The following is a 57671-nucleotide window of genomic DNA, read 5'->3' as shown; positions in this document are numbered from 1 at the left end:
TGATGTTAGTAGAGGAATTTACTGGCTAACAGGTTAGATTATAGTTTAAAATCGGTGCGGGGTGGAAGCTTTATTCAATGGTGTGCAATGTGGTCAGAGAACTAGGGGAACGCATTTGTGAGTGGAGAGGGGAAAACTGGGATGAAGAGGGGTGTTAAGTGCGTTGACTGGAGAAGAGTATGTGGGGAATATTTTAGGGCAGGGCTTATCCGTCTTATCTGATGAGACAACCTTCTTTGAGGTGTCGTGATCTGAAGCTTATATTTAAAGGGGGGGTGGGGGTATTGGCAAATAATATTGATGAGTGCTCTTTTGTCTAATTAGAAATCAACCACAAGATTGCTTTTTGTTTTTTCGCTTTGAGCTCTCTAAAGTTTTTTACAAGAGCCTGTTCTGTTTCGCTGTAGGTTTCTTGATTATGGTATGAGGTATTTTCTTTGGTCGCAATATCTTCTTTTGTTACAATATCGGCATAAAAAAAACTCATGGGAACTTCTAATTTTTGAGCGATTTCTAGTAAACATCCTGCGCTTACGCGATTGAAGCCTTTTTCGTATTTTTGGATTTGTTGGAAACTGACACCACAATGGTTTCCTAATTCCTTTTGAGAAAGCCCCATTGAAATGCGTCTATGGCGGATTCTTTTACCTATCAATATGTCGATAAAATGTGGATTTTTGGTTTGCACTTAAAGCCCCCCTCCGGTTGCGAGCGCCCTCGCATTGGTATTCCGGGAGGTTGAAAATACTGAACTCGAATCAGCTTTTTGCTTTTAGTACTCATGGCACCTGGACATAGCAAAAACTCCCGGAATTCCGGGATATCCGCAAAGCGGGATAAATTTATGTACGAGTTTTCGGGTCTTCAACTCCCTATTTGACCGTTGCGTGGACGATCAAAAACACAAGCCCATCAATAGAGTAGTTTCAGGAGATTGGCAAGAAAAATTACAATATTTCTTACTCTGTTATGCCGTAAAATAGGGTTGTTTGAGGGGAGGTAATCTGATGTTAGTAGGGGAATTTACTGGCTAACAGGTTGGATTATAGTTTAAAATCGGTGCGGGGTGGAAGCTTTATTCCGCAGAGAAATGTTTGCTTTTTGAAGTCGAATTGTAGATCAGAGCTTACCTAGCGTGTTTGATGAAACACTATTCGTTGAAGTGTGGGATAGCCGTATGAAATAATCAGCAGGGGAATCTGATAGACGAGCAATCAGATTATTGACAGACCAGTGTTGATAGAGCAGCACGGGATGGTGGTATGGGGGTTTCGTTTGGCTTTATTCTGTAATGATGTAAAAGCGTAAAAGCGTAAAAACGTTTATCTGTAAAATAATGCGGAGGATTTGTGCTTTGTGCGTGTTTTTTATCTTTTAGGCTATGTCCCATTTTTTTAAATGGCTGGTTGCTCTCGAAATTTCCTTACGGATTTTCATGTCATTTTTTGTGCCTGAGGCTTGGGTTTCTCTTTAATGATAAAGAGGATAATGAAGAAAAACACAATAAAATCAGTATATTAAGTGCATTTATTTTATATGAATCCACCTATGAATCCACACTTTTATGCACGATTCAATTGATCATTTTTTATAAACAATAGCCATCTATAAACAGAGCATAAAAAGCAAATCATGATGCCAATGTTATAACATATGAGAGCATTCAAATAAAATGCAAAGCAGTTATCATTCATAACATCTCATAAATTTTACAAGACGTTTTTATCACATAATCGCATTGTTAAAACGCAATTGAATATGAGGGCTTGTTCAAATGCAGATACTTGAAACGTTCTTTAAGAGGTTAATCCAAATTTGGATTGAGTGATTAGGGTCTCCTCAAAAATGAGGGCACCTTTTTTCATAAGCAGAGAGAAGTTGAGAGATAACATAATTAAACGCAGATGTTTAAAAGAGAGCTCTATAGCTGTTTTTTGTTTTATGAGAGATTGCTTTAAAAACCAACGCTTGCTTTTGATTGACTTGATATAACTTTACAAAGCGTTTTGAGAAGGTGCTTTCTTTCAAATTGACCACCTCAAAAATGAGGGCATTGTTATGAAGAGGTTTTAAATCATTACAGAACTAACATGTTTTTTCATTCAAATGTGATGATCTAAAAGAACGCTTTCATATATATTATTTGGGATAAGTTTTTATAAAGCGAATACAAAGCTTGCAATATAATACATTTTGTATATATGTACTTATAACTCCATTGAGAGTTGAGACATGAAAGCCGCGTCACGTAAAAATGGCACGGCTTTCTTTTTTGCACTCTTGTCTTTTGAAATGGCATGAAACCAACGCCCCCCGCATTTATTGTTTATTCTTCAGTATCAATAATCTCTATAAGAATATCGCTCTTATTAACCTCCTTATTTTTGGGAACCTCTCTTATCTCACTTTTTCGATTCAGTTTTGCACGCCCACAAGCACGACCAAAGACCTTGATCGTATGAGAAACCTGAGCTTTTCCATAAACAGAGCCATAAATTTGCGCACAGCCACTCACTTTTGCATAGTCATAAACCTTGCCATAAATCTTTGCACGGCTCTTAACAACAGCATAGCCATAAACATGCGCAGTGCTAAAAAGACAAGCAGAGCCTAACACTCTAGCGTTGCCATAAAGCCTTGCATATTCAAAAAGATAACTATTATGAAAAAGATGCGCATTGCCATAAACATGGGCTTCAATTGAAACGCGACTATTGCCATAGACACGAGCCTTGCCATAAACATAGCCAGCCACATGCGCACTATCATAAACAAATGCATTGTCATAAATTTTTGCATATTGAGAAATAAACACCTTATCATGCACCTGAGCATTGCCATAGACAAGACCACAAATTTGCGCATTGCCTCGTATTTTTGCATTGTCATAAACACGGGCATGTTTATAAACCAATGCATTATCATAAACCCAGCAAAGACCGTTATGAGAAAGATTTTCTTCCTTTTCAATAAAGCCACCGAGTTGACCAGCCTTGACATCAGAAAAGCTTTTTAAAGCCTGAATGCGATAAAGCGTTGTAATTTTTTGTGTAATTTTATCTTTCAGTTGTTTTGTTTCATTAGTTAGTTTGTATTTTTTGGACATCATAAGACCCCTCACAATCTCTCTTGTGAAAAAAGTTGCATGGAAAATGTTGGAAAAAGGGAATGACCGCCGCGCTTTAAAGATTTAAAAAGGCTTTATTACGCAGCCAGATGATTTTTATTTCATTATTGGAAAGCAATTCGATATAAGACCTTGTTTCAATATCATCACGTGTCTTTTCTAAAATCATAACAATGCCGTGACTATTAGCATTTTCATAAATATGAACATAATTGACGACACGGGCGTGATCATAAATTTGTGCATTACCATAGACATGAGCATGGTCATAAATGATCGATTTACCAAGAACGATAGCATTTCCATAGACATAACCAGCGATAATAGCGTTATGATAGACCCTAGCATTCTCATAAACACGACCTGAGTTTAAAACCAGAGCATTACCATAAACCCAGCAATTGCCATCATGAGAGAGGTTATTTTCATTTTCGATAAAACCACCGAGTTGACCAGCCTTGACATCAGAAAAGCTTTTTAAAGCCTGAATGCGATACAATATGCGATTACCAAAGAGACGCGTTTCATTTGTAAGTGCAAATTTCTTTTGCATAGGAACAATCCTTATAGAATGAAATTTGAAATGAAAGAATTTGGAAAGCAGGCGCCCCCGCAACGCCTGTTATTTACGTTGCTTCATTTTCGATAATTTTTTCACGATTATTGATTATAACATCATCACTTACTTCATTACGAACATACGCATTTCCAAATATTTTTGCATTGCCATAAATTTTGATATTTTTTTCAATAACCGCTTTTCCATAAACCCTAGCATTTTCAAAAATATGAGCACCCTCACTTACATAAGCAGAGCCCGATACTTTTGCATTGCCATAAACAGAGCCATTCACATAAGCACTATGCAAAACTTTTGCATTTTCATATATTTTTGCCTCTATAGTAATAAAGGCTTTTCCATAAACCACGGCATTGTCATAAACTTGACCACAAACCTTGGCATTCCCATAAACCTTGGCATTATCACTAACCACGCACTTGCCATAAACCCAGCCCTTGTCTCGAAACCACATATTCCCTGAGATACTAGCATGATCATAAACCTTGGCATTGTCATAAACATGGGTATCATGACCATAAACTTTAGCATGATCACTAATAACAGCATTCCCATAAGCTTTAGCATGTTTAGCAACAACAGCTTCATTACGAAGTTTTGCATTTTCAGACACAACGCCATTGTCAGCAACCCACGCATCATCATAAACCCAGCAATTCCCATCATGTGATAAGTTGCTTTCATTTTCGATAAACCCACCCAGTTGACCAGCCTTTACATCATCAAAATCCCTTAATGCGCGAATGCGATAAAGATTTATAGGCACAAATTTACCATCCTTATTTTGGTAAATTTCTTTGATTTCATTTGTTAATTCATATTTTTTAGTTACAACTGTACTAATCATGAGAAAACCCAATCTAAATATTTAATAAATTTTGAATGAAAGTTAGATAGGGGCGCCCCCGCCGCGCCCGCGGTGTTATTTATGCAGCTTTTTTATGGACGACACATTACAAATGAAATTTCTCCATAAGGAGAGAGCCGTTCTGTATAAACATTCTCTCTTGTATTGCCATAGGCATTTTTAGTAACAATAGCCATGCCATAGGCACTTGCATTTTCATAAATATGGACATTACTAATAATTTTTGCACTATCAAAAACTCGTGCGTTATCATAGACATGGGCATTGGCAAAAACCTTGGCAAAATCATAAACATGGGCATTGCCATAAACCAAACCACCAACCGCAGCATTGCCATAAACCCTAGCATTCTCATAAACACGACCGGGTTTTAAAACATACGCATCATCAGCAACCCAGCAATTGCCATCATGAGAAAGGTTACTCTCATCTTCGATAAAGCCACCCAATTGACCAGCCTTTACATCATCAAAATCTCTTAATGCGCGGATGCGATAAAGGGTATGGTTATCAAAAACACGGGTTTCATTAGTAATTTCATATTTTTTGGATACAGTTATAGTATTCATAGGTAAGTTCCTAATCTAATAATTGATAAATTTTGAATGAAAGTTTGAATAAGAGGCGCCCCCGCCGCGCCCGTGGTGTTATTTACGCAGCATCTTTAAGAGACTGATCATTAGTACAAATATCATCACGAATTTTGATATGGCTATTAACCACGGCATTGCCATAAATTTTTACATGATGATCGATATTTGATTTACCATAAACCTTGGCATTATCATAAATTCTTGCCAAGCAACCAACGCGCGCCGAGCCAGAGACTTTTGCATTGCCATAGACACTTGCATAATCCTTAATCCAAGCATTGCAAAAGACATGGGCATTATCATAAATATGTGCCCACACATAAATACGTGATTTACCATAAACATGGGCATTACCAAAAACATAGCCACAAATATGTGCCCTCTCATAAACCCGTGCGTTATCATAAACCTTGGCACCATCAGCAATAGTAGCGTTATCACTTACAACGGCATTGCCATAGACATGACCACAGACCCTAGCGTTATCGTTAATTTTTGCATTTTCATAAATATGAGCTTTATAATCAAAAACCCATGCCTTGCCATTTACAATAGCATTTCCATAAACCTTGGCTTGTCTAAAAACTTTAGCTTCTTGATAAATTTTAGCATTCTCATAAAGCTTGGCATCCAAAAAAACCGCGGCATTATCATAAATCCAACAATTGCCATCATGAGAGAGGTTATCTTCATTTTCGATAAAACCACCCAATTGACCAGCCTTTACATCATCAAAATCTCTTAATGCGCGAATGCGGTGTAAAGTAATTCCATCAAAAGTGAAATTTTCAGTGGTTAATTCATATTTTTTGGATGTTGCTTGTTTATTAACAGTAGCATTCATAGCTAGTGTCTCCTAGTTGTTAAAGTTTGTTATTGACACCTTAAAGGCGCCGGGCGCTAACAAACACGGCAACTAGCCCGTCGTCACACTTTCCCCAAGAGGGTATTATATGATGTGACTACACCCGACAAAATCGTTATATGCATTCTATAGCATAAAAGAAAGTCAGTTTTTATATTAGGGATTAGGTTTATCGTAACCTATTCGCTAGTTGTTTAGTGTTTGTTAAGCACTTGAGTATTTATATAACAAAATACGTATTTATTGTCAACTATCTTTTATTATTTTTTGTGTTTTTTATAATTATTTTTTATACCATTATGTATAAATACGCATCATATGCTTATGAATATTTTCTATTTTATTGCCTATATTTGACTCTATATTACGCAATTGCGTTATTTTTCTCTTTTAAACATCATAATAACTAAAAACGCTCTTATGATGCCCATTTTTAACTTTATAACGCATCATTATTTTTATGAGATAACTTGTGAATATTTTTGTGAATTTTTTATAAGAGGTTTGTAATTTAAACAGCTTTATAGAGACCGTATCTTTATAATCAGCGCTTTTGATTCAAATCTCTTTTCGATTCATTCCTTATAGCCACCGCATCATTCTCATAAAACAAAATGATAAATATGATCATGCGGTTTTGATTTGTTATGAAAACATTTTGAATTCTTATACCCTTATCAAAATACCTTTTTATGGGCTTTTGTCTATTTTGTTTGTTTTGTCAGTTAATTTACCCCCCCCCCTTTCATTTAAAAAAATTGAGATAAAATAAAAACATTATATTTCAATAGGTTAGTATTTTTCAAAATTTTGAAACATCACGTATAAAAGCAATATGAGTAATATAGACAATTAATGACACGCATTTTGTCTGTTTTGTCAAATTTTGTCAGTAAATTTTAATAGACAATTGTTATGATTAGAGTGCGTGTTTAAACCATGTTTTATGAAAGGGCATATGGCTCTTTAAATGCCTTTCAAAAGACAAGAGATGGTTATGAGGCGTGTTATAAAGAGTAATTTATTAATTTGAACGGGGTTTTGAGTTTTGAAACTTTGTGTTGTAAAGAAAAAAACACTAAAAAGACAAAAAACATTATATTTCAATATATTACGTTTTATCAATTGTTCAAAAAACAATCTCTCTTGATAAATACAACCTATTAATACGCATATCTCTTTTAAAGAGAGCTTTTGAAAGATATGAAAGGCATCATTTGAGATTGCGAGTTAATCTTTTAAAGGCAATGTAAAAAATCTTATCATCTCTTTTTAGAAGAGCGCATGGTAAATCACTCCTTTTAAGATTATAGGTAAGCAACCTAATAAGAGAGTATAGATTACAGCTATAAATCTATACCCCTTATAAGATTGGCATGTTCATAAGTCTATTCAGTTTCTCTTAATTCTAGATTTGGTAAGTTTTTAACAATCTTCATTGTTTCTAAACTTACCGTAATAACCCTTTGGAACAATTCCAATGGATAAGCAGGGTTGCCAATGGTCTCAAGTGCATAGCGATTGGCATCATTAACAATGCCACTCTTTTTATCAGTTTTTACACATTGCCGTCCCATAACCCATTCAAGAGCAGATTTACCATTTACGATATACTCATAAGCTTCCTTAGGTATATCTGTTATTGTGATATTGCTATTGTAAATAACAGTAGACTTATCCTTTTCCTTACTATTTTTGATTTTTGCGAATTTCATTTCTGTAACGTAATAAAACTTTTCGGGATTCTTGATATCTGTAAGTTTTGGATTGCCTTTTTTAAAGGTCACGGGATAAGGCTCTACGGTTTCATAATTGACGTGCAAATTACCTAATTCACGACCCGCATTAACAAATGCCCAGAAATCTTCAGTGCTCTTTACGCAAGGGATGCGAGGGAGTTCTTTAGAGAGATTATCAGCATAGCGAGCACGGTAATCTTCTGAATGCAAGAGACCGTAAACATAATAGAAGATATCATCTTTCGTGATGTTCTCATTCGGATAAGCAGCTTTAAAATGTGCTAGTCCCTCATCAGTAATGGCATCACGGCGTTGTAAACCAGCAGCTTTGCTTTCTTCTGTAGAATTTGCAAATAAATGGGATTGTTTTTCGTTGTTATCTTTTGAAACCTCAATATCTTCATAAATATAGCGTGGAAAGCATTGGCTAGTATCTAATGCGTGAAAATCAGGTACAGTTTCAGTCATGATAATAGAAAAATCTTTCATTGCTCCTGTACCTGTAATTTGAATTACCCTATTTTCAACTGTTTGTCCTATAGGGAATATACAGGGAACTTTGGCAATCATTTCATTGAAAGCACGATTATAATAGAGCCACTGTTGTGTAAAAGGACGGTAAAGACTTTGAGTAAGGCAAGTTTTTTCAAATTCAAAAATTTTCCCTTTAGCTAACTGTTGTTTGATAGCACGGCTCCAACTTATCTTCTTCTCATTTGAATTGACAAAATCATCTACAGCCTTTGCACGTATTTTATGATCAGTATGTAGATGAGCATTATTAAAACGTTCTACTTCGCTATTATAGAAAGTAATCATATTCTTCATATTTTTTGCTAAAGCTTCACGGCTTGAGTTATATGCCCATGCATCACGATTGGTTTTTAGACCACAAGAATAGGTCTCAAAGAGCTTTGTACTATGACCTTTCTTAACACCTATAGCTAAAAATGCATTAAAACTGTCATCCCTTTGACCAAACCAATCACCATGTTTGTCTGGTGTAATGATTTGCCAACCATGTTTGCTCCGTGTAATGCCATCAATACTACCAAAGGACTCAATTATCGTAAGCTTTTCTTGCCTCGTGAGATAATCTCCAATATCACAGAAATATATTTTACCACGCTGTTGTGCATTTGGATTTTTTACGAGAATAGAGATAGCAATAGGAGCTCGTGATCCAGAACCAAAAACTTTGCCTCCTTCTTTTCGAGAAAGTTCTCCAGAGGTTCGTTGATTACCACGTAAATGGAAAATATAAAGACTGCTAAATTCTTTAACAAGGCATTTTCGCACGCCATCCATAGAATTTGCATCTACAAAACTTGCATTTGTAACAAAACCAATAATACCACGGTCTTTTATACGGTCACTTGCCCAGCGAATAGCACGAATATAACTATCATAAAGTGCTTGCATAAGACTTGCTTTTGAATGAGCAGTATAAGTTTCACCGATATGTTTATCTAATATAGGGTAAGGAGTGTTCTTTGCATTGTCATTAGCGCTTTTTTGACCTGTTGAATAAGGAGGATTACCAAAAATCACTTCAATATTTAGATTTTTCTGATGTTCTAAATATTCACTGTTTTCTTTAAACAATTTTTGCAGCAGATTTTTCTCTTCAAGCATCTGAAACGTATCGGTTAAACCAATATGCTTAAAGGGGATATACTCTCCTTTCATAAGACTATGATAGGTTGATTCAATATTAATCGCTGCTATGTAATAGGCTAAAAGAACAATCTCATTGGCATGGATATCATGACGGAACTTATATTCCATATCCTCTGATTTTATCAGATTGGATTGCAAAAGCCTTGTGATAAAGGTACCGGTACCTGTAAAGGGGTCAAGAATAGAGACACCTCGTGATCCCAAGCTCTTGCCAAATTCCTTGCGTAAAACATCATCAACAGAGTGAATAATAAAATCCACAACCTCAACAGGGGTATAAACAATGCCAAGCCTATCCGTGGTCTTTTTGAACGCTTTGGCAAAAAAACTTTCATAAAGAGTAATGATGAGATTTTGTCTTGCTTGCGGGGTGGTAATACCAGAAGCACGTAATTTCACACTTTCATAGAATTCTTTAAGCTCTTTTGTCTCCTCTTCAATATTTGTCTTGTCTAATTCCTTTAAGATCTTATCCATTGCTTGTGAGATGGCATTGTTTTGAACAAATTGATTGCCATCAAATAAAACTTCAAACACAGGACGCGTGACAAGATGCTGCGCTAACATCTCAATCGCTTCCTCTTGTTTGATATCACTGTTTAAGTTGTTTTTTAATTCTTCGTGAAACGCATCAAACGCACGGCGTGCTTCGCTTGTCTCATCAGCAAGCATATTTTGCAGGCGATTGATATGATTTTGCGCAATCTCAGCAACATTACCAGCCCAGTTACCCCAATAATCGGTAATGGCAAATTTCTTGGCAAGGAGTGTTTTAAGGGCATTGGGAAATTCAAAACAAAAGGAGTAGTTTTTTTCTTCTGTATTGCTCTTAGAAGGTTTATAGGCTGGGTTTTCAATTTCCAGTCCCATGTGTTCTGATTTTTCAGGGAATAAGCGTTGATCCTCAACCGCAGTCATACTGTCTAAGGCAAGAATTTCTAGGGTATGACTTACATCTTGCCCTAAAATCATCTGGTTAAGGGTTATCTCAAAATTCTCATCATGGGCAAGCAGAGCATTAATCACTTGCCAAACAACCTTGTATCTCTTGTTGTGTCTTAAAGCCTGTTCAGCAGAAATCCCCGCAGGAACACCAACCGGCAAAATGATATAACCCCTTTTCTTATTGGGAGCACGGCGCATAACACGCCCCACTGCTTGTATCACATCCACTTGGCTATTGCGCGGGTGTAAAAACATCACCGCATCAAGAGCAGGCACATCCACACCTTCTGAGAGACAACGAACATTGGTTAACACACGGCAAGTATTGTCCCCCGCATCTTCTTTTAACCAATCTAGGAGTTCATTGCGTCGTTTTGCACTAAAAGACCCGTTAATATGGTCAAATGTACAATCAAGAGGAGGTGTCTCTTTACGGCTCTCATAAAGAGCACGCAATTTGTTCTGAAGTTTTTTAGAATTGAATACTCTACAGATGTGTTGAGAGGTTTCAATATCTTTACAAAAAGCCAAAGCACGGCGCATGGGATGAGGGTCATCACCAAGATCAACTTTCAGGTCGATTTTACTCAGAGCTTGGTAACAACCTATCAGCTTGGTTTCATCATCAAGAGGGAGTTCATAATTGTCATCGGTCATAAGATGTTGCGTTGATTGAGTCACTGCTTCTTCATCAACACCCAAGACAATAATCTTATAAGGTGCTAACAATTCATTCTTAACGGCTTTTGAGAAGGTATAAGTATAAAGGGTTTTTCCATAGAAATCTTCATCATCCATAGAAGCCAGCACGGCATTAACCTCATTGGCTTGTCTTTTCTGGTTATCAGCAAAGATCTTTGGAGTTGCTGTCATGTAGAGGCGTTTTTTGCCCTTAACAATGCTGTTATCATGAACTTTGATAAACTCAGATTCATTGTCTATTCCTAATGACGTCCCCGTAGTTCTATGGGCTTCATCACAGATGATCAGATCAAATTCAGGTAAATCATAGTTCTTTTGTGCATCGGATATCACTTGTATCGAATGATAAGTCGAAAACACCACAGTCATCACATTAGGAGAAGTCTTATTGGCTTTGCTAGCAAGTTCTTTTGCATCTGTTGTAGCAGGCAGGACAAGATCAGATGCGTCAAAATCAGCAGCATCCTCTTGGTTTTTACGCCGCTTGCCAACTTGTGTATCAGAACACACCGCAAAAGAACGCAATGGGATTTGTGCATCTGTTGTCCATTCTCTGATGGTTTGTGACATAAGAGCAAGAGAAGGGACTAAAAACAAAACACGCTTGCCTTGACCAGCAAGAGTTTCTGCTATCTTAAGACTTGTAAAGGTTTTACCTGTTCCACAAGCCATAATCAGCTTGCCACGGTCTGCTTCTTGTAAACCCTTACAAACAGCGTCCAGTGCTTCTATCTGATGATCTAAAAGCTTTTTCTTCTTTTGCTCTTTAAGAACAACATCCCCTTTTTCTTCAAAGGCACTCCAATCGATTTGACTTTTTTCGAGATCAAACAGATTAATCTGTTGAATACGGATTTCTTGTCCTTCACAGGTATGAGAAGCATTATCACTCCAATCATTTTCGGTACTATCGATAAGAATGCGACGGGAGAAGATCTTTTTCCCAGAGGCAGCAATAAAGCTATCAATATCTTCTTTTTTAATGCAATGAGAGGCGTCATAGCATTTGCATTGGATGGCAGCATAGCTTTCTTGATCACGGATTTTAGCGACTAAATCAATGCCAATATCCCGACCATCTTCACCACGCTCTTTCGCCCAATCGCAATAGGTTTGAACCTTTTCGTATTCTTGGCATTGCAGCGGGTCATGGGTCAAGTAAACCATGACAAGGTTTTCGAAAAGAGTACCTAATTCACGGGGCGATTGTGCTTTATTACGATAAGATTGTAAGAGAGAGCGTAAAGAAGATTGTTTCTTATCAGAATTGAGAGATTGAGACATTATTCAATAAACTCCATTGCCTTATGAGACTCAAAAAATCACAATGGCGTTTCATAAATACATTTAGAACAAATATCGAGTACCCAATAAACCAAAATGGCGCGAAAACCTATCAAATGCGTCAAAAAAATTTACAAGATGCAATTATAAACAGCCTATAAACAGCAAAGTAGTAAAATTTACTATTCGTTTTATGGAAATAAAAACAAATGCGAATCGTGTTTTAAGAGATCAAAATGATTGTTTCGAAGTGTTTTATGATCTCAAAATATCATAACAATTGTCTATTAAAATTTACCGACAAAAATTGACAAAACAGACAAAACTCAAATCACTGATGGTCTATCTTACTCACATGGCTTTTATGCATTGGATTGCAAAAATTTGTATAATGCTAACCTATTGAAATAGAATGTTTTTATTTTTTCTCTCAATTTTTTTAAATAGGAGGGGGGGTAAATCAACAGACAAAACTGTCAAAAGAGACAAAACTCTTTTTACAAAAGAATTCTGATCATTTCCTTTGCAGAAGGTTACCTAACAGAATGCCATTGAAAAGAGTTTTGCAAAATTGTTTTGAGAAGCTTTAAAAGAGCTTTCTTCATTGCTTAATACTCTGATTTTTTACCAAAGGATGCCATTCATAGCGTATGGTAGAACGACCGCCTTTTTGCTCCTTGTCATCACAGATTTTACGAAGATAGTTGCAACGGCATAAAACATCTAAAGCTGTTTTAACGGCTTCTTTGTCTTTTAAATGCGTCCAGCAGCGTCTGTAGATATCACGAGCAGTAAAAACCTCAGGTAAGCAATTACAACGCTCTATAAGCAAATTTGCACGCTCTGTTGTTAAGCTATCATCCGCCGCATAAAGACGTTTCGCATGACTTAACAAATAGGTTTCCCAACGCAAGGCTGTTTGAAGGGCTTCTTTATTGATTTCAAAACGACCACCTTCGACAAGTTCAAAAATCAAAGCAAGACTTACTATGGTTTTGTCCATTTTTGCACAATGGGATTGCAAAGCTTCAGAGAGATCATCCCTTCTGATCGCTTTCTGATGATTTTCCCACCACTCACTAAACATCTCTTGTGCATCGGGAGAAAAACGCATGGTCGTTGGATGTTGAGAAGATCCTACCGGTTTATCATAAAGCGAACGAAACACTTTTTCATAAGCTTCCCATGCCTTTTGATTGGGATATTCATCCCTCCATTCTCTCTCTTTATTGTTATCGGGCCATACCATCAGTTGAAACCGTTGCAATAAACCATCATCGTTTATCCCACGGTTTATCGCTTGTACAATAGGAATAATCCGAGAAGGTTGAATGCCTCCTATAATGGAAAGTGTTGCATTGGGAATATAAATTGTTCCACGTTCTATACGGTCATAGGTATAAGGAGAATTTCCATTAAAAGCCGTTAGATAAAAAGAACGGTCAGTCTGATATTCCTTTCTTTCCATATTAGCTAAAAAACCAGAAAGTTCATCGCGGACCATTAATAACCCGCGCGGGTTTTCTCTCAGTAATTCTCCAAGCTTTTCAACCGTTGCATCATTGACGAGAAGACGTCGTTTAACAAGAGTTTCATCCTCACTTTCTTGATCTTCAAGAGGTTCATTAAGAAGAGCGATAGCTTGTTGCTTGTTTTTATTTTTAAAAGCTTTTCGGGCTTGTTTTTTCTTTTCTTGTCTCTCTAATTCAATGAGAAGATTTTTTGTCTCTTTCTGTTTTTTCTGTTTACGCCATTGTTGATACCATTCATTTTGAAAGGAATAAAGAGGAGCGAGAGCGGCTTGCATATCAGGTGTTTTGAGAGTTGCAGATCGCCCGATAATGGCGCCCCATAGATTAGGGACAATTTTCCAATTGTGCGTATTTTGTTTTGGAGCAATGCGAATTCCATTGCCAATCAGGGCAGCTAACCCACACAGAGCCGAGACAGCAATAAAATCGAGAGAAGATTGTTGGCATTCAGCCACGTCATAAATATAGTCTCGTAAAGTTGAAGGCATTTGTTCGGGGTGAAAAGGTTCAACCGGTAAAAGCGCTTTGTTTATCGGTTTTAATTCGCCCCATCCCATTTGTTGCAAAGCCTGTTCATAAGGAATGGCTTGTAAACAGGGATGCTCCTTTAAAGAGACAGGGGTGTTATCGTTATCAGTATTATTTACAGAACTATTTTCATTGTTTTCTAGAATATTTTTTGTCATTTTTTTAGCTTTCATAATTGAATAATAAAATGTTGAAGTCAGAGCCATGGGGAGCTTGCATCATCAAGACTTCAAAGCCTTGGCATTGCGCACGGGCAGCAAGCATCCATTGTCTTGTAAAAAGGTTCTATGGATTGCAAAGGAGCCACCACCCTCAACAAGAGCAACCAACGCGGGGATGTTTTTCCCAGAGGGATGGGGGCAGTTGCTATGAAAGCGTAAACTAGGGAGGCAAGTTACAAGTGATACCACGCTTGCGTAAATAAAGCTCTGCTATGGTCTCTTTAAAAGAATATAGAGCTAAACTAGGCACTTGATCATCATGGGCAGGGCAGCGGGCTAGTCCATAAGCACCATGCCAGACACCCCGCAAGGCATTTGTAATGCCCCGAGCATTTATAAAATGATACATTTTTCTTGTCCTTAGACGTTGCGTCACAGGACGGGTTTTGCTATTTTCAATTTACGATAATTTGAGAAAGCCTTGTCCGTCCTTACGTGACAAGGTTTTTTTATGCCACATCACTGAGATGTTGACGTTGTGTTTTGGCTTTTTCAATCACATTCATCAGATCCGATTTTAACCAACGCGATAAAGAACCAAACTTTAAGGGCTTTGGTAAAGATCCATTGGTGACATGGCGACGGAATGTTGAAACGCTTATATGCAATAATTTTGCACTTTCGCGGTCTGTAAGAAGAACATCATTTTCAGTCATAACTAAATCCTTTCAATCTAAAAAGAGTAACAAATCATAAGTATTTATTAACCATATTTTATTGAGATTTGAAAGTAAGTTTAATCATAAAAAAACAGTACTTTATGATGTATTTTCTCATTTGATAATTTATGAGTCTTATTGAAACGGAATGAGAGAACGAAGAGAGAAAGTTATCCACAGATAATGGAATAAAAATGGGGTACAAGCCCCCATCTTTTAAGATTTGCTCGTGACATAAGCCGCCCATTTATCCATATAAACACGGCGCTGTTCTAAATAATCAGTACGACGATAAGCACGTTCTACTTTACCCCCGACGGTATGACTTAGAATGGTTTCTGCGACCTCAAAAGGGGCATCGGTTGTTTCAGCTAACCAATCGCGTAAACTAGAGCGAAAACCATGGGGACAAGCATCAAGTCCAGTTTGTTTCATATATTTTGACATGCAAGTATCAGCAAGGGGACCACGACCTTTTGCAGAAAAGAAGAAATCATTACGAGACAGCAAACGCGCTTGTTTCAAAATTTCCAATGCTTCTGTTGATAAAGGTACGCGAAACTCTGTTGTAGTATCAAGCCTTCCTTTCATATTTTCAGCAGGGATGGTCCATATATCATCTTCAACTTGATCTTTATGGATATGACGCAAAGGATAGGTACGAACACCTGTAAGAATAAGTAAACGCAAAGCTAGATGTGTCATGGTTGTTGTTTCGCAAAGTGTTTTGTAAAAAGCCGGTATATCTTTCCAATCCATTGCAGGTCTATTTTGCGTTTTATGGCGTTGTTTTCCTAGGAGCGCGCGTGCTTTTTCTGTAGCCTGTAAATCAACATCCAAACCCAAGGCAGCAGCATGTTTGAAACAAATATTGAGGCGATTAAGAGCCTGTATAGCTGTTCCAGCTTTTGTATGCCAGATGGGAGCAAGCGTATTGCGTATATCGGTTTGTGTAATTTCTGAAACCGGCATACAACCTAATTTAGGGAGGATATGAAGTTTTAAAGGTGAAAACCACTCACCATTTTTACCATCTCCTTTTAATTCTGCTTTGCGACTTTCAAAAGCATCCAAAGCAATATCTTTTAGATAATGAAGATTACGCATTGCCTCACGTTTTTGCTTTTCACGTTCTTTAATGGGGTCACGACCTTCTTGTAAAACAGAACGCCACTCAGTTGCCAATTCACGTGCTTTTTTTAAAGAGACATTTCTTAAAGCACCCAATCCCATTTCACGACGCCGCCCGTGGATGGTATAACGTAAAAGCCATTGAGCACCCCCATCTTTACGCTTATGAAGTAACAAGCCAGCACCATCATTATATTTGCCAGCCCCCAATGTTGCGACAGCCCTTGCATTAAGACGATTCATTAAAGGCATTTTTGCTCCTTTCTAAACTGTTTTTTACCCACACACCAACCCCACTTATGACGTGCAAATAAGTGACTTTAATTGATTGAACATAATATGATTTGAATTGAGAGAATCTTACAATATTCGGGGGTCTCATTCAATATGCAAAACAGTAAATTATCATTATAAATCAATACGTTGTCTTACATGAGAAGGAATATAATGATGGTAGATGAACATTGTCTTCCCTTACGTCGAAGAGGGCGGAAAAAAGGGGCTTTGAATAAAACAACAAGGCGGTTTAATGAGGCTCTTCTTACTGCTGCTGAGCAAGGCGGATAGCACTATGGTGAGGATGGGCTGGTTTCTTATCTGCAATATCATGCTCTCAATAATCCTGTGCTTTTTTTTCGCTTCTTGCGAAGGTTTTACCTCTGCAAGTGACCGGAGAGGCTGGGGGTGAGGTTAAAGGTGATGCGCTACTTCGCGTGTTGAAATTGTGCCCGTGATTACAAAAAATGCGGTTACAAAAAATGCGGTTGCAAAAGATGTGGTGCTTGACGAAGATTTGTGAGGCGGCTGGCTGGGTGAGAGTTACCGTGTTAGTGAAAGAGGTGTTTGGAGAGCGTCGTGATGGTGTCGTGGGTGCGTGAGGACGTGGTGGTGAAGGTTCGTGTTGATTGAGAGTGTAGTGGCGGTGTTGGCAATGATGTCTGTCTGTCCGTTACTGAAGAGGTTGGAGGTAATGCGCTACTTCGCGTGTTGAAATTGTGCCCGTGGTTACAAAAAATGCGGTTGCAAAAGATGCTGTTGCAAAAGATGCGGCGCTTGACGAAGGTTCATGAGGTGGCTGGCTGGGTGTGAGATAGTGTGCCATGGTGGTGAGGTATTTGGAGAGCGCCGTGATGGTGGCGTGTGGTACGTGAGGACGCGGTGGTGAAGGTTCGTGTTGATTGAGAGCGTAGTGGCGGTGTTGGCAATGATGTCTGTCTGTCCGTTACTGAAGAGGTTGGAGGTAATGCGCTCTTTCTCATGTTAGGATTGTGCCCGTGGTTGCAAAAGATGCGGCGCTTGACGAAGATTTGTGAGGCGGCTGGCTGGGTGTGAGATAGTGTGCCATGGTGGTGAGAGGTATTTGGGGAGCGCCATGATGGTGACGTGGGTGCTTGAGGACGGTGGTGGTGTTGGCAATGATGTTTGTCTGTCCGTTACTGAAGAGGTTGGAGGTAATGCGCTACTTCGCGTGTTGAAATTGTGCCCGTGGTTACAAAAAATGCGGTTGCAAAAGATGCCGTTACAAAAGATGCGGCGCTTGACGAAGGTTCATAAGGCGGCTGGCTGGGTGAGGGTTTGTCTGGTGGTGAAGGGGAGTGGTTGGAGAGCGTCGTGATGGTGACGTGTGGTGCTTGAGGACGGTGGTGGTGGTGAAAGAGGTGGTTGGAGGTAATGCGCTCTTTCTCATGTTAGGATTATGCCGGTGGTTGCAAAAGATATGATTGCAAAAGATGTGGTGCTTGAAGAAGGGCTGATGAGGTGGTTCCTTGTGTAGAGCCCATCATGGTAGAGAATTGGGATGATTAGGGGGAGCACCGTGATGATGACGTGTGGTGCTTGAGGACGTGGTGGTGAAAGAGCTGTTTCGAAAGCGCCTATAAAAAACAAAAAATGATGATGGAAACACAAAAAACTTGACAAGGTAAATCTCACGAGGTATCATAATGATACAATCCGAATTGTGCGTTTTTAACAAAGAGGATGAAATAAGGGGGGAGAATAAAAGGGGTAAGTAGAATAAAAGGAATAAAAGATAAGAGGGCGGTGGGTAACCAAGAAGACCTCTTGTTATGTGAGAAAAAATTCCTTTAAAATGCTTCTTTGCCTTTAAAATGTTCCTTTGAGAGTGCCGTATTTAAAGAGAATATGCTACTCCCCTGAGGGACAGGCCTTGAGGGATAGAATTTACGGGGATAGAATTCACAAAGGCATTTGGTGAAATCTTTTAAAAGTGCTCTTGTAAAAATTAAAAATGCTCTTGTAGAAAAATATGTGTGAAGTGTAAATTGGTGACATGTAAAAAAACCTCGTAAAGAGGGATGTTTTTTGTCTTTTACCTAGAGTCTGTTTTCCGGCGTCTGCAAATTCTCAGATCTCGTGTTTTCAAATCTTGTGTTCGTCTAATAATAACTTGCTAGAAGCCATAATAATAACTTGCCAGAATGGTAAATTATGTACTCTCTAAGAGAAAAATGGTAGCGGCAGGGAATGGTTCGTTTCAAAACCTCATTTGATAATCTAGCGAATTTTATTGCTTGAGCAGCGAGTGTATGCGTAAACTCGATAGGAGCATCAATGCATTTTTGTGAGGTTCAAAAATTTGCTGCTCGAGGGTTTGCTGCTTAAGGGTTTGCTGCTTAAGGGTTTGCTGCTTAAGGGCTTGAAGACTTGAGGATTTGTAAGGGAGGTCTTTTTGCAAAAGGGGAGACCTTTAAAAAAGTCCCTAAAAAAATCCCCTTAAATTTTTGTTTGATGATCCATTTTGTTCATCCTTTGGCTTGGTGACTTTGCTGTATATTTAAGCAAAGAAGGGGGGATGAGGGTAAGTTTTTTGCGTTTTTTATGAGAGAAATCTCTTTTTGTTTTCTCGCAGATGTCTTTTCTTTTTAAAGAGTGTTCTTCTCTTGCTTTTTTTACCTTTTATGCCTCCTTGGTTGAGGATGAAAAGAAAAATTGAGCTCTTTCTTTAAAGAACAAAGAGAATGATCGTAAGAAGAGCGAGAAGCTTGTAATAAATAAGGCATAAAGACTTGCACTCAATTACCACGCCAAAGGATGAGCAAAGTGGAGCATCAGAGTGCCTACGCTCGTCCAATGACTTTTATCTTTTAATCATTTGCTCTTTTCACAAAAGGATTGTGATTGTTTTTGAAATTCTGGGGCTGATTTTTACACTCTTTTTTATGTCGTAGGATGCACTTTTCTTTATTTGAAGGAACATCATGATGGCAGATGAACATTCTCTTCCTTTACGCCGAAGAGGGCGGAAAAAAGGGGCTTTGAATAAAACAACAAAGCGCTTTAATGAAGCTCTTCTTACTGCTGCTGAACAAGCTGGATATCACTATGGTGAGGATGGGCTGGTCTCTTATCTTCAATACCATGCCCTCAATAACCCTGTGCCTTTTTTTTCGCTTCTCGCAAAGGTTTTGCCTTTGCAAGTTACTGGAGAGGCTGGAGGCGATGTTAAAGCCGTTTCACGTGTTGAAATTGTACCAGTGATTGCAAAAGGTGCTGTTACAAAAGATGCGGTGCTTGAAGAAGATGCATGAGGCGGTTGTCTATATGAGGGCGTGCTGCCGTGGGGAATTAGGGTCTTTGGAGAGAGTTGCGGTGGCGAAGTGTGATGTTTGAGGGCGCCGTGTGGAAGTTTGTACTGATTGAAAGCTTCGTGGTGGTTTTGGCAATGATGGCTGTATGTTCGCTGCTGGAGAGGCTGGAGGCGATGGGCTGTTTTGCGTGTTGAGATTGTGCCGGTGAGTGCAAAAGGTGCTGTTGCAAAAGATGCGGCGCTTGAAGAAGATGCATGAGGCGGCTGACTGGATGTAAGAGTTGCCGTGGTGGAGATGAGGGTGTTTGAAAGAGCGCTGTGGTGGTGGCGAAGTGTTGATGCTTGAGGGCGCCCGTGTGGTGGTGTGTTCTTGAGATTTTTACTGTCTGAGGTTGCTAGTAGCTGAAATTTGTAGTGTTTGAGGTTTTATGACAACGGCGCAAATTGCTCTTATTCCAAAGTTGCTTCCTGTTTTTGCTGGAAAAGCTGATGTGCGGGCGGCTTGGGGAGGACGAGGGTCTGGAAAAACACGTTCCTTTGCCCTCATGTCTGCTGTGGTTGGATATCGGCATGGGAAAGCAGGCGAACGGGGAATTATTCTGTGTGCGCGGCAATTTCAAAATTCACTCAATGAAAGCTCATTGGAAGAAATTAAGCGGGCTATAGAAACCTACCCTTTTTTGCAAGATTATTATGAAATTGGCGATAAATATATTAAGTCAAAAGATGGACGTATCGTTTATGTCTTCGCTGGTCTTGATCGTAATATCGCAAGTATTAAATCAATGGGGCGGGTGTTCCTCTGTTGGGTGGATGAGGCGGAACCGGTGACGGAAACCGCTTGGCAAACCCTCATTCCAACTTTGCGCGAAGAAGGAAAAGATTGGAATGCCGAATTATGGGTAACATGGAACCCGTGTCGGGAAAATGCCCCCGTCGAACAACGTTTCCGAAATGTTGATGATCCCAATATTAAAGGGGCTGAAATTAATTGGCGGGATAATCCGCAATTTCCTGAAAAATTAAATCGAGACCGAAAAGCCGATTTAGCACAACGACCGGAGCAGTATAATCATATTTGGGAAGGCGAATATCTGCAAGCTGTGCAAGGGGCTTATTACCAAAAAGCACTGCTGGAAGCCGAACAGGAGGGGCGGATTACCACTGTTCCACGTGATCCGCTGATGCAGGTCAAAATCTTTTGGGATATCGGCGGAACAGGGGCAAAGGCAGATGCTACAGCTTTATGGGTGGCGCAATTTGTTGGGCGGGAAATTCGTGTCCTTGATTATTATGAAGCGCAGGGACAGCCCCTCTCAGAGCATGTGGGATGGGTGTTTCAAAGGGGATATGATAAGGCTTTGATGGTCTTGCCCCATGATGGCGCTACCAAAGATCGGGTTTATAATGTTAGTTTTGAAAGCGCCCTCCAACAGGCGGGGTTTCAAACCAAAGTTATTCCTAATCAAGGGGTGGGGGCTGTCAAAATGCGCATCGAAGCCGTAAGGCGATTGTTTCCCGCCATATGGTTTAATCGCGAAACAACCCATGCGGGGCGAAAAGCCCTCGCTTGGTATCACGAAAGGCGTGATGAACAACGCAATATCGGATTGGGTGCTGAACATGACTGGGCAAGCCATGGGGCCGATAGCTTCGGACTCATGTGTGTGGCTTATGAACAACCACAGACCAGACCTAGAAAAAGTGTTTATCGCTCGTTTCAACATTCTCAAACTTCATGGATGGCTTTTTAAATGAATATTTCTACCAATTCTTTTGATCCCTTGGAGACCGTTGAAAATCAGGCGCTCTTTAAAAAACTCGTGGGCTGGTATCATGATGATATTGCCCATGTCGAACAGTGGCGAAAAAATGCCCAAGAAGACTATGATTTTTATAATGGGCGCCAATGGAATGAACAAGATCTTGCCGTGTTGCGCGAACAAAACAGACCCGTCATGACCTTTAACCGGATTGCCCCTTTGATCAATGCGGTGATTGGTACAGAGCGCAATAACAAAAGACAAGTGCAATTTATTCCACGGCAAGAAGGTGCGGCTTTTGCCAACCAGATCCTCACCGGGGCTGCCGAATGGTTTCGTGATGAGGCTGGGGGAGAGTATGAGGATTCCGATGCTTTTCAAGATGCTATCATTTGCGGAATGGGTTGGACGGATACGCGCCTTGATTATGAAGAAGATCCGCAAGGAAAACCCGTCATTGCACGATTAGATCCCATGAAAATGGTCTGGGATGCAAGTGCGGTGAAACCAAATCTCATTGATGCACAACACTTGTGGTATATTGATGAAAAACCTTTGGATGTTGCGAGGGAAATGTTCCCGCATGTCCATTGGAGTGATCTGAATGCCGATTGGGTGAAAAATCATACATTTTTCCACCAAACAAACAATGGCAATACGCAAAGCTATTGTGGAGAGGGCGAGGCGGAGAGCAGTTATCAACGTCCTAAAATGGTCACATTGGCTGAATGTCGTTGGTTTGAACGCGAAGTTGTTTATAAAGTTCTCGATCCATTGAGTGGAAAATTTACCGATTATACGGAACAAGAGTTTCAAAAACTAAGCAAAGATTTTCCTGGCATTCAAGCAACACGATTGATGAGAAAAGTTGTCAAACGTGCCTTTTTGGGAAAAAAATTGCTCGAAGCACCCGATAAGCCTTTGGTACCACCTCACCAATTGGGCTGGGAATGTATTACCGGAACGTTCGATAAGTTAAGCCGGCAATTTTATGGGATTGTGAAACCTACAAAAGATCCACAACGCTGGGCAAATAAATATTTTAGTCAAGTGATGCATTTGCTTAATAGCCAATCAAAAGGTGGAATTATGGCTGAACGCGATGCTTTTGATGATGATCGTCAAGCCGTGGAAAGCTGGGCGCGTGCCGATAGCATTACTTGGTTGAAAAGTGGGGCGGTCGCGGGGGGAAGAATCCAGCCTAAACCGGTGGCGCAATTTCCGCAAGGCTTCTTCCAGCTGTTTAATGAAGCAAAGAGTGCACTCGAACAAGTGACTGGATTGTCTTCTGAATTTATTGGAACAAGGGCGGTTAACCAACCTGGAATTCTTGAACAACAACGCAGGCAGTCTTCACTCAATTTGTTGGCTGCTTTCTTTGATGGTTTACGGCGTTATCGCCAACGACAGGGTAAAATTATTCTCTATCTTATTCAAAATTACCTTTCTGATGGGCGTTTGGTGCGTATTGCTGGTGACGAAAACGCCCAATATGTGCCGCTAACACGAGAAATGATCACAAGTTTGGAATATGATATTGTCGTTGATGATGCACCGACAAGCCTTAATGAAAAAGAGCGGACATTCGCAATTATTATGCAATTGCTTCCTTTGATGCAAAATTTCGCAACACCAGAGATTATGCTCGATCTGTTACGCTATTCACCTTTGCCTGCATCACTGATCCACAAAATTGCCATCAAGACGCAAAGGCAAAGTTTAGAGGAGCAGAATGCTGCTTCACTGGGGGATGCTGATGCTGGAGCGGGAATGCCTGCAAATGTTGATGTCGAAAACATGGTACAGGCTCTTTTGCAAAGAGCCAATGGGCAAGAGTAAAGGACTGTCTTCGAAAAGAGAGCCTCTAAAGTGCACATGCAAAGCCTAGAGGAGCAAAGTGTTCCGTGCGAGAGGGGGGCATGCTGGAGAAATGCTTGGGGGTATCAGGGAATAGAGCCGTTGGTGTAGGCTTTTTGCAAAGAGTACATGTGTGAAGGTAATGGCGCTCTTCGTGTAAGCGAGGGATCATGCTGGGGAAATGCTTGGGGGCATGAAGGAACTGAGCCGTTGGTGTAGGCTCTTTTGCAAAGAACACAGGTGTAAAAAGGAATGGCGCTCTTCGAAAAAAGATCATTTTATTGTTTGAAAAAGAAAAGGCTAAAAATATGAATCAAGAACATTTAACACCAGCAGAACAAAAGCAATTGCAACAGGGAGGGCTTTCAGGAGTTGGACAGCAAGAAGAAAGCCAACTTGGAGCGGGGGAAAAGGCAAAAACTCTGGAAGAAAATTTTCAAGCGTATTCAAATGGATATCAACAACAGCGGTCATTGCAAGAAAAGACACAAGAAGAGATACAAGAAGAAACTCTGGCAAAAGATGTTCAAAAGCTACTCGCAGGTGAGACACCTCCAGATCCAAAAGAAGATTTTATGGGCTATATACAATGGTTGGGGAAAGCACTCTATAAACAAGGGGCGCTGCTCTCTGAACAATCCCCTTCTTCTGAACAATCTTCTGCTAATGTTCCTGAAGCAGAGCAGTTGCATAATTTCTATCAGCAATCTGTTACGAGTGTTAAACAGAAGTATCATGATTTTGATGAAGCCGCCGATTTTATTTATGATACGCGCGCTAAGCAGCTGGCGGCTTATGCTTCGCTCTATCCTGAAATGGCAGATCCAAATGTTGTCGATGTGTTGATTGGTAATGAATTGAAGCAAATCGTGCAAGATTGTGCGAGAAAAAAACAGAATCCTGGTGAAGTAATCTACTCTATTGCACAAAAAATTGGCTATACAAGCGCTGCAAATAATCTTGGTGAAAATTTGCAGGAAAGACAAAATTCCGCACGCACACTTGCTGCTTATAACGGTTTGACGCCAAGTGGTCCTATTTCTTTGGATATGATCGATAAGATGTCGGAGGTAGAATTTAGTCATTGGGTGAGTGAACCCAAAAATAAAGCTGCTTTTAACCGCTTAATGGGTGGAGGAGAGCTTTAAAACAGAACGGAAAGGGAGCTTCAGATAAAATAAGGGCTCTTGAAGCGGATTTTTGTAAAAAAGGCTAACGGCAATGAGGGATTTTGAATGCACAAACGCATGGAGAAAATCCCTCAAAGAGACACGCGTTCGTTATGAAACAAGGGCGCGTTATTTAAAAAGAGCATCATGTAAAATAAATCATAAAATGAATGGGCTATCCTTATATACGAGAAAAGAGAAGTGTTCCTTTTAAAACCTTTTTGCTTTTTTTGTTCGGGGGATGGAGAGCTCTAAAGTGGTCGTTGTGAAGAGAACCTAGATAAAAATGGGAACTCTTGATGCCGATAGCGGTGAAAAAACACAAAGAGAATAAGGCGGAGATCTTCTTTGAACGCAACAGCGCGGTGAGAAGAGCCCGCAAAGGGGGAGATGTAGACTTTCAACACATAGTACACAAAATATGCAACAAAAAATCCACCCTCTGAAAATGAGAAAAGTGGAATTCCAATAGCCGGTAAATGCCCGGCTTTTTTTATATCAACAAACTTTTAGAGGATAAAATGACCGTAACTTATATCGGAATTAATGACCCAATGGCAGTGCGCTCATGGTCTAAACTATTGAACCAGGAAGTTTCAAAGGCAATTCCTATTGCACCATTGATTGGCAATGATTCCAACAGTATCGTCCAATTGAAAGATGAAACAACCAAAGCAAGTGGAGATGCTATTAGCTTCGGCTTGCGCGTACAGCTGCTTGGTGAGGGGGTGAGTGAAGGACAGGCTCTCGAAGGCAATGAAGAAGCCCTCCAATTTCTCAATGACCGTTTGGCAATCAATGAACTCGTTCATGCTGTTCGCGTCAAAAATGAAGGCACTATTGATCAGCAACGTATCCTTCATGATTTGCGTACCGAAGCCAAAAATGGCTTGGTTGATTGGTATGCTGATCGCTTGAGTATGATGTTCTTTATTCAAGTGTGCGGATATACCGCAAAAACGCTTAACTTTGAAGGACGCTCTATTACACTCAAACCTGTGCATTATGGGTTTAATACGCCAACCGCACCAACCGATAAACGCATTGTGCGCCCCAATGGAAAAACAAAAGATGAAGATTTGAAAGAAAATGATGTCTTTGATCTCAAGTTGATTGATAAAGCCGTTGAACGTGCGAAATTGGCAAATCCCAAAATTAGACCCGTGCGTATTGAGGGCGAAAATGTCTATGTGCTTTATCTGCATCCAACGCAAGTAACCCAATTGCGGACCAATACAGATGCCGGACAATGGCTGGATATTACCAAAGCTATCTATAGTGGAAGCCGTCTTAAAAATCCACTCTATGATGGATCGCTTGGCATGTATAACGGTGTCGTCTTGCGTGAAGCTGAACATGTTACCGAAGGTGTGGAATCTGGTACGACAAACAAGGCTGTGCCAAATGTGCGCCGCGCTGTTCTTTTGGGAGCGCAAAGTGCTGTCATCGCTTTCGGGAAAGACCGCGGGGCGACACGCTATAAATTGGTCGAAGAGCTGTTTGACTATGAACGTGAGTTCGGGGTGGCCGCTAAAACCATTATAGGAATGAAAAAAACCTGCTACAATTTGCCAGGAAGTAACCAAGGAACGCAAGATTTCGGTACTATCGTTATCCCAACCTATGGAGCACCTGCTTAAAGACGTTGCCCTAAAGTTACTGCGTGTATGTAAAAATTTTCCCCCAACACCCTTTTCGTTGGGGGGAAAGTAAAAGCATAATATTAAAAATGCTGCATAGATAAAGGATTATGATTGCCTATGACCATTCCATCCACTGATGCCAATGATCTTAATCACACATATTTGAGCCGTTCTAAAACATTTTCTCACATGGTGGCTCTTATTCAAGATGAAATTGATGATACAACAGCCGAATATTCTACGCAAATTCAAGACTCTATTGTGACCGCTTTGCGCTTGTGTGAACGTGAACCGCTCTTTTTTAATGAAACACTCAATGTAACAAAAGAAGCAACCTTTAAAACACAAAGTGGTAAAACGTGGTATGGGAAAGAACAGGGCGTTTTTATTGAAACAACAGGAGATTTAGAGGCTGTCTTTTTGGGAAGAGAGGCTGCAACACAAACGCCGTTGCTTTTTAAATCCGTTGAGGCATTGCAACAACAGTATGGAGAACAACCTCCACTGGGAAATCCTCTTTTTTATACCTACTGTGATCAAACAATAGGACTCTTTCCAACACCAAAACAGATTGAAACCATACGGCTTGTTTATGCACCTTTCCGTTTTGGCAATGAAGGGGTGTGTGAAGAAAATCCTTGGTTTATCCATGCCTTTGATCTTATTAAAGCGCGTGCAAAATATGAGCTCTACAAAAATATCCTTAAAGATCCTGAATATGCGGCTGTCTCTTTTAGAGACTATCAAGAACAGTTGCAAACTTTGCGATTTGAAACATCACGTCGCAAAGGGGCTGGAAATATTCTCTCAACACAATTCTAAAAGGTTTTTCATTGCCTCATGTTGAGTAGGTGGTGGATGATGAAGGGTTGTGGATGTTGATGGTGAGTTATTGAGGGCATTTCCTTTGCGGAAAGTTCTATGCTGTTCTCTTAAGATTTATGCTTTTATGAGAGCCTTGTGGACTGGCTCTTTTGGTGACAATAAAACAGCCTTGGCGATTTGAAACATCACACCGCAAAGGGGCTGGAAATATTCTCCCAACACAATTCTAAAAGGTTTTTCATTGCCTCATGTTGAGCAGGTGGTGGATGGTGAAGGGTTGTGGGTGTCGATGGTGGGCTGTTGAGGGCATTTCCTTTGCGGAAAGCTCGATGCTGCTTTCTTAAGAGTTATGCTTTTATGAGAGCCTCGTGGAGTGGCTCTTTTGGTGACAATAAAACAGCCTTGGCGATTTGAAATATCGCACCGCAAAGGGGCTGGAAATATTCTATTCATGGGGGGCGCAATGGCTTTTTTCCCAATCGCGGATTATCGACCTGATGTCGCTGACATCAATGGCATCTTTACTGATGAACTGATTAATGTATTGCCGGCCGATGGGTCCTATATCCCTATGCCAAGCTTTACACCTCTCTCAGAACCTTGTCCTGAGCGTATTTTAGGCGCTCTTGCTGTTAAAACAAAAAATGGGGTGTCTATTATTGTTGGGACACCACAAAAAATCTACCTGCTCGATAATACAACAATGCGGTGGAAAGATATTAGCCGAAAGGAAAGGCCCTATTTTGCCAATATTGATGCCCCATGGTCGTTCGCTTTGTTTGGTGATTATGTCATTGCTGTGAATGCCAATGATAAACCACAAGTGATTGATCTTAATCGTGACAAAAAATTTAGAAATTTGGGCGGGAATCCTCCGCAAGCAGGTATCGTGCGGGTGTGGGGGGATTTCGTCTGTCTGATGAAATTAACAGAGCATCCAAGACGCGTTCATTGGTCGGGGTTGAATGATGCTGAATTTTGGACCGTTGGAAAAAAAAGCTGCGATTATCAAGATTTTCCTGATGGCGGTTTCGTGCAAGGGGCTACCGAAACAACAAATCCAATCATCTTTATGCGCTCCGCTATTTATGCCGGATCTTTTATCCCGGGCTCTAAGATTATCTTCAGTTTCCAAAAAATACACGATAAACGGGGCGCAAAAAATGCCGAATCTATCGTTTGTCGAGGCGATCTTGCTTTCTTTGCTGATGAGGGCGGATTTTATCAGATGACCAATGAGGGACAGATTATACCTATCGGCTTTGAAAAAGTGGATAGAACGATGACAGCAAAATCGAATAGTAATAATCTCTACACGCTCTCTGCCGCTATCGATGGGGTTTATAATCGCGTTTATTGGATGATCAATACCGATGATACTGTGCAAAAACATATTTTACTCATTTATGATTGGGGGTTGCAAAAATGGACCAAAGCAACTGTAGACCTCAAAATGGTTTTGCCCATTTTCTTGGCTGGGACAACGCTCGAGGCTCTTGATCGCATTTCAAAAAATATTGATGATCTCTCCTTTTCTCTCGACAGTAAAGCTTGGAGAAATGAAGCACCTATTCTTGGTGCCTTTGATCATCAGGGGAGGCTCGGTTCCTTTTCTGGTAAGCCTATGGCTTGTGTGGTGACATCACAGGAGATGGGGCAAACAAATGGTATGATCACGCGGGTGAAAAACATTATGCCTCAAGTCAATAGTGGAGAGTTCACTTTGTCGGTGGGAATGCGTTTGCGCCAATCTCTTGAAGAGGAAACTGTTTGGTTGCCGGAAAAAAAGCCTTCTTATAATACAGGGCAAATTCATTCTCGTGCAAGGGCGCGTTTTTATCGCTTTAAATTGCGCATTCCTGAAGGCGTAAATTGGACGCATGTCACGGGATTCGATGTGGAATTGAAGGCTGCCGGCATGCGATAGAGCATGCCACTTAAGTAAAAATGCATGCGATAGAGCATGCCACTTAAGTAAAAATGCATGCGATAGAGCATGCCACTTAAGTAAAAATGCATGCGATAGAGCATGCCACTTAAATAAAAGAGTATGCGATAGAGTATGCCATTTAAATAAAGGAGTATGCGATAGAGCGTGTCATTTAAATAAAGGAGTATGCGTTAACGTGTGGGTGTATGAAGAAGGAGTGCGTGGTAGAGCATGGGTGCTTGAAAAGGGCATGTGGGTGCGTGTGGGCTTCTGAAGAAGGAGCGTGTGGTAGAGGGCATGGGTGCTTGAATGGAGCATGCGGGTGCGTGCTTTTTAATGGAAAGGGGCGGTGGTGTGCTTCTTCTTTTGAGAACACATTAAGGTGGTTTTATAAAAACAGCAGGTTTGTATGCTTCTTAAGGGGCAGGGGGGCTGTTTTAAAAGAAGGTGGGGAAATTTAAAATCATGACATGGCAACAGGAAAGCCAAAATCTTTATTCTGCTCATTTTACCGATCAATGGTCTTGGGAAAAAATAGCACCCTATCAAGAGGCTCTGAACGCAGCTTTGAAAAAATATGCCAAACGCTTTCCCGATGATGTCTGTTTGCAAAAAAAGAGCATGCAGGTGCTTGTGGGCGCCTGAAGAAGGAGTGCGTGGTAGGGCACGGGTACTTGAAAAGGGTGTGCGGGTGCGTGTGGGCGTCTGAAGAAAGAGTGCGTGGTAGGGCACGGGTGCTTGAAAAGAGCATGCGGGCGCGTGTGGGCGCCTGAAGAAGGAGTGCGTGGTAGAGTATGGGTGCTTGAAAAGAGCATGAGGGTGTGTGTTGGCGCCTGAAGAAGGAGCGCGTGGTAGAGCATGGGTGCTTGAAAAGGGTGTGCGGGCGTGTGTGGACGCCTGAAGAAGGAGTGCGTGGTAGAGTATGGGTGCTTGAAAAGAGCATGAGGGTGTGTGTTGGCGCCTGAAGAAGGAGCGCGTGGTAGGGCACGGGTACTTGAAAAGGGTGTGCGGGTGTGTGTTGGCGCCTGAAGAAGGAGTGTGTGGTAGAGCATGGGTGCTTGAAAAGAGCATGCGGGTGCGTGTGGGCGTCTGAAGAAGGAGTGCGTGGTAGGGCACGGGTGCTTGAAAAGGGTGTGCGGGCGTGTGGGCGTCTGAAGAAAGAGTGCGTGGTAGGGCACGGGTGCTTGAATGGAGCATGCGGGTGCGTGCTTTTTAATGGAAAGGGGCGGTGGTGTGCTTCTTCTTTTGAGAACACATTAAGGTGGTTTTATAAAAACAGCAGGTTTGTATGCTTCTTAAGGGGCAGGGGGCTTGACTTTAAAAGAAGGTGGGAAAATTCAAAATCATGACACGGCAACAGGAAAGCCAAAATCTTTATTCTGCTCATCTGACAGAGCAATGGTCTTGGGAAAAAATCGCACCCTACCAAGAGGCTTTGAATGCGGCTTTGAAAAAATATGCCAAACGCTTTCCCGATGATGTCTGTTTGCAAACAATTGCGCACGAACTGGCGAAAGGGCAAGCACAATTATGGCTGATCTTAAAAAATAAAACGCAGTTTAGTGCTTTTGCAATTACCAAGATTGAAATAACCCTTAACGGGGAAAAACGCGTTGTTCTCTCAGATCTTGCTGGAGAGGGAGGAACAAAATTGGTCCCATTGATTGAAAAGGTCGAACAATGGGCACAGTCAATTCATGCGAAGGAAATGCATATTTTGGGAAGATCTGGGTGGGCTAAAATGCTTGCTCGTCACGGATATTCTCGTGATCTTATTCATTATAGAAAGGTTCTCGTCCCATGAGAAAAAAAACAACACCTCAAGTGCAAACAACAACACAAACAAATGCTCCACCCGCGTGGGCTGCTGATATCTTTAAAAAAGCCAGTGCGCAAGCCCTTGATCTTTATAATAAAGGACAGGGTGGGAACGTTTATCAGGGAGAACGTGTTGCTGGTCTTGGCGATATGACAAAAAATGCCCTGACCGGTTTGGAAAGTGCTGCCCGCCAATATAACAATCCAGCATTGACACAGTGGTTTAATGGACCAACACAAAGTGCTACAAACCTCCTCAATATGGCAAAGGGAGACTGGATTGGAGGCAATAGTAAATTTAATGCTGCATTGCAAAATGCTTTGAATAAAACTTCTGATGCCATTAATCAGTCTATGTCGGGCGCGGGGCGATACGGCTCGGGTGCGCATACCGGTGTGCTCGCCGATGAACTTGGTGCTTTGGCGACAAATGCTGCTGCGCAACAATATAATCAAGATATCAACAATATGATGAATGCTAATCAGATGATTGATCATTCATTGCGCGATCAGGTTAATGCCGCTAATAATTATTATCAAGGGCAAAGCAATGCACAAGCCAATGCGTTGAAGGGCGGAATGATTCAAGATCTCAACCGTCAAAGTGCTTTGGATGCTGAGCGGCAAAAATGGGTCGAACAGGACAATCAAGGATGGAACCGATTAGAACAATTGCTCCGCGTGGGAACGCAGTCCGCTGGAAATTACGGAACAAAATCAGGAAAATCAATAACCATGCCTTCTGTTACAAAAGATCCATTGCGTGATGTACAGAAAGTGCTAGGACTTGTGGGGAGTATTTTAAGCCTTTGTGATGTGAGAGCGAAAGAAAATATCATCCCTGTTGGGGAGAAAAATGGCTATCCACTTTATCTCTTTAATTATAAGGGAGATCCACAATGCTATCGCGGCGTTCTTGCCCAAGATGTCTTGCGTTTAAATCCCGCCGCTGTTTTTGTCAATGCCAAGACAAAACTCTTACATGTCGATTATGATAAACTTGGCTTTCAAATGGAAAAAATAACACCGTTTAAAAAGAAAATAGCCGCTTTCTTTTCTGCTCTTTTTGCTCGTCTGCGCTTTTTGCAAAAAGGATATGTTCTATGAGTTCAATTTATGATTGGTCGCTTAAAGCATTCGAAAATGCCTATGCCGATGACAGTATAAACTGGGCAGAAGGACAACTGCCAAGTTCCGTCAATGATAGTGCGCGCGCTATGATGCAGCGCATCAAAGAATATTTATTCGATAATGGAGGTGGAATTGAAACAGAGTTTACCGTCGATGAGCATACAAACAGAACAGCTATTTGTTTAGTGACCAAATCGCCTTTCGAAGCTTATGTCAACGGTATTGTGGTGCGCTTTAAAGCACAAGGAGTGAATAAAGGGATAACAAATGTCGCGTTAAACAAATTACCCACAAGACCCGTTTATAAAATAACAACAGAAGGGATAGCACCACTTCAAGGAGGAGAAATTCAAAAGGGCGGACTTTATGAATTGGTCTATACCTGTGATATTGCTGGGAAAAATGCCGATGGTTGGTTTGTAACAAATCCTACCGTAAGCCTTCCTGAAACTCCATCCAACAACTCGCCTGAAATTGTACAACCTGGTTTTATCACCCTTTTTGCTATGAAAAATATCCCCGAAGGTTGGCTTGTCTGTGATGGTAAAGAATATTTACAAGAGGAATATCCAGATCTCTTCAAAGCAATTGGTAAATATTGGGGAAACACAAGAAATTCAGAAACATTCAAGGTCCCTTGTTTTCGTAATTTATCTGTTCCAAATCCACATGCTGACCCGTCTCTCTTGCGTACCATGCCAAAAGAAATATATTTAAAAAAGTTTCCTGATTTTGAAGTTGTTTATACTATTAAAACATGAAAACGGACTCTTTTGGTATCGCTGAAAAAGTCAAATATCGTTGAAAAAAGGCTTCGATTGGGTGTTTTTTCAGATACTTTTCAACATGTTATCGATGTCTGTTTGTCAAAGCGCACTGGTGTAAACAGGTCAAGTCGTTGATCTTACGCGCTCTTTCTTCTGTAACTCCTATCAATGAGGATATAGTATGGCACTTTTTCCCTTTTCTATCGCTGATATTGATGAACCGGAACAGATTCGCGTGGTTCTTTATGCCAGTGGACGAATGGGACATGCTCCGTTAAATGCATTGCTGAAAAAAAACGACCAAGATATCGAGGCTCTTGACAAAAAACTAAACAAAAATAGCACGCAATTGACCAAGCATATGGATGCTTTAGAACAGCAATTAAATGTTTTGAAACAGCAATTGGATGCTTTGGAACAGCAACTGAAAGAGAGCATGAAAGAGCTTAAGGATGGACAACAAAAGGCGCCATAAAGCAATCAAAGCGGTAGGGAATAGAGAGTAAAACAGGGGGGTGATCTGGCAAAATAAATGGTGAAAATCTTGATATAAAGGGTGGTATCCGTTTATCTATGGATAAAATGTCTGGTGTTAATCTCTCTGTTGATTATGGGTTTTTCTTTATCCTGATTTCGTTGTGAATACTCTTATTGCGCGTGGTGGTGGTCTCTTATATTTTGAATATTGAAGAATTTTATCAAGTACTAAAAAATATGGAAAATTTTATAAGAGAGCCTGCGTTTTTTTACAATCAGAAGGTTTTAATGGGACCTCTTCATCAGTTTGTTCTTGTCATAAATTGTGTGAGCGTGTGGGGAGAGGGGCTCGTGTGTAAGGGAAAGCCTCTTTGTCGGAAAAAGAGTGCCTATTATTTGGCAATCGGATGAAAAACGCGGGATCAACAAAAAGAAAAGTGAGAACAGTGGAAAATAGACACCCGAGAGATTTGCTCCAATTTGAAAAATGCCAATTTAAAAAATGATTGTCTAGGTGAGAAATTGGTCTTTAATAGATGAGAAGGTGAACACTTGTGTTGTTTTGCTAGAATGCGTGAGAATAGGAGGATTGGTCAATAATGTGGGGGCAAAAACCTTTTGTAAGGAGGTAGTGTTTTTGGAGTGGTCAATGTATCCACGTGTCTCTGCTTTCTACGACCGGTTTTTAAATCTCCTTGTTAAGGATGATACACTCTGGGCTATTTTTTATATAAAATACCGAGAAAGAGGCGTCCAATTTCTTTGCTGTTTCCTTTTACTTCACTCCAGTGTAAAAATATCGATTTGCGTGAATATTTATAGGAGAGCTTATGGGGTGAGCCTATAAAAGGATTGAAGGCGTTGTTGGGAGGGAATTTGGAGAACGTGGAATCTTCAGCTTTTCAAGCTAAGTGTTAAGGTAAAGGGTGTTGAGACTTTATCGCAAAAAAGAGGGGACTTTTCGCAGTACTTGTTGGTGATGCTTGTGACGCGCTTTATATCGGAAATTCCCTCAATATTTTTTGTGAAAAAGGGGAGAGCAATGATGACGAAAATTCGTTCTGCACCACAGAGCATGCTTTTGCTAGCAAAAAATGCGTGCGTTTATGGCAAAACGCGTCTTTATATCCTCATCGCAAATGAACCATATTCCCTTGATAGAATTGTTTGCAAGTTTATCTCTTTTCTTCAAGAGAGAGCCTTATGGCAAGACCGCTGTGTCCTTTTATTACAGTGTGGCGACAAGTTTTCAACAGAAATTTTAAACAACGAAGAGAATAAAATATCGACAGCTTAGAGCAATATGATCCAGAAAAACACAGCATAGAGAAACAGGCGTTCTTTGATAAGAACAGTGATCGTTTTCCACTAAGATAGGTATTTTGTGCATTGATGCTTCTTTCATTTTTTGCTGTAAAGTTTATCTTGGGATGTTAAAGGATACAGTCTTTATGGAAAAAAGAATCCGTGCACGGCAAAATGCTTATTTCAAAAAATTATATCACAAGGTCATGTTTATTGGTATGTTGCTTTGTTGTCTTTTGGTGTTTTGTGTTGGTGTTGTCAAAGTCATTGGTTATTTTTCTGCCCAAAAACAAAGTGTCCAACACACTCCTGTTGAATTAACAATTCCAGTCTTTGATCTGCGCGTCTATTGTAAGGAAATTGCTGCTTCAGTGATGCCCGATATGAAAGGGGAAGTCTATCAACGTTGTCTGAATTCGGAAAGCCAAGCCTATTTTGCTATTCGTGAAATGTGGGATGAACTCTCGGATGCTACAAAAAAACAATGTATAAAAATGGTGCGCCCTGGAGATGGAAATTATTTCCTCTTACGCGATTGTTTTCTCAGCGAAAAAGAGGAGAAAAAAAGGAAAAGGCGCAATCATTTTTAGGTTTTTACAAGAAAATTTCAACAATAAATTGAAAAAGATAAAATTTACTGAAAAAGAGAGACGTTCGCTTGCAAAAACAGCATCTTTGTTAGGGATTGTGCTATTTTAAACCTGTACCCCAAATTGCCCTGTAAAAAAATAACCGTAAATACGCGAAAAAAGTTTTCTTATTCTCCAGTGATTGGAAAATGATTGCAAAAATGAAAAGACAATCCGTGAAGAGTGTTTGCATGCTACCTCAAAAGGGGCATTGGTTGTTTCTGCGAGCCAATCGCGTAAATGAGACCGAAAACCATGCGGGCAGGCATCAAGACCAGTTTTTTGCATATAGTTTAACATGCAATTTTTTGCAAGAGGACCACGACCGGTTGCAGAAAAAAAGAAATCATTACGAGACAGCAGGCGCGCTTGTTTTAAAATTTCTAATGCTTCAGATGATAAAGGCACGCGAAATTTTGTTGTAGCATCACGCCTTCCTTTCATATTTTCAGTAGGGATGGTTCATATATCACCATCAACTTGATCTTTATGAATATGACACAAGGGATTTGTACGAACAGCTGTCAGGATAAGCAAACGTAAAGCCAATTGTGTTAGGGTTGTCGTTTCGCAAAGTGTTTTATAAAAAGCCGGTATCTCTTTCCAATCTATAGCAGGCATATTCGTAGCTTTATACCTTTGTTTTCCTAACAAAGCTTTTGCTTTTTCTGTTGCTTGTAAATCAACATCCAAACCCAAGGCAGCCGCATGTTTAAGACAAATATTGAGACGATTCAGTGCGTTACGAGTTATATCAGCTTTTATATGCCAGATGGGAGCAAGCGTATTGCGTATATCGGTTTGGGTAATCTCTCAAATCGGTAGGCAGCCTCATTTAGGGAGAATATAAAGTTGTAAAGGTGAAAACCAATCTCCATTTTTACCATCTCCTTTTCGTTCAGTTTTACGGCTTTCAAAAGTATCGAGAGCAATCTCTTTTAAGTAATGGAGATTACGCATTGCCTCACGCTTTTGTTTCTCACGTTCTTTAAAGGGGTCAGGACCCTCACGTAAAACAGAACACCACCCAGTTGCACATTCACGGGTTTGTTTTAAAGAGACATCTTTTAAAGCACCCAATCCCATTTCACGACGGCTCCTGTGGATGGTATAGTGTAAAAGTCATTGTGCACAACCATCTTTACGCTTATGAAGGTACAAGTCGGCACCATCATACTCTTTACCGCCCCCCAATGTTGCGACAGCCTTTGGTATTTAGACGATTCATAAGAGGCATTTTTACGCCTTTTTCTCTCTTTTTATCCACACGATGGTTCCCCTTGTGGTGTGCAAAGGGATGGTTTTGATTGATGCAAAATGAAATGATTTGAGATGAGAGAATTTTACAATATTCGGGGGGATGATACATGTTGAAAAACGGTGAATTATCATTATAAATCAATCTATTGCGCATCTGTTTTACCTGAAAGATCTTGCAAAAAAATAATAAAGATGTCCTATGATATCACTATGATAGATCGCTTTGGTACTTGTTATTGTTATTATGAGGGTGATGGAGAGAAAGGCTTTTTGTCTTTGCTGCTGCTCTTTGCCGTATCGTGTCTATGGAGAAGAGTGGTGGATTTAAATTCCTCGTTATCTTTCTGGGGCTTTCTTATCGCTTACCTTGGAAGTGGGGGAATAAAGGCTTTTCAGTTCAGCTATTTGGTTGTGAGAAATGCTTATTATGCGTTTTCTGCTAAAGCGGGATTAAAATTCTTATACGCAAAATGAAAAGAGCCCTTGTGTAAAACATGAAGTGTGGGCATGGCAATGTCATCAGCAAAAACGTCTAAGCGAGGATTTTCATGCTTATTGAGTTGTTTGCAATAAGATCTACATATCTTACAGGTTTCAAAAAAAATGCTGTTGGGGAAAATGTCGTTGGGGAAAATGCCGTTGGGCATATTTTCCACGGGGTGGAGGGAGATATTCTGCGTTGTTTCACAAAAGCTGCATTGGTTGCGCGGGATAGACCAAAGGGTACCACAATAAAGGCAAGAACAGAATTTTAGAGGTTCGCTCGGTTTTACATCCATAATGAGATTGGCAGAATGTGTGCCACCACAAGCAGGGCAGAGATTGTTTTGTTGTCGGGTTAAGCTTTGCGGATCAAGCTGTGAAGCGGTAAGGGAATAGAGGATTTGCAATGCGCCCATGATAAAAAGATGTTCTGCTAATTGCTGTGGGGGGAGTGTGTGGTTTAAAAGGTTTTGTCCCCATAGGCGCCATTGATCCTTTTGTTGTTTTGTACGAACCAGTGCTTCCTGCTTTGTTGCTGAAAAGGCTTGACTTGGGAGTGGTAAGGTCAAGAGACGTTTTAAAAAATCTGCAATGATACTGTCATATAACCCCAAAGATAATAATTTTAATCGATCAAAAGGGGGAGTTGAAGAGGTGCTAAAACGACTAAGGGGAATGGCAAAATCTTTAAATTGTTCGGTTGATTGGTGTTGGGCATGACAAAAATGCGTCCAAAAAAGAAGTCTCTCTTTGTCAGAGGTGTTGTCGGCCAAGTGTGCAAAACGCTGTGCCCGTTTTGCAAATAACAATTCCTGATCAGGAGGTATGACAAAAGTTGGAGAGTGCATTATGCTCTTCTCATTCGTAAGTCCCATTCCTATTGGTCAAGATTGTACTTTTTTGAGACAATCTTAATTGTTTATACGGCATCTCAAGAGTCTCTTTCTCATAAACTTATGTTTTGCTGTTTTTATACTTGGCTTTGTCTCTTTTCCGTGCCATCTATACCCAATACAATTGTAAATTTTAAAAAACGCAATGACAAACTTATAGTGTAGTAAGAGCGTTTTGACAATAAAATAGATTTTTAAGCATCATAGGACTTGAAGAATGCATGATGTTCATTATCTATAAAATTAAAGAGAGCGTTTTGAAGCTGATGTGGATTATCGCTTACAAAGGGGTTGCTTTCACGCGGAAGAAAGGCTATGTTCAAATAGCGAACGGATTCATGCTCTAACTCGTAGAGAAGTAAGTGCTTATGAATGAAGTGCGCAGTGGGGCAGGGAATATATCAACGCTTTTAGGATCAATGAGTGATTTTAGGACAATTTTAGAACAAAAAAGTGAAGCTCTCTCTTGTCTGGTGGAGTCATTCTTTTGCCAGAGGGGTTGTTTGCATGTTCTCGTTTTTTGTTTTTCCACAAGATGGTTATTTTTTTAATGAAATATGGTCTGTTTTAAAAAAAAATGCTTGGCATTTCATGTGAACATCATTAGGTTTTTGCCAGTTGACAGAAAAATAGGGAATTTTCAGCTTATGTTTTCCCTGCTGTTTTTATGATTTTCAAAAAATATATGCTTTATAAAATATCAGTAGGTATCGTTTAGGTAAGATAAAACACGGATAGTTTCATAACCGTATTTTAAACATGATGAGCATTATCGGAAAATAATGCCATGAAGAAGAGTCAATTAAGACACACATACTCCAAAAGGGACAAAGATGAGGCCACAACAAAATAGACGGGTACGCGGTCGCAATAATAACAACAATGGTAATAACAATAACAATAATCGTCGCGGACCCAACCCATTATCTCGAAATTATGAAAGTAGCGGTCCAGATGTTAAGATTCGCGGCAATGCCCAGCAAATTGCCGATAAGTACATAAGTCTCGCACGTGATGCACAAGGGGCGGGTGATCGTGTGATGTCTGAGAATTATCTCCAACATGCAGAGCATTATTTGCGTATTATTTTGGCAGCTGTTGGGCAAATGTCGCAATCTCCACGACGTGATGAAAGTCGTGATGAACATCATGAACCAGAATATGGTGAAATAAACACTGAAAGTGAAAAAAGAGATACTGGCGATTGCGATACAGAGGTCCTACAAACACAGTCTCAAGAAAATGAGAATGGACAACGCGCTAAGATGCAAAATGGGCATGCACGTGGAGAGACATTAGAAACACATGCTCTGTCTCATGAGGGAATTGATCAAGAGCAAGGCAGTGCGGAAGAAAGTGCTGAACCTGTCAAAAAAACGCGTCGTCCTTCACGTCGGCGTACAGTGTGTGCCCAAGATAAAAAATCTCTTGAGTTTTCCGATTTTGAAACTTCCAAGGAAACGTCAGAAACTTCTCAAAATGGCCAAAATGGTCATGCAGCGACAGAAAAAATTGCTTCTTTTCCTCTGTTAACGGAAGAAATACAGAAAAAGCCACGTCGACGTCGGGTGGTAACAGCTTCGGCAGAGGAAAATGTTTAAGCCACAGGGCAATATTACAAGCGTTTGTAAAAACCGTTGTTGCTTTAAGGTGATGTGTTGCCCAAGGCGGGATATCTTTTGCACTTTTCAATTTGGAGACTTCCAAAGAGGTGCTGGTTACTTTTCAAAATGGCGATGCGTTGACAGAAAAGGTTGCTTCTTTTCCTCTGTTAACGGAAGAAATACAGAAAAAACCACGTCGACGTCGGGTGGTAACAGCTTCAGCAGAGGAAAATGTTTAAGCCAAAGAGCAATATCACAAGCGTTTGTAAAAACCGTTGTTGCTTTAAGGTAATTTGTTGTGCAAGATGAACAATCTCTTGCACTTTCCGGTTTTAAAACATCAAGGAGGTGCTGGATGCTTTTCAAAATAGTGATGCAGCGACAGAAAAGGTTGCTTTTTTTTTGTATTGACTGAAAAAGTAACAAACCGGCACCATCATACTCTTTTCCGGACCCCGATGTTGCGACAGCGCTTGGTCTTTAGACAATTCATTAAAGGCATTTTTACTCCTTTCTTTAGAGTTTTTATTCACACGACAGCCCCGCTTATGACGTGCAAGTAAGAGACTTTAATTGATTCAATATAAGAGGATTTGAGATGAGAGAATCTTACAATATCTGGGAGTCTCATTCAACATGCAAAACGATAAGTTATCGTTATAAATCAATTTGTTGTATGAATACGTAAAACCACGTCGATATCGGATGGTAATAGCTTTGGCAGAGGAAAATGTTTAAGCCAAAGAGCGATATTTAAGCGTTTATGAAAGGTCTTATTGCCTTAAGGTGATTTGTTGTTCAAGATGAACAATCTCTTGCACTTGCCGATTTTGAAACTTTGCCGAGAAGTGCTGAAAACGTCTCAAAATGGTGATGCGTCGACAGGAAAAGTTGCTTCTTTTCCTCTGTTAACGGAAGAGATACAGAGAAATCGTGTCGACATTTCACAACACCGCTCGTGAATAGTATAGCGTAAAATCCACGAACACCACCATCTTTACGTTTATCAAGGTACAAACCGGCCCCATCATACGCTGCCTTTTTATTCATAAAACCTATTTTTCTTTCTTCCCAAAAACACCTTCCTGAGAAAAACAGCTTCAAATATTTGAATGATTATCTTATTGATCATTGTTTTTTACAACAGCGCCTTCCTCTAAAAGCTACAATTTATCCTCAGAAGCCCCTTATCTTCCAAAGAGCTCTTCTCCTCTTCATAGGGAAATGAACTCTACTACCTCTTTATGAAGCCTATCCTCTCTCTAGATGCAACAAACAAATGCCATCAAGACCTCACTTATCAGAAAACAGGCACTTATGAGAAACGGAGGAAATGTTGGTTTATTGAAAAAATCATCGATAGGAAAATAAGCGTGATGCGCTCTATTGCCCCCCAACACCTGAAAAGAGCAAAACCAGACAGATTTAAGAACCTTGTGATAATAACGCAACAACACCTGCAACAGTGCTGAAGATACTCTTTATCCCTCAATTTGATAAAACATCAAATTGCAAAAAAAGTTAAATACAATTTAAGTATTATTCCATGCCATGTTATCTGAAGATGCATTCTCATTTTTACAACAAAAACCTTTTAAAGCTAACAAATTATAAACACGTATTTATAAAATAATAATAGTTATTTAATATATTTTATACTTAATGTATCTTATGTATTAAATACCACTCTTATAATATAATCTTAATACTCAATTTGACAAATAAAAATAAATAAATAGATTGAGAGATAATTTTTATTTCAATAGCTATTGTTGTCCTTCTTAATAATTCATAGACGGGGAAGAACATTATAGGCTTATAAGCAAGGAAAACATTATGTCTAAAAAATCCCTCTTATTGTGCACAGCAGCCGCAACAATCTTGCTATTTGGCACCCATTATAATCTACATGCTGAAAGTCTCGAAGTTTCTACGGGAAAACGCGAAGTCTCCAATGAAACCTATGAAACAATTCATGCCAAAAAAGAGGGCAAAATTATTGGTACAAATTTAACAATCATCGGAGATAAAGATACAAATCCACAAGGAGGCACATATCCAGATCCAGCAAAATATGCTGTAACAGCTGAAGGTGTAAACAGCTCTATTGAATTACTGGGTAACACAAATATTAAAGGAACGAATTCTGATATTTTCTTTGGGCTTAAAGTAAAAGATGGTGCTTCAATTAAAATGATCGGGGGCTCCATTATAGCTTCTGGAATATCTGCTTCTTTTGAGAACAGCAAAAATGAAAACATACTAGAAAATGTAAGGATAGCAACCCCTAAAGATAACAACCGTCCACTATTCACCGGCATATCTGTCAATAACAGCACCCTCACTTTGAATAAGGTAACTGTTGGTTTAACTGGCGAGGCTTTACGGGCAGATAATGCTTCTTTAGTAACCGTATCGGGAGGATCCTTTGGTGGAACAGTATATTCCCAGAGCGGCAGCATTCTTACTCTACAGGATAATGTCAAAATTATGTCTGATACCCTTGGACTCTGGTCGAGATATTCACAAACCAAGATCATGATGACGGGAGGAGAAGTCACTGGGAAAGAAAAGGCATTGGTAGCAGAAAATGGTCACATCACTGTCGCAGATGTTGCTCTGAAAACGGAAGGCAACGGAATCGGGGCACAATCTCTCGGTTCAAACGGCGTGATTAATTTGCAAAATGCAACAATTGAGGATGCTAAAATCGGCCTATATGCACAAATAGGTGGCAACATCAGCATGACCGATGGAACCATTACCGTTTCCGAGATAGGGGCTTCTTTCACAAACAGCAAGAGCGATCAAAATAAGCTGAAAGGTGTAAAGATAACGAGCAAGAGCGAAGATAAACCGCTCTCCATTGGAATAAGTGCTGATAAGGAAAGCAGCGTCACTTTAAAAGATGTAACGGTCACAAAAGCAGAAAAGGCCATAGTCGCAAATGATCAATCTCAAGTCACAATCTCTGGAGGATCATTTGAAGCGAAAAATGCAACAATAAGTGCCACAAATAACAGCACCATTACTTTAACCGATAATACACAAATTACATCATCTGATGGTGATGGGGTCTATGCAGAGGGAGCTGGATCTCAAATCACCATGACGGAAGGAGAAGTCACTGGGAAAGAAGCTGCCTTGTTCGCAGAAAAAGGTCATATTGATGTCACAAATGTTGCTTTGAAAACGGATGGCAACGGAATCGGGGCACAATCTCTCGGCGCAAACAGCGTAATTAATTTGCAAAATACCACAATTAAAGAGGTTAAAATCGGCCTAAAGGCACAAGAGGGTGGCGCGATCAGCATGACCGAGGGATCCATTGATGCATCTGACAGAGCAGTGTATATAACAGGCAACAACAGTATCGTTCACTTGAACAATGTTGCTATAAGTTCATCATCAGACACATCTACACAAAAACTAGGCAATGGTACTAGACACATACCCTATGGTATAAGCATACCCAATGGTACTATACACGTAGAAGACAATGGTACAATCGATATGACCGGCGGTTCCATTAAGAGCAGCACACAAGCAGCTGTCACTGTAAACAACAGTCATGACAACAAATTGAAAAACGTTCATATTCATGCAAAAAAACGTGGAATAATAAGCTACGGAAGTACGTTGACTCTAGAAGATGTAACAGTTGAGAGCACCTCCACCGCTATGACTGTAGACTATGAATCTCAGGTAACAATATCCGGCAGCTCATTTAAAGGCGGTACAGTGGGAGTATCGGTTGCCTACCAAAGCACTGCTTTTTTTAAGGATGTGCAAATTGATGCCAAGAATGGACTCTTAGTAGGACCTTCTTCAATCGTGATGACAGGCGGAAAAGTGACTGGTGATGTTGCTTTTCACATGGCAAATGGCAACGGAAAAATTGATGCAACAGATGTGACTACAAAAACAAAAAGCCAAGCTATAGCACTCTCATGCCCTAACGAAAGAGAGATATGCAAGCATACTCTCAATTTAACCAAGACAAAGCTCTTTGTTGAAGATGGCATCGGTATTTTTGCAAGTCTTGCAGCAAATAGTAACGTCAACCTCAATAACTCAGAAATCCACGCAGATGTTTTATTAACAGAACGAATGGACAATGCAGAAATCAAAGACCAGAGCATGTTGACATTAACCGCTGATCACTCTCTTCTGGAAGGAAGAGCAGCAATTGAAAAGGATGCAAGAACACTTCTTGATCTTAAAAACGATACAACATGGATCGTAAAAACCAGTACAAAAGAAAAAGATAAGGATGGCAATCTGCTTGATATCGCTCAAAGAGCACGTTCTGATCTTTCTGTTCTTAACCTCAACAACAGTAAGATTGTTTTCCAAGGACCAATAGAAGAGCATTATCACACATTGCATATAGGATCTGGTAAGCCAGAAAATACCGCAGTCTACAATGCCACAGGAAACGCAGAAATTTACTTCAATGCCGAATGGAGTGATGGTGCAGCGATAGCTGATCAAAAAACCGACAGATTGCTCATTGATGGCGATGTATCAGGAACAACAGCCGTTTATGTCACGGGACATTTAGAAGGAAACAATGGGAAAGCAAACACCTCTGCTGCTGCCAATGTCCGTGGTCTGTCACTCATTCAAGTCTCTGGAAAAGCAAAAGAAGACTCTTTTAAACTGGTAAATGGCTATACCACAAGAGATGGCTCTCCGGATATGTATACACTGCGTGCCTATGGACCAGAGTCAAGCCAAGGCAAAGCTGATATTGGGCAAAATCTGTTTGATGAAAAAAATAAAAACTTCTGGGACTTCCGTTTGCAACCTAAACTGCTTGAAACAGGCTCTGGTCAAAGTGTGAACGCCCCTGTACCACAAACGGCAAACTACTTGGTCATGCCAAATGCTCTCTTCTATAGTGGATTAACCGATATGGCCAAGAAAAACGCACTGATAGCCAATATCAGAACATCCATCCTAGGAAAGGAAGAGGAGAAAAACACCGGTTTCTTCCTCTCCACCTATGGAAGCACAGGGACCTTATCTTCTGCGCGTGGTCCTCTCAAATATGGTTATGGCGCTGATATTCGTTATGCTGCTCTCCAAGCGGGGGCAACATTGGCAGCAATCGAGGGACAGAAATCATCACACATTTCGGTGTTGTTGGAACTTACGGACAACTGTCTTTCACTCCAAAGGACATGGCAGATGTAAGCAAGAGCACATTGGATAAATGGTCGCTAACAGCCTATGGCAGCCTACAGCATGACAATGGTTTCTATCTTGATACACTGTTCTCTTATGGTGTTTTCAAGGGTGATATCGGCAATGCCATCATGGGCAAAACCGCAAAAGTGAAAAATGCCAAAATGGTGAGTGTTTCTACCACCCTTGGCAAGCAATTTGCCACCGGAATGGAAGGTTTAACATTCGAACCGCAGGCACAGCTTGCCTATCAACATCTGATGTTTAAATCCATTGAAGATGCCAATAATCTGATCATTGATATGAACAACCCTTCTCAATGGTTAATCCGTGTTGGTGGACGTTTGACAAAAACCATTTCCACTGAAAACAACCATCCTCTGTCTTTCTATGGGAAGGTCAACTTTATCAAAACATTTGGTGACGATGGATCTATCACAATTGGCAGAGACTTTGACCTTGATCCTATGGGTGCTGCGATTGAAGGTGGGCTTGGTATCAGTGCACAACTTTCACACAATTTGTCTCTTCATGGTGATGTTAGTTACCAACAAAAGCTGCAAAAAACCGGTATATCCGGAGCAAGTTTTTCAGGAGGAATACGCTATCAGTTTTAAACCAAGGCGATCAGTCTTAAAATAAAGCTATAAACCTTAAAACAGAGCTGTAAATTAAATGGGAACGTAAAAACAAGCATTCTCTATCCTTTGTTTTTATCCCCTCTCCTATAAACAGAAGAGCCAAGATTTTTGGCTCTTCTATTGAAAACAACTATCCTCTGTCTTTCTATGGAGAAAATTACCCTCATCATCTTTTTCTTGTGTGCTGGTTTTTATGAACCGTGTTGTCTTGTTTTTGAGAGCAAAGCGCACATTTCTGTCTTTAGCAATATTCGCTTTGCCTTCTAGAGTAAATTGAGATTGATCCGCGGTTTAAAAGTAAACTTTATTAAAATACTTGATGACGATGGAGCCATCACAATTGGCAGAGACTTTGATCTTGATCCTATGAGTCCTGCGATTGAAAGTGGCATTGGCATCAATGTAAAATTGTCTCACAGTTTAGCACTCCATGGTGATATAAACTATCGAAAAAAGCTGCAAAAAACCGGACTAACAGGAGCAAGTTTTTCAGGAGGAATCCGCTATCAGTTTTAAACCAAGGCGAACAGTTTTAAGATGAGGCTATAAACTTTAAGACAAAGTGGCTCAGGCTCCGGTGGTTCAGGTTCCGGTGGGGCAAGTTCCGGTAGGTCAGGCTCCGACTATAAATCTGAAAACAGAGCTGTAAATTGAATATGGGGCTGTAAAAACAAGCATCTTTTATCCTTCGTTTTTATCCCCTCTCCTATAAACAGAAGCGCTAAGTTTTTTGGCGCTTCTGTTGAAGAGACATTGAGAGACATCAAAAAGAAAAGGCAGTATCATACGCTGCCTTTAAAGAGATATCTCTCAGTACACCTAAGCCCATTTCACAATGCCGCCCGTGAATAGTATAGCGTAAAATCCACGAACCACCACTATATCTTCACGCTTATGAAGGTATAAGCTGTCCCCATCATATTCTTTACCGCCCCCCAATGTTGCCAGCCCCCAATGTTGCAAGAGCCCTATTACAAGAAACCTTGGTATTGAGACAATGCATAACAGGTATTTTTACACCTTTCTTCTCTCTTTTTTACCCATACGCTCATCCCACTTATAATGTGCAAGGGGATATTTTTGATTGATTCAACATAAGCAGGTTTGCAATGAGAGAAGCTTACAATATTCGGGGGACTCATTTGACATGCAAAAAGATAAATTATCATTATAAATTAATATTTTGACATCGAGTGGTCATAACTTCAACAAAGGAAAATGTTTAAGTCGAAGAGCGATATTTAAGCGTTTGTGAAAGATCTTATTGCCTTAAGGTGTTCTGTTGTTCAAGACGGAATCTCTCTTGCACTTTCCGATTTTGAAATTTTGCTGGGAAGTGCTGGACAGTTCTCAAAATGGTGATACGTCGACAGAAAAAGTTGCCTCTTTTTTTCTCTTAACCGAAGAAATACAGAAAAAACCACGTTGACGTCAGGTGGTAACAGCTTTGGCAGAGGAAAATGTTTAAGCCGAAGAGTGATATTTAAGCACTTGTGAAAATTGTTGCCTGTTTAACGAGAGAGAGAAGCGGGTGCCCCTTCTGTTGTTTCAACAGAGAGGACAGCAATCAGTGCACCGGTATAATAATTATAAATCATAAATTTTGTTTGTCCCTCTGGTGTTAAGATTTTCAGCACAATATTGTGATCTGAGAGACTTTGCGACAAAATCTGCGTCTTTTCCGGTAAGGAGAGGGTGTGGTGAACAGTTGCTTGAGTGGAGCTTTGAGCAAAAAGAGGCTTTGTTTTTTGGGAAGGTGAATCTGTCGCTATAATTTTATAGATAACGCCAAAGAGTACAGCAAGAATGAGAATGAGCGTTATTGAAATAGAAACAATCATTAAACGCATAAGCTTTTTTCTTACGCGTTCTACCGCTGGGTCTAAAGCTTGCTCTTCTTGAGGGGGGGAGGCTTGCTCTGCGCGATGGTCTATTGAAGTTTGAACCTGTTTCTTATCCATCATGCTATACTCTTGTCCTTTATTCCTTAAAGTCTGATGGGTTTATGCTTTTAAGGTGTTTTATGCAAGAGGTTGGTAGAAGAAAGATTGAGAGGAAAGGATGAAGGCAAAATATTCGTTTCATGCTCTCTAAATGTCTTATCATCCATATTTTGGCTTTTAAGCAAAAAATTGCCTCGATTTGTGACATACCAACTCAACTTGACTTCTTGTTGATGTAAGTTTGCCTGTATGCTTGTACATTGGGCAAAGATTTGCTGTCCTGAAGAGGAAAATTTTTTTGTGGATGGTATCATGGCCTGTTCACATTCTTGCGCTGTTTTATAGGTTTCGACCATGGTTTTGTTAGAATAGCAGCTGTTAAAATCATCTGTGCATGAAACCAATAAAAGAATAAAGACAAGGTTATTCATAAAATATTTTCCAAATAAAATAAAAGCCAAATAAAAGCTTGACAGCATGCCCTCCGATTTGTCAGCCTTATGGCGTTTTCTATGAAGAAACGTTTTTAAAGATTTTAGGTTCCGGCAAGAGGTTCCGGCAAGAGGTTCCGGCAAGAGGTTCCGGCAAGAGGTTCCGGCAAGAGGTTCCGGCAAGAGGTTCCGGCAAGAGGTTCCGGCAAGAGGTTCCGGCAAGAGGTTCCGGCAAGAGGTTCCGGCAAGAGGTCCGGCAAGAGGTTCCGGCAAGAGGTTCCGGCAAGAGGTTCCGGCAAGAGGTTCCGGCAAGAGGTTCCGGCAAGAGGTTCCGGCAAGAGGTTCCGGCAAGAGGTTCCGGCAAGAGGTTCCGGCAAGAGGTTCCGGCAAGAGGTTCCGCAAGAGGTTCCGGCAAGAGGTTCCGGCAAGAGGTTCCGGCAAGAGGTTCCGGCAAGAGGTTCCGGCAAGAGGTTCCGGCAAGAGGTTCCGGCAAGAGGTTCCGGCAAGAGGTTCCGGCAAGAGGTTCCGGCAAGAGGTTCCGGCAAGAGGTTCCGGCAAGAGGTTCCGGCCGGCAAGAGGTTCCGGCAAGAGGTTCCGGCAAGAGGTTCCGGCAAGAGGTTCCGGCAAGAGGTTCCGGCAAGAGGTTCCGGCAAGAGGTTCCGGCAAGAGGTTCCGGCAAGAGGTTCCGGCAAGAGGTTCCGGCAAGAGGTTCCGGCAAGAGGTTCCGGCAAGAGGTTCCGGCAAGAGGTTCCGGCAAGAGGTTCCGGCAAGAGGTTCCGGCAAGAGGTTCCGGCAAGAGGTTCCGGCAAAAAGTCCGAAAAAACAAAATGTAAAAACAAAATTTAAAGAATGAATTCTAAAAAATTTATGGTAGAGAAAAAACTCTTTGTGTTGCGAAAAAATAGTGTGAGAACAACTCTACCCATGTTGTGCGTTGTTATATCTTCGCGTTTTAACCGATTGTTTTAAAAAAAAATGTCAAAATACGTGTCTGGAACGCGTAAGCAATAAACAATTCCTGTTTCTGTTAATTTTAAAGAAGCAGAACCATTGACAGAAACTGGAACAATCTTTTCTAAAACGGCACTGCCAAAACAAGCTTTATTATTGCTTGAAAGAGATGTCGGTACTGCAAAATTTTCATCCCAAGTGATGAGAAGTTGCGTGCTGCCATTGATTGTTGTGTCGAGTTCACAACGTATACAAACGCTTCCCTTTTCTTGCGATAAGGCACCAAAAGAAAGCGAATTGACAATAAGTTCATGAAAAGCCAAACCAATATGTAAAGCCGCATTGGGAAAAAGATAAGGATCGACACCTTCAAGGGAAAAACGTTCTGTATCTTTCAGCAAATAGCCTAATGTTTGGGATTGTACCAATTCACGAAATTGGGCTCCACGCCAATCGGAATCGGTGATCAGATCTTGAGAGTGTGAAAGAGAATGAAGGCGTCCTTGAAATTTGCGTAAAAAAATCTGCAGCGATTCAGTATAGCGTGCCGTTTGGCTGGCAATACTTTGAATGATGGCAAGAAGATTTTTAGAACGATGACTCACTTCCCGAAGCAGGACTTTTAACACTTGCTCACGGCGACGTAATCCTGAAATATCAACTCCTGTGGTGATAATACCGATAATGTCTCCATTATCATTGCGATGGCAATCAATAGAAAATTTATACCACGTCACTTGTTTGGAAGTATCTTCAAACCGCGCTTCAATGCTGTGCATTTTGCACGTAGCTAAAACCTGTAATTTAATGGTTTCCATATTATCCGCAAGTTCAAGCGAAAAAAAATCACTGTCACGACATCCTATGTGCCATTTATTCTGCAAATGTTGCGGCAAGTTTTCAGCCCATAAATAGTCGAGATTTGTTGTCTGATAGAGAACACAAATATCCGCTCCACGAATTGCTTGCATGAGGGCGCTAAGATGCGAAGTATCTATCGGGGGCTTGTTTTGAAGAGGCATAACCATCATGATCAAGAGGTGAATCTGTTCTAGGCCGCTTTAGAAGCATTCTCTTGGAAAAATAAAGCCTGCGAAATAAGCGCTTTTACCATATCAGGATTAAAAGGTTTGGTGACTAAAAAAGTCGGCTCTGGGCGTTCTCCAGTCAATAGTCGCTCAGGAAAAGCAGTGATAAAAATCACTGGTATATGGTCGTTTTGCAAAATGTCATTGACCGCATCAATACCAGAACTGTTATCGGCTAATTGAATATCAGCCAAAATTAAACGCGGCTTTTCTTTATGATACATGATGACAGCCTCATCACGGGTGCGCGCTATTCCTACAACTTTATGGCCAAGACTTTCGACCATCTGTTCAATATCCATTGCTATAAGCGGCTCGTCTTCAATAATCATCACTTCGGTGGCAATTTGTTGCGATATATCCGTCGAGGCTTGATTGAGAAGCTTCCGGAACGCTTTCACATCAAGGCCCATGATTTCACGCGCTTCTTGTTCGTTAAATCCTTCAACGGCAATGAGTAAAAAAGCTTGCCGTGCACGCGGCGTTAAATACGATAATTTAGCGCTGGTTTTTTGCTCAAGACCAAATTGTGGCAGAGGTTCTGGGATGTTTGGGGTGGTTTGGTCAAAAAGATGGCAAAAAAGCCAATAGGTACCAATGCGGTCACTCGATGCTTTAGGAAAAATCGAAATATCCGCAATAAGCGCTTCCAACATCGCTGAAACATAAGCATCACCAGAGGATTGGCTGCCGGTGACGGAGCGGGCAAAACGCCGAAGATAAGGAAGATGTGGGGCAATGCGCGTGGATAATGACATAATTTATAACTCCTTTGACCTTTAGAGCACTTTGTTGGTTGAAATTCTCAACAGATGAAAAAGTTCCTCTGCCATATGGAACTTTTTGCATACAACTATATTTACAACCATAAGGCGAAAGTTCTTATCAGTGCTACTGATATTATATGGATTAGGGGGATAAAAAATGAACGACCGCGGTGAAAAAAATCTCAACAATCACTGTACAGTTGGAGATGATCTTCTTGGGGTCAATTGCGAAATAGCACGAAAGTTACGCCAATTTTACATGGAAATTCAGGAAGAAGCACTGCCGGTGCGTTTGCTCGAACTGTTAGACAGGTTGGAGCGCGCTGAACAATTTCACCTCAATAATGTGGAAAAGGTGTAAATCCACCATGGTAGAGGGCGTAAAAAATTTTAAAAAGGAACTTCTTTTAATTCTACCAGCCTTGCGGGCTTTTGCACTTTCTTTAAGTAGCAGGTACGATAAGGCTGAGGATTTGGTCCAAGATACCGTTATGAAAGCATGGGCTAAGCAAGACAGTTTTGAAATGGGGACCAATCTTAAAGCTTGGCTTTTTACAATTTTACGCAATGAGTTTTATAGCCAAATGCGTAAAAGGGGGAGGGAAGTGCAAGACAGCGATGGTGTGATTACCCAAAATGTAGCGGTTCATCCAGCCCAATATGGATCACTTGATTTGCAAGATTTCAAAAAAGCCTTAAATATGCTCTCTGTTGATCAAAGAGAAGCCATTATCCTCATTGGGGCTTCGGGGTTTTCTTATGAAGATGCCGCTGCTATTTGTGGGTGTGCTGTTGGAACAATTAAAAGTCGGGTAAGCAGAGCGCGCCATCGCTTACAGGAACTGCTTAAAGTCAATGGTCAATCCGATTATGGTCCCGATATTAATTCCGCGGGAAGCACATTGTGTTCATTTAACGGCTAAAAAAGCATAATAATTATGATCAAGAGCCTTGTTTTTTTTATTCCCGTTATAGCTATTAAAGTAAAAGTCAGCATCTGAGGTGTTTCAGAGTGTTTGGTGCATCCTTTTAAGGAAAAGAAAAAAGCCTGTATGAAAGTCTTTCGCGGGCTTTTGCCTTATATTCCGATAAGGGCGTTTTCCTCTGTGCTGAAAAATGACAATTTTCAGGTTCGCCGATGGAAATTCTATGACAACAAAGACGAATGTGCTTTCGCAAAATCTTGCTTCTGATACAGGCATATCAAGCTGGCGGTGGGTGGCAATTGTGGTTTCTCTTGTGATGGCTCTTTTGGCATCCGTTTTTATTATGTTGCTCTCAAATGCTGTTGATCGTGAAGTGGCACAGTTGAATACAAGTTCTGAACTGCGCGAACAGGCTGATTTGGTACTGATTGGTTTGATCGATATGGCTATTGCGGACCGTAGCTACGCAAAAAACCGAAAGCCTGAGGATAAAGCCCATTTTGAAAATGCTGCACGAGAGATTGATGAAACTCTTCAATATACCGCCCTTCTTGTCTATGCTCATCCCCAATGGTATGCGTGGTTTAATGCTTTTAAAAAGGAAGTCGAAACACGTAAGGCTTTTATGAATGCCCATATGCGTGCTGTTGACGAGGTCCCTGATCAAGCTTCTCAACCAGCTGTTGCTTTAGAAGCCCCAAGGGTGCAAATGGCCAGTTTAGCACAATTGATGACAAGCTTTATCAATGGGGATGATGTGGTACGGCAAAAACAGCGTGAGGGTATTGCGCTTATGCGTGCGGCTTTAACATTGGCGGCAATACTTTCTGTCGTCAGTACTTTTATTTCCGCTTATTTTGTTATTAATCGTTTTCACCGAGATATCCGTTCTTTGAAAATGTATCAATTGCTGCTCCATAGTGAAAATTTAGCCCTTGAAGCACGCGTAAAAGAACGAACACAGGAGTTGGAAAGAGCACGCAATCATGCCGAAAAGGAACGCCAACGGGTTGAAATGTTGTTGCAAGATGCAAGCCATCGTATTGGCAATTCGCTTGGAACAGTGTCTTCTTTGCTCGGATTACAATTAAATCGCAGCAAAAATGAAGAAGTGCGTTCCGTTCTTGGGGCTGCACGTGATCGTATTCAAACAATCTCCACAGCGCATCGTCGTTTGCGTTTGAGTGATGATATGGAAACAACGCTCTTGGCAGAGTTTCTCAGTTCAGTGGTCCATGATGTTGAATTGGCTGTACCCTTTGAATTGCGTGAAAATATTACCGTGCATACGGATTTTAAAGAGTGTCGATTGCCCTCCAGAGATGCAACAACACTTGGAATTATTCTTGGTGAATTGCTGACGAATTCTTTCAAACATGCCTTTCCCAACCAAAAGGCTGGTCATATTTATATTTCCTTTGGTCCACAGCCAGATGGACAATTGATGTTGATTGTTGAAGATGATGGGGTGGGGATGAAGAATCAGACTGCAGCGCAAAAAGCAGGGCTTGGACGTTTGGTTGTCGAACAGCTGTGTATGCAGTTTGGTGAAAAACCCCTCTTTGAAACCTCTCATTTGGGGGGGACAAAGATTGTTATCCCTTTGCCAAAGCTTAGCACCAATGGTTCAAAAGAGGCACAAGCGCCATCGTAAAAGAGTGAAGCTTATACCCCTTTCTTATCAGGGTTAAGAGCAACAAATTGCTTTATAAATTTCTACAGGTGCAACAACACTTGGAATTATCCTTGGTGAATTGCTAACGAATTCTTTCAAACATGCTTTTCCCAACCAAAGGGCTGGTCATATTTATCTCTCTTTTGGTTCACAGCCAGATGGACAATTGATGTTGATTGTTGAAGATGATGGGGTGGGGATGAAGAGTCAGACTGCAGCGCAAAAAGCAGGGCTTGGACGTTTGGTTGTTGAACAGCTGTGTATGCAGTTTGGTGAAAAACCCCTTTTTGAAACCTCTCATTTGGGGGGGACAAAAATTGTTATCCCTTTGCCAAAGCTTAGTACCAATGGTTCAAAAGAGGCACAAGCGCTATCGTAAAAGGGAGTTTTTAAGGTCCCTTTATTTGATAAGATAAATATAAAATATTCTTATAAATTACTACAACTTCTGCGAAATCGTTTGGTGATGCCACTTGTCTTTAAATCCCTGACCAGAATGGCTTTCCCTGTTCTTCCATTATAGGCTTTAACGTGAAGATCCTTTCCTTGGACATCAACGAGGTAGTAGTCTCCTCTAAACAATGCTCCTGCTGTATATACAGGGATATTGCCGAAAACTTTATCATCTTGTGCACGGCAATAACTTGGATGATGGTTGTGTCCGACAAAGATCGCTTTGACATTATGAGAGGTAATAATCTCTTTAAAGGCAGCGAGATTTTTCGCATTTTTTGGTTGAAGGAAATGCGAATGTTTCTCTCTATAATAGGGGCGTGCATCGTGGAAGTTGAGAATTGTCACTTTTCCTCTTTGATCGGCAGCAGCTAAATCTTTTTTTAACCAATCGAGCGCTTTCGTGATGATGATGTTCGTATGACCATCCGATAAATTCACAGTATAAGTTGGATAATTTTGTAGTTGTACATAGTGGATATCTCCATAATCCCATGAATAACTCAAACTTCCCATTATTATGTCATAAGCCGTGTCAAGGTGGATGAGTTGACGAGACATGACGTGTTTATTGAATTGTGGTAAAGAAAGGCTGTATTTGTCTATTTCTTGAATCATTCTTTTAACAGCACTTATTGCACATGCATCTTTTGAAAGATTGGCTATCGGTAGCGTACAGTTACCAACATTATTATAATAATCATGATTGCCTAATCCTTCATAGACAGGATAAAGACTGCTTTTATACACATCTGCATAGTCTTGATAGGTTTGCGGGCGGCCGAATTCCGTCAAGTCGCCATTGATAATGTGAAATGTAGCAGCGTGTGATTCTATGGCATTTGCTACCTTCTTATTCGTTTGTAACCAAGGTTCTCTGTTGCTCTTTGCGTTCGCGTCACCAGATTTTAAACGCCATGGTTGTGGATCGGCGGCTATGATGACAGAATAATCTTTTATCGGCGCTGTTTTTTTTACATACCAAATGACTTTAGCGTTTTTTCCCCTTTCCTCTCTTCTTTCTAAATAATAATTTTTGTTGCTCGAAGATACGGAGTATTTAAGGGCGTCCATAGAGGGATTATCTCGACGGAATGGTAAAAGCGTTTTGTCATCTTGTGCTTTATATTTCAACCGACCACTGGCTCCAAAAAGCCAAGCATGAGATAGGGTCGCTGCTTTTCCTATCGAACCAGAGGCAATGATCTTCGAAGGTTCTCTTTTCCCCCTGTCTTCACCCGCTTTCCATTGTCCACGTTCAACAGTTTTAGCAGTTAACACCATGGAAGACGGTGGATTGGTGTGTTCATGGGCGATAGAGACTGTTGTTGAATGATCATCAAAGGTACTTTGTTTGCGTTTTGGTAATTTTTCAATGACGTTTTGTCTTTTTTCATGTGTCACGGAAAGAGCTTGCGCATGCAAAAAAGAAGGTTTTATACACGGACAGATGGCAAGAAAAATGCCAATGATTGTTCTATATTTGTATTTCATAAAATTATCACCCGATAAAATAACTCTATAAAATGTTGAACAGGCATAATCCGATAAGAGCTGTTAAAATTCATTTTTTACCAATGATGTTTTTTAGCTCTTTTTGAAACAAGATAATAGATCTAAAAGCATTGGGCAACAAACATTCAACTTCATGATTCATAATTGAGGCGAAAGCCTTTTAGAGAATGGCAGAAGGGTAAACCCACCTTATTATTGCTTTCGTTAAGCTTTCTCAAAGGAATGATTTTTGACAGAAATATGAAAGAAAAAAGTATTAACCATCGATAGAATCGGTGTTCTGTATGGCTTAAGACGTGTCATCTGATGGTTTTATTGGGCTTTTTAACAGAGAATCAATATTGTTTTTTTCATGCAAGAATGCTTCTAGGTCTTGATTTCTTAAAGCCTTACTGTCAGGGATACGGATGCGCATGGGGTCAACTTTTACACCATTGACAATGATTTCAAAATGACAATGGGGACCCGTTGCCATCCCTGTTGTGCCAACATAGCCAATGACTTGTCCTTGTCGGACTTTTGTGCCCAGCTTGATATCTGGTGCATAACGACTTTGGTGCGAATAACTGCTGATATACCCATTGCTATGTTGAATTTCTGTATGGTTTCCATAGCCACCGGTTACGCCAATTCTTGTGACAATACCATCTCCTACCGCAATGATAGGCGATCCTTTTGGAGCAACCCAGTCAACACCTGTATGCATGCGCACATAGCCTAAAATAGGATGCTTGCGTGGTCCAAAGGGGGAGCCAAAAACACCATTTGGAGTGGGTTTGCGGAGCAAGAAAGGTTTAGAGCTTTTTCCTTCTGAATCATAATAATCAACGCTTCCGTCTTTTGATTGATAACGGTAATATTTATAAATGGCATTGCCGAAGGTAGCACTGATATAACGAATTTCAGGGTCTTGATTGGTGAGAGTTTGCTTGGTTTTCTGATTCTTTTTGCCGTTTTTCGCTTCTTTGTTGTTTTTTTCTGTCTCGCTTTGTTGTGGCAAAGCATAAAATATTTCTATCTGATCCGTTGGTGTTATTCGACTCTTCATGTCAATATTGGTGGCAAGAAGACGAATAAGACGTTGAGAGAGAGATTGCGATAGATTATGGCTAAGCAGAGCACTATAGAGTGCATCATAAGCTGTTGGTAATTGTGCTGTACTAACATAAGAATGGGGAATACCATTTTGAAAAGCGGTTTTCAGTGCCTTTGACATTTTTGGTTCGGCACTTTCAACAAACAGTCCTTGATCATTTAAGGCAATGGTAAGAATATGATACATTCCTTGATAGATGCTTGCGCGCACCAGATGATCTTGTTCTCCAGCTTGTGTGACGATACCAATGCGTAACAGACTTCCTTCTTTCAGTGTATCCGAATGGTAAAATTTCGTTAAAATGTTTACAACCTGTTCAATTTGTTCCTTTGTATAGCTGGTGTCTTTGAAAACATCGGCGATCTTTTGTTTTTTGCGAATAGGAATAATATCTTCAGCATAGTTTTTCGTGAGATCAATGCGTTGGCTTTGAGGGGCAATGGTTACATTTTCTTGAACAATACGCACTTCAGGCGTATCGGTAAATGGGGAAGAGGAGGAGGAATCTTCTAATTTTAAAGGGTCAATCAAGGTGAGAATGGAAAGGAGTTCGTTGGATTTTTCCAAAGAAAATCCAGCCTTTTTTAATTGTTGTTGTGCTTCATCATCCGTTAGGGTATCGGCACCATCAAAGTCTAATTGATCAATGATAAAATTACGGTTGCGTAAGATGATTTTGCTTTCTACTTTTGCACCGTAAATTTGCCCTGAATCTTGTAGTTTGACAGTTTGAGGGGGCGAATCGCTAGAAAACATACTTAACGAATCAAATTTGGGATAGCTATATCTTTGTGGACGCTCTTCGGCTAATGCCATGCGAATCCATTCAAAATGTTGTGTTTGAATAACTTTTTCATCGCCTTTTTTTTGTAGAATGGATAACTCAAATTGCCGTTTGCTATCAAAGCTTTGCCGTGCATGGGTGGGAGAAATACGGTCCCCTTTATATCCGTTGGCATCGGAGTCTTGAGTGTTGGAAAGATTTTCGGGTGTAAACCATTGGGGCGGTGTTACCAATCGCTGCTGTTCATCGAGAGCAGCAAAAAGTGCAATCCCCATGAGAATGCAGGAGGTGATTCCTGTGAGAACTGTTCCGGTGAGCCAACGTACAGAAATCTGTCGGTGAGCCGGTGACAAGCGTTTAACGACAAGAGCAGGGTCTTGTCCGGGATCGTTTTTCTGTTGTTCGTTATCCCACATAGATTTTTAGAGTACTTTTCAAATATTAAATAAAAGGAGCTAGCATAGCTTAGCATCGCTCTACAAGAATTTGATTCTTTTTACAGACTTTTACAGGCAATGGAAATAACAGACTGGAAATGACAGACAATGCAAACCCTCAAATTGATACAGCGATACCTTTAATAATAGCGAAGAAAGGCAGAAGAGCAATAACAACATTGGTTATGGTATCAACCTCACACAATAAACATTCAT

Annotated in this window: 41 protein-coding genes and 7 pseudogenes (1 of these 48 only partly in view); 26 read left to right on the top strand and 22 right to left on the bottom strand. The window is 40.5% G+C overall.

Translation table 11 applies throughout. The features are described 5' to 3' along the window. Window positions 1-316: 316 nt before the first annotated feature. The 11 genes and pseudogenes from LNM86_RS09615 to LNM86_RS09565 all read right to left on the bottom strand — a co-directional run bounded on the left by LNM86_RS09615 (window position 317) and on the right by LNM86_RS09565 (window position 16706). A complete protein-coding gene (locus LNM86_RS09615) occupies window positions 317-688 on the bottom strand; it encodes a helix-turn-helix domain-containing protein (protein WP_241437499.1) in 372 nt (123 codons plus the stop codon). A gap of 1638 nt (window positions 689-2326) precedes the next feature. Continuing rightward, window positions 2327-3106, bottom strand: coding sequence for a hypothetical protein (locus tag LNM86_RS09610; protein ID WP_241438981.1), 780 nt, complete (start codon window positions 3104-3106; stop codon window positions 2327-2329). Window positions 3107-3182: 76 nt separating this feature from the next. Further along, window positions 3183-3680, bottom strand: coding sequence for a hypothetical protein (locus LNM86_RS09605; RefSeq protein ID WP_241437498.1), 498 nt, complete (start codon window positions 3678-3680; stop codon window positions 3183-3185). Between the two features lie 73 nt (window positions 3681-3753). Further along, window positions 3754-4554: a hypothetical protein gene (locus LNM86_RS09600; protein ID WP_241437497.1), complete on the bottom strand. Its 801-nt coding sequence runs from the start codon at window positions 4552-4554 to the stop codon at window positions 3754-3756. A gap of 92 nt (window positions 4555-4646) precedes the next feature. Beyond that, the gene (locus tag LNM86_RS09595) at window positions 4647-5144 is read right to left on the bottom strand and encodes a hypothetical protein (protein ID WP_241437496.1); all 498 of its coding nucleotides are present in this window, start codon (window positions 5142-5144) and stop codon (window positions 4647-4649) included. Between the two features lie 82 nt (window positions 5145-5226). Next, window positions 5227-6012 (bottom strand): LbetaH domain-containing protein, encoded by a 786-nt coding sequence (locus LNM86_RS09590; protein WP_241437495.1) that lies wholly within the window; start codon window positions 6010-6012, stop codon window positions 5227-5229. Between the two features lie 1409 nt (window positions 6013-7421). Beyond that, on the bottom strand, window positions 7422-12383 hold the full coding sequence (locus LNM86_RS09585) for a DEAD/DEAH box helicase (protein WP_241437494.1): 4962 nt from the start codon (window positions 12381-12383) through the stop codon (window positions 7422-7424). A 601-nt stretch (window positions 12384-12984) separates the two neighbouring features. Continuing rightward, a complete protein-coding gene (locus LNM86_RS09580; RefSeq protein WP_241437372.1) occupies window positions 12985-14601 on the bottom strand; it encodes a YfjI family protein in 1617 nt (538 codons plus the stop codon). A 72-nt stretch (window positions 14602-14673) separates the two neighbouring features. Then, window positions 14674-15013: pseudogene (locus LNM86_RS09575) on the bottom strand (DUF7146 domain-containing protein); the annotation flags it as partial. A gap of 100 nt (window positions 15014-15113) precedes the next feature. Further along, window positions 15114-15320 (bottom strand): helix-turn-helix transcriptional regulator, encoded by a 207-nt coding sequence (locus LNM86_RS09570; protein WP_241437493.1) that lies wholly within the window; start codon window positions 15318-15320, stop codon window positions 15114-15116. Between the two features lie 219 nt (window positions 15321-15539). Continuing rightward, window positions 15540-16706, bottom strand: coding sequence for a tyrosine-type recombinase/integrase (locus LNM86_RS09565; protein WP_241437374.1), 1167 nt, complete (start codon window positions 16704-16706; stop codon window positions 15540-15542). Window positions 16707-16904: 198 nt separating this feature from the next. On the opposite strand from LNM86_RS09565, the pseudogene LNM86_RS09560 reads away from it, so the two are divergent. The 17 genes and pseudogenes from LNM86_RS09560 to LNM86_RS09485 all read left to right on the top strand — a co-directional run bounded on the left by LNM86_RS09560 (window position 16905) and on the right by LNM86_RS09485 (window position 35279). Further along, window positions 16905-17253, top strand: a pseudogene (locus LNM86_RS09560) (hypothetical protein). Continuing rightward, window positions 17198-17332 carry a hypothetical protein gene (locus LNM86_RS12770; RefSeq protein WP_256460927.1) on the top strand — a complete coding sequence of 45 codons (135 nt, stop codon included), beginning with the start codon at window positions 17198-17200 and terminating at the stop codon, window positions 17330-17332. Before LNM86_RS09560 ends, LNM86_RS12770 begins: the two are co-directional and overlap by 56 nt. A 494-nt stretch (window positions 17333-17826) precedes the next feature. Beyond that, a complete protein-coding gene (locus LNM86_RS09555; protein ID WP_241437492.1) occupies window positions 17827-18069 on the top strand; it encodes a hypothetical protein in 243 nt (80 codons plus the stop codon). Window positions 18070-19678: 1609 nt separating this feature from the next. Continuing rightward, window positions 19679-20005: a hypothetical protein gene (locus LNM86_RS09550; RefSeq protein ID WP_241438980.1), complete on the top strand. Its 327-nt coding sequence runs from the start codon at window positions 19679-19681 to the stop codon at window positions 20003-20005. A gap of 427 nt (window positions 20006-20432) precedes the next feature. Then, a complete protein-coding gene (locus LNM86_RS09545; RefSeq protein ID WP_241437491.1) occupies window positions 20433-21758 on the top strand; it encodes a PBSX family phage terminase large subunit in 1326 nt (441 codons plus the stop codon). Beyond that, window positions 21759-23606, top strand: a complete 1848-nt coding sequence (gene bgtI / locus LNM86_RS09540; RefSeq protein ID WP_241437490.1) for a BaGTA-type gene transfer agent portal protein BgtI — start codon at window positions 21759-21761, stop codon at window positions 23604-23606. Between the two features lie 326 nt (window positions 23607-23932). Further along, window positions 23933-24772: a hypothetical protein gene (locus LNM86_RS09535; RefSeq protein ID WP_241437489.1), complete on the top strand. Its 840-nt coding sequence runs from the start codon at window positions 23933-23935 to the stop codon at window positions 24770-24772. Window positions 24773-25314: 542 nt separating this feature from the next. Next, the gene (gene bgtG, locus LNM86_RS09530; RefSeq protein ID WP_241438978.1) at window positions 25315-26433 is read left to right on the top strand and encodes a BaGTA-type gene transfer agent major capsid protein; all 1119 of its coding nucleotides are present in this window, start codon (window positions 25315-25317) and stop codon (window positions 26431-26433) included. Between the two features lie 120 nt (window positions 26434-26553). Continuing rightward, on the top strand, window positions 26554-27258 hold the full coding sequence (locus LNM86_RS09525; protein ID WP_241437488.1) for a hypothetical protein: 705 nt from the start codon (window positions 26554-26556) through the stop codon (window positions 27256-27258). A gap of 466 nt (window positions 27259-27724) precedes the next feature. Then, window positions 27725-29188: a gene transfer agent protein BgtE gene (bgtE, locus tag LNM86_RS09520; RefSeq protein WP_241437487.1), complete on the top strand. Its 1464-nt coding sequence runs from the start codon at window positions 27725-27727 to the stop codon at window positions 29186-29188. A gap of 468 nt (window positions 29189-29656) precedes the next feature. Next, window positions 29657-29836, top strand: coding sequence for a hypothetical protein (locus tag LNM86_RS09515; RefSeq protein ID WP_241439048.1), 180 nt, complete (start codon window positions 29657-29659; stop codon window positions 29834-29836). Window positions 29837-30536: 700 nt separating this feature from the next. After that, window positions 30537-30995, top strand: coding sequence for a hypothetical protein (locus tag LNM86_RS09510; protein WP_241437486.1), 459 nt, complete (start codon window positions 30537-30539; stop codon window positions 30993-30995). After that, window positions 30992-32116 (top strand): BaGTA-type gene transfer agent maturation protease BgtD, encoded by a 1125-nt coding sequence (gene bgtD / locus LNM86_RS09505; protein WP_241437485.1) that lies wholly within the window; start codon window positions 30992-30994, stop codon window positions 32114-32116. The genes LNM86_RS09510 and bgtD overlap by 4 nt, the downstream gene beginning before the upstream one ends. After that, complete coding sequence (gene bgtC, locus LNM86_RS09500) at window positions 32113-32901, top strand: gene transfer agent tail collar protein BgtC (RefSeq protein ID WP_241437484.1); 789 nt, start codon at window positions 32113-32115, stop codon at window positions 32899-32901. The genes bgtD and bgtC overlap by 4 nt, the downstream gene beginning before the upstream one ends. A gap of 187 nt (window positions 32902-33088) precedes the next feature. Further along, entirely contained in the window at window positions 33089-33382 is a 294-nt protein-coding gene (locus LNM86_RS09495; RefSeq protein WP_241437483.1) for a hypothetical protein, read from the top strand. Between the two features lie 1044 nt (window positions 33383-34426). Further along, window positions 34427-34681 carry a hypothetical protein gene (locus tag LNM86_RS09490; RefSeq protein ID WP_241437482.1) on the top strand — a complete coding sequence of 85 codons (255 nt, stop codon included), beginning with the start codon at window positions 34427-34429 and terminating at the stop codon, window positions 34679-34681. A gap of 154 nt (window positions 34682-34835) precedes the next feature. Then, window positions 34836-35279 carry a hypothetical protein gene (locus LNM86_RS09485; RefSeq protein WP_241437481.1) on the top strand — a complete coding sequence of 148 codons (444 nt, stop codon included), beginning with the start codon at window positions 34836-34838 and terminating at the stop codon, window positions 35277-35279. Window positions 35280-35384: 105 nt separating this feature from the next. Here the strand turns inward: LNM86_RS09485 and LNM86_RS09480 are convergent. Then, window positions 35385-36555: pseudogene (locus LNM86_RS09480) on the bottom strand (tyrosine-type recombinase/integrase). A 448-nt stretch (window positions 36556-37003) separates the two neighbouring features. Further along, the gene (locus LNM86_RS09475) at window positions 37004-37936 is read right to left on the bottom strand and encodes a formate dehydrogenase accessory protein FdhE (RefSeq protein ID WP_241437480.1); all 933 of its coding nucleotides are present in this window, start codon (window positions 37934-37936) and stop codon (window positions 37004-37006) included. A gap of 851 nt (window positions 37937-38787) precedes the next feature. Between LNM86_RS09475 and LNM86_RS09470 the strand changes: the two genes are divergently transcribed. Together LNM86_RS09470 and LNM86_RS09465 are read left to right on the top strand one after the other, a co-directional pair. Continuing rightward, window positions 38788-39555, top strand: coding sequence for a DUF4167 domain-containing protein (locus LNM86_RS09470; protein ID WP_241437479.1), 768 nt, complete (start codon window positions 38788-38790; stop codon window positions 39553-39555). Window positions 39556-39674: 119 nt separating this feature from the next. Further along, window positions 39675-39797: pseudogene (locus LNM86_RS09465) on the top strand (DUF4167 domain-containing protein); the annotation flags it as partial. Window positions 39798-40356: 559 nt separating this feature from the next. On the opposite strand, the gene LNM86_RS09460 reads toward LNM86_RS09465, so the two are convergent. Next, a complete protein-coding gene (locus LNM86_RS09460; protein WP_241437478.1) occupies window positions 40357-40608 on the bottom strand; it encodes a hypothetical protein in 252 nt (83 codons plus the stop codon). A gap of 2442 nt (window positions 40609-43050) precedes the next feature. On the opposite strand from LNM86_RS09460, the pseudogene LNM86_RS13070 reads away from it, so the two are divergent. Together LNM86_RS13070 and LNM86_RS09450 are read left to right on the top strand one after the other, a co-directional pair. Further along, window positions 43051-45365, top strand: a pseudogene (locus LNM86_RS13070) (autotransporter outer membrane beta-barrel domain-containing protein); the annotation flags it as partial. A 297-nt stretch (window positions 45366-45662) separates the two neighbouring features. Beyond that, a complete protein-coding gene (locus tag LNM86_RS09450) occupies window positions 45663-45905 on the top strand; it encodes a hypothetical protein (RefSeq protein WP_241437477.1) in 243 nt (80 codons plus the stop codon). Window positions 45906-46164: 259 nt separating this feature from the next. Here the strand turns inward: LNM86_RS09450 and LNM86_RS09445 are convergent. From LNM86_RS09445 to LNM86_RS09435, 3 genes and pseudogenes are all read right to left on the bottom strand, one after another. Next, window positions 46165-46361 (bottom strand): annotated as a pseudogene (locus LNM86_RS09445) (Arm DNA-binding domain-containing protein); the annotation flags it as partial. 539 nt (window positions 46362-46900) lie between these two features. Then, window positions 46901-47353, bottom strand: a complete 453-nt coding sequence (locus tag LNM86_RS09440; protein WP_241437476.1) for a hypothetical protein — start codon at window positions 47351-47353, stop codon at window positions 46901-46903. Window positions 47354-47400: 47 nt separating this feature from the next. Then, window positions 47401-47763: a hypothetical protein gene (locus tag LNM86_RS09435; protein ID WP_241437475.1), complete on the bottom strand. Its 363-nt coding sequence runs from the start codon at window positions 47761-47763 to the stop codon at window positions 47401-47403. Window positions 47764-47801: 38 nt separating this feature from the next. Between LNM86_RS09435 and LNM86_RS09430 the strand changes: the two genes are divergently transcribed. Then, window positions 47802-48596, top strand: coding sequence for a hypothetical protein (locus LNM86_RS09430; protein WP_241437474.1), 795 nt, complete (start codon window positions 47802-47804; stop codon window positions 48594-48596). A 132-nt stretch (window positions 48597-48728) separates the two neighbouring features. Here LNM86_RS09430 and LNM86_RS09425 read toward each other — a convergent pair whose 3' ends face one another. Together LNM86_RS09425 and LNM86_RS09420 are read right to left on the bottom strand one after the other, a co-directional pair. Then, window positions 48729-49745 carry a PAS domain-containing sensor histidine kinase gene (locus LNM86_RS09425; RefSeq protein WP_241437473.1) on the bottom strand — a complete coding sequence of 339 codons (1017 nt, stop codon included), beginning with the start codon at window positions 49743-49745 and terminating at the stop codon, window positions 48729-48731. A gap of 20 nt (window positions 49746-49765) precedes the next feature. Continuing rightward, the gene (locus tag LNM86_RS09420; protein ID WP_241437472.1) at window positions 49766-50560 is read right to left on the bottom strand and encodes a response regulator; all 795 of its coding nucleotides are present in this window, start codon (window positions 50558-50560) and stop codon (window positions 49766-49768) included. 166 nt (window positions 50561-50726) lie between these two features. On the opposite strand from LNM86_RS09420, the gene LNM86_RS09415 reads away from it, so the two are divergent. From LNM86_RS09415 to LNM86_RS09400, 4 genes and pseudogenes are all read left to right on the top strand, one after another. Beyond that, a complete protein-coding gene (locus LNM86_RS09415) occupies window positions 50727-50930 on the top strand; it encodes a NepR family anti-sigma factor (RefSeq protein ID WP_241437471.1) in 204 nt (67 codons plus the stop codon). Between the two features lie 7 nt (window positions 50931-50937). Beyond that, complete coding sequence (locus LNM86_RS09410; RefSeq protein WP_241437470.1) at window positions 50938-51492, top strand: RNA polymerase sigma factor; 555 nt, start codon at window positions 50938-50940, stop codon at window positions 51490-51492. A gap of 226 nt (window positions 51493-51718) precedes the next feature. Next, window positions 51719-53149, top strand: coding sequence for a sensor histidine kinase (locus LNM86_RS09405; RefSeq protein WP_241438977.1), 1431 nt, complete (start codon window positions 51719-51721; stop codon window positions 53147-53149). Window positions 53150-53210: 61 nt separating this feature from the next. Further along, window positions 53211-53549: pseudogene (locus tag LNM86_RS09400) on the top strand (ATP-binding protein); the annotation flags it as partial. Window positions 53550-53599: 50 nt separating this feature from the next. Here the strand turns inward: LNM86_RS09400 and LNM86_RS09395 are convergent. The 3 genes from LNM86_RS09395 to LNM86_RS12765 form a co-directional block, all read right to left on the bottom strand. Further along, a complete protein-coding gene (locus LNM86_RS09395) occupies window positions 53600-55117 on the bottom strand; it encodes a metallophosphoesterase (RefSeq protein ID WP_241437469.1) in 1518 nt (505 codons plus the stop codon). Window positions 55118-55427: 310 nt separating this feature from the next. Continuing rightward, the gene (locus LNM86_RS09390) at window positions 55428-57434 is read right to left on the bottom strand and encodes a M23 family metallopeptidase (RefSeq protein WP_241437468.1); all 2007 of its coding nucleotides are present in this window, start codon (window positions 57432-57434) and stop codon (window positions 55428-55430) included. Between the two features lie 139 nt (window positions 57435-57573). Further along, window positions 57574-57671, bottom strand: the 3' portion of a protein-coding gene (locus LNM86_RS12765) for a hypothetical protein (RefSeq protein ID WP_256460908.1). The gene runs 37 nt beyond the window's last position; the window shows 98 of its 135 coding nt (coding positions 38-135); the start codon falls outside the window, past its right edge; its stop codon occupies window positions 57574-57576.

This window comes from Bartonella machadoae (genome assembly GCF_022559585.1).
GTDB lineage: Bacteria > Pseudomonadota > Alphaproteobacteria > Rhizobiales > Rhizobiaceae > Bartonella > Bartonella machadoae.
The sequence above is the reverse complement of the archived record's forward strand: the minus strand, read 5'-3'. Positions and strand labels throughout refer to the sequence as shown.

Bases quoted from the DNA above. Each gene is read 5' to 3' on its own strand.
- LNM86_RS09610 (WP_241438981.1), bottom strand. From the start codon at position 3,106: ATGTCCAAAAAATACAAACTAACTAATGAAACAAAACAACTGAAAGAT.
- LNM86_RS09605 (WP_241437498.1), bottom strand. From the start codon at position 3,680: ATGCAAAAGAAATTTGCACTTACAAATGAAACGCGTCTCTTTGGTAAT.
- LNM86_RS09600 (WP_241437497.1), bottom strand. From the start codon at position 4,554: ATGATTAGTACAGTTGTAACTAAAAAATATGAATTAACAAATGAAATC.
- LNM86_RS09595 (WP_241437496.1), bottom strand. From the start codon at position 5,144: ATGAATACTATAACTGTATCCAAAAAATATGAAATTACTAATGAAACC.
- LNM86_RS09590 (WP_241437495.1), bottom strand. From the start codon at position 6,012: ATGAATGCTACTGTTAATAAACAAGCAACATCCAAAAAATATGAATTA.
- LNM86_RS09585 (WP_241437494.1), bottom strand. From the start codon at position 12,383: ATGTCTCAATCTCTCAATTCTGATAAGAAACAATCTTCTTTACGCTCT.
- LNM86_RS09580 (WP_241437372.1), bottom strand. From the start codon at position 14,601: ATGACAAAAAATATTCTAGAAAACAATGAAAATAGTTCTGTAAATAAT.
- LNM86_RS09570 (WP_241437493.1), bottom strand. From the start codon at position 15,320: ATGACTGAAAATGATGTTCTTCTTACAGACCGCGAAAGTGCAAAATTA.
- LNM86_RS09565 (WP_241437374.1), bottom strand. From the start codon at position 16,706: ATGCCTTTAATGAATCGTCTTAATGCAAGGGCTGTCGCAACATTGGGG.
- LNM86_RS12770 (WP_256460927.1), top strand. From the start codon at position 17,198: ATGCGGTTACAAAAAATGCGGTTGCAAAAGATGTGGTGCTTGACGAAG.
- LNM86_RS09555 (WP_241437492.1), top strand. From the start codon at position 17,827: ATGATGGTGACGTGGGTGCTTGAGGACGGTGGTGGTGTTGGCAATGAT.
- LNM86_RS09550 (WP_241438980.1), top strand. From the start codon at position 19,679: ATGGCAGATGAACATTCTCTTCCTTTACGCCGAAGAGGGCGGAAAAAA.
- LNM86_RS09545 (WP_241437491.1), top strand. From the start codon at position 20,433: ATGACAACGGCGCAAATTGCTCTTATTCCAAAGTTGCTTCCTGTTTTT.
- bgtI (WP_241437490.1), top strand. From the start codon at position 21,759: ATGAATATTTCTACCAATTCTTTTGATCCCTTGGAGACCGTTGAAAAT.
- LNM86_RS09535 (WP_241437489.1), top strand. From the start codon at position 23,933: ATGAATCAAGAACATTTAACACCAGCAGAACAAAAGCAATTGCAACAG.
- bgtG (WP_241438978.1), top strand. From the start codon at position 25,315: ATGACCGTAACTTATATCGGAATTAATGACCCAATGGCAGTGCGCTCA.
- LNM86_RS09525 (WP_241437488.1), top strand. From the start codon at position 26,554: ATGACCATTCCATCCACTGATGCCAATGATCTTAATCACACATATTTG.
- bgtE (WP_241437487.1), top strand. From the start codon at position 27,725: ATGGCTTTTTTCCCAATCGCGGATTATCGACCTGATGTCGCTGACATC.
- LNM86_RS09515 (WP_241439048.1), top strand. From the start codon at position 29,657: ATGACATGGCAACAGGAAAGCCAAAATCTTTATTCTGCTCATTTTACC.
- LNM86_RS09510 (WP_241437486.1), top strand. From the start codon at position 30,537: ATGACACGGCAACAGGAAAGCCAAAATCTTTATTCTGCTCATCTGACA.
- bgtD (WP_241437485.1), top strand. From the start codon at position 30,992: ATGAGAAAAAAAACAACACCTCAAGTGCAAACAACAACACAAACAAAT.
- bgtC (WP_241437484.1), top strand. From the start codon at position 32,113: ATGAGTTCAATTTATGATTGGTCGCTTAAAGCATTCGAAAATGCCTAT.
- LNM86_RS09495 (WP_241437483.1), top strand. From the start codon at position 33,089: ATGGCACTTTTTCCCTTTTCTATCGCTGATATTGATGAACCGGAACAG.
- LNM86_RS09490 (WP_241437482.1), top strand. From the start codon at position 34,427: ATGATGACGAAAATTCGTTCTGCACCACAGAGCATGCTTTTGCTAGCA.
- LNM86_RS09485 (WP_241437481.1), top strand. From the start codon at position 34,836: ATGGAAAAAAGAATCCGTGCACGGCAAAATGCTTATTTCAAAAAATTA.
- LNM86_RS09475 (WP_241437480.1), bottom strand. From the start codon at position 37,936: ATGGGACTTACGAATGAGAAGAGCATAATGCACTCTCCAACTTTTGTC.
- LNM86_RS09470 (WP_241437479.1), top strand. From the start codon at position 38,788: ATGAGGCCACAACAAAATAGACGGGTACGCGGTCGCAATAATAACAAC.
- LNM86_RS09460 (WP_241437478.1), bottom strand. From the start codon at position 40,608: ATGAATAAAAAGGCAGCGTATGATGGGGCCGGTTTGTACCTTGATAAA.
- LNM86_RS09440 (WP_241437476.1), bottom strand. From the start codon at position 47,353: ATGATGGATAAGAAACAGGTTCAAACTTCAATAGACCATCGCGCAGAG.
- LNM86_RS09435 (WP_241437475.1), bottom strand. From the start codon at position 47,763: ATGAATAACCTTGTCTTTATTCTTTTATTGGTTTCATGCACAGATGAT.
- LNM86_RS09425 (WP_241437473.1), bottom strand. From the start codon at position 49,745: ATGATGGTTATGCCTCTTCAAAACAAGCCCCCGATAGATACTTCGCAT.
- LNM86_RS09420 (WP_241437472.1), bottom strand. From the start codon at position 50,560: ATGTCATTATCCACGCGCATTGCCCCACATCTTCCTTATCTTCGGCGT.
- LNM86_RS09415 (WP_241437471.1), top strand. From the start codon at position 50,727: ATGAACGACCGCGGTGAAAAAAATCTCAACAATCACTGTACAGTTGGA.
- LNM86_RS09410 (WP_241437470.1), top strand. From the start codon at position 50,938: ATGGTAGAGGGCGTAAAAAATTTTAAAAAGGAACTTCTTTTAATTCTA.
- LNM86_RS09405 (WP_241438977.1), top strand. From the start codon at position 51,719: ATGACAACAAAGACGAATGTGCTTTCGCAAAATCTTGCTTCTGATACA.
- LNM86_RS09395 (WP_241437469.1), bottom strand. From the start codon at position 55,117: ATGAAATACAAATATAGAACAATCATTGGCATTTTTCTTGCCATCTGT.
- LNM86_RS09390 (WP_241437468.1), bottom strand. From the start codon at position 57,434: ATGTGGGATAACGAACAACAGAAAAACGATCCCGGACAAGACCCTGCT.